This is a genomic window from Halosimplex carlsbadense 2-9-1, from assembly GCF_000337455.1.
Taxonomy (GTDB): Archaea; Halobacteriota; Halobacteria; order Halobacteriales; family Haloarculaceae; genus Halosimplex; species Halosimplex carlsbadense.
Genome location: NZ_AOIU01000006.1, coordinates 1 through 55,920 on the forward strand (window position 1 = coordinate 1; position 55,920 = coordinate 55,920).

The window sequence follows — 55,920 nt, forward strand, 5'->3', positions numbered from 1 at the left end:
TGACCAGGATTTTCGTTTCAAATCGGTCCACACGAACTCTCGGCCGTGCTTCCACCCGATCAGAACGCCGACCTACACAATTGCTCTGTAACGAGCATGGTCAGGTATCGGTGGTGGACTTGAGCCCCGATCATTTTGGGCGCCTCAAACCTCGGCCGGTAAGCTGTTACGCTTTTCTTGGAGGGTAGCTGCTTCTAAGCTCACCTCCCGGCTGTCTAGGGCTTGAGACCACCTTCGATCGCACTTAGTCCACACTTGGGGACCTTAACCCGACTCTGGGTTGTCTCCCTCACGGTACACAGGCTTACCCCGCGCACCGAACTCCCCGCGTCGCCAGCGTTCGTAGGTTCGGAGTTTGACAGAACGGCCGACCTCTCTCGAGGGCGGTCCGCTCAATCAGTCTCTCTACCCCACGAACTACCTCGGCAGGGGTAATGCTTCGACATTTGTCGGTCGGAACCAGCTGTTGCCGAACTCGATGGGCCTTTCACCCCTACACGTAGGTCACGTGAGGGTGTTGTAAAACACCAACACTAGCAGACCTCCACGTGCCTTTCGGCACGCTTCGTCTTGCCCACGCGTAGATCGTCCGGTTTCGGGTCGTGTCAGTTTGACTCCCCGCGCTTGAACACGGCGGCCCTGGTGCAAAGCACTGCGGCCATGTCGGTTTCCCTATGCCTTCCCGGATGAACCGGTTAGACTCGCCAAACAGACACACTCCCTGGTTCGTTTTTCAAAACGTACGACGGAACATCGGCTCCCGTTCGGTCCTACTGGAGGCTCGCGCCTCTGTCGTTTTCGAACGGGCCTTTCATGCCCCGTCGCTCCATCGCCACNGTCTCGAGGAGTATTTAGCCTTGGCAGTAGATGCCTGCCGTATTCACGAGGGATTTCCAACCCCCGCTACTCCGGAACCGGCTCACGTCATACTAGCTTCCGTTACGGGGCTTTCACCCTGTGTCGCGCTCCGTTCCAGGAGACTTCACAGAAGGGTTCCGACGATGAGTGCCGGCCCAATACACCACATTGGCCGTGAGGCCTTCAGTTTGGGCTGTATCGCGTTCACTCGCGGTTACTGACGATATCTCGTTTGATTNGCCGGCCCAATACACCACATTGGCCGTGAGGCCTTCAGTTTGGGCTGTATCGCGTTCACTCGCGGTTACTGACGATATCTCGTTTGATTTCTTTTCCGACCGGTACTAAGATGTTTCAATTCCCGGCGTTCCCCATTGCGCGAAGCAATTGCGGTGGGGATTCCCATTCGGACATCCTGTGTTCTTCGCTTCCATGCAGCTCCCACAGGCTTATCGCAGCTTGGCACGTCCTTCGTCGGCNCGGTGGGGATTCCCATTCGGACATCCTGTGTTCTTCGCTTCCATGCAGCTCCCACAGGCTTATCGCAGCTTGGCACGTCCTTCGTCGGCTCTCGAGCCGAGCTATTCACCAGGTGGCATAGCAGCCACGTTAGTGGAGAAGGTCCGGTGAGGGACCTTCAATGTGGAGGTCCGGTGAGGGACCTCCGAATGTGTGGAGATCCAGTGATGGATCTCCTACGTCGTTGGACTCGATGAACGAGTCCAGTGGACGCCTGGATCGCACGTACACACAGTCTCATTTGCACACCCACGGGTGAGGTGGCGCGTGCATCGACCCTTCCCATCCGCGTTCACACGGGATGGTGCACCGGTCTTCCGTACTACGATTCGAGTGGAGTGTCCCACTTAAGGGACACGGTTCGAATCGCCGTACGTGACATGGACCCACTGGGATTTGAACCCAGGGCCTCCGCCTTGCAAAGGCGGCGCTCTGCCGCTGAGCTATGGGCCCGTCGTTAGCCCTGGCAGTTCATAGGTGCCCGGTCTGTGGGCGGTCGCGGGATGCTAGGAGGTGGGCTGGGGCAACGCCCCAGTCCCGGTCAGTAGGAGGTGATCCAGCCGCAGATTCCCCTACGGCTACCTTGTTACGACTTAATCCCCCTTGCGGAGCCCAGATTCGACCATCGCATGATGGCCTCATCCGGACCCCACTCGGGTGATNTGATTTGACGGGCGGTGTGTGCAAGGAGCAGGGACGTATTCACCGCGCGCTTCTGACACGCGATTACTACCGAATCCAGCTTCATGAGGGCGAGTTTCAGCCCTCAATCCGAACTACGACCGGGTTTAGGGGATTAGCGTATCCTCTCGGATTAGCTTCCCACTGTCCCGGCCATTGTAGCCCGCGTGTTGCCCAGCACATTCGGGGCATGCTGACCTACCGTTGCCCGTTCCTTCCTCCACGTTAGCCGTGGCNGCTTCCCACTGTCCCGGCCATTGTAGCCCGCGTGTTGCCCAGCACATTCGGGGCATGCTGACCTACCGTTGCCCGTTCCTTCCTCCACGTTAGCCGTGGCGGTCTCCCTAATGTACCCAGCCATCACAAGGATGCTGCTGGCAATTAAGGATGCGGGTCTCGCTCGTTGCCTGACTTAACAGGATGCCTCACGGTACGAGCTGACGGCGGCCATGCACCTCCTCTCAACGGCGTCGGGTAANGCGGGTCTCGCTCGTTGCCTGACTTAACAGGATGCCTCACGGTACGAGCTGACGGCGGCCATGCACCTCCTCTCAACGGCGTCGGGTAAGGTCATCAACCTGACCATCATTACCGTTGTCGGTGCTGGTGAGATGTCCGGCGTTGAGTCCAATTAAACCGCAGGCTCCTCCGGTTGTAGTGCTCCCCCGCCAATTCCTTTAAGTTTCATCCTTGCNGGTGAGATGTCCGGCGTTGAGTCCAATTAAACCGCAGGCTCCTCCGGTTGTAGTGCTCCCCCGCCAATTCCTTTAAGTTTCATCCTTGCAGACGTACTTCCCAGGCGGCTCGCTTCTCGGCTTCCCTACGGCACAGCGCAGGCTCGTAGCCTGCGGCACACCTAGCGAGCATCGTTTACAGCTTGGACTACCCGGGTATCTAATCCGGTTCGAGACCCAAGCTTTCGTCCCTCACCGTCGGGTCCATCTTCTCGAGGCGCTTTCGCCACCGGTGGTCCGTCCAGGATTACGGGATTTCACTCCTACCCCGGACGTACCCCTCGAGTCCTCTGGCCCCAAGCCGAACAGTTTCCGCTGGACGCCCACGCGTTGAGCGCGTGGATTTCCCAACAGACTTGCTCGGCCGGCTACGGACGCTTTAGGCCCAATAAAATCGGCCATCACTCGTGCTGCCGGTATTACCGCGGCGGCTGGCACCGGTCTTGCCCAGCACTTGTTCCTGTACCACCTTACGGTGCAGAAAAGCGAGGACTGTATGCCCTCGCACTCGGAGTCCCCCTATCGCACTGTCGTGCAGTGTAAAGGTTTCGCGCCTGCTGCGCCCCGTAGGGCCCGGAATCTTGTCTCAGATTCCGTCTCCAGGCTCTTGCTCTCACAACCTGTACCGATTATCGGCACGGTGGGCCATTACCCCACCGTCTACCTAATCGGCCGCAGCCACATCCTATGGCGCCGGAACGTTTCCAGCTCGCTGCACTCCAGCGTGCGAGCTGTATCGGATATTAGCCTCAGTTTCCCGAGGTTATCTCCGTCCATAGGGTAGTTTGGCCACGTGTTACTGAGCTATCTGCCGCGGGTCTAAACCCGCGCGACTAGCATGGCTAAATCGGACTCCGATAGCAATGGCCTCCGGCAGGATCAACCGGAATGTCCCCTGCAAAGCAGGGGGGTTAGGCGGGAACACACTCGATATGAGTGTGATCTCGATCGCTATCGTCATCTAGCATCCGGCGACACGCAGTCACAGACCGAGTGTCACCGAACTACCAGGGCTAACATCAGATCCCATCTGTACGGCGGACCGCAGGGGTGGAATCCTCATCTCCTTCGGACCTAGGTGTAGGTCGAGCAGGGTACATAACCCCTTCGACATCACCGTGGTCCGGGCGGCCGGGTTTCGTCGGCCCCGACCGGGCCGCGCTTGCAATCCATCCGAGTGCCCTGTTACACTTAAGGGCGTCGGATCGATTTCCGTCGAAACCGCACGACGGGAACGGGATAGGTGTCCGACGACCGGCCGGGCGACCCGGCCGGCCGACGAGCGCATCCCGCGGCCCGGCGGGGGCGTGTGCCCCGCGCCGCTTCGTATCTATTCCGATGGGGGTGATTCACTTAAGGCCGTCGAATCGGTCCCCGCCACGTCATGCGATTTCATGGGAAGAGGCCACACGAGCGCGGGGCGGCAAACGGCCACACCCGGGCCGACCCACAGTGACGGGACGCGCGGCTGGTCGGTTCGGATGTCGCGTGGCAGGAGGGCGGCCAGTCATCCCGCGCGTCGCGCGCTCGGTGTGGCCGAGTGGGAGCCACGCGTCCGTGAGAGGGAGTGGCTCCCCTATGTAGTTCACGAACGCCGGGCGGCGACCCGCGGGTGGTGGTCCCGCGGCTTGGACGGGATCGGGCGTCGGGGGGTAGTCGGAGAGAACTGTTCGCGGCCGTTCAAATATCGTCGAGGTGCTCGACGCCCTGTTTCGACACGTTCGCCTTCGTGATCTCGTCGACCTCGTTCATCCACACGTCCGAAGGATCCTCGGCGTCCCACTCGTTCATGTCGACGTCCGGCGGCGACTCCTTCCAGGACCACCCCTCGTAGATGTGGACCTTGTGCGTGCCCTTCTCCCGCAGGCGGATCGACTCACGCTCGGCCGCGTCCTCGCTGCTCGCCGGGTCGAGCCGCCGGGCCGCCTTCAGTGCCGCCTGCCGGGGGGTGCTCCCCGAAAAGACGCTGTCTTCCTCGCCGTTCTCCGTCCTGAGCGCGAAGTTGCGCTTGTCGCTGTCGGGTGCCATGAATTCGACCGCTCCATGCCAACCCAGCACATGATTCATTATAAATATACCCCCGGATCGGGGCGCGTGCTGGCGATTCGTTTATAAGATCGGCCGTTCGGGCGTCCGAGGAGGGGCGATTTTCTCCAGATTTCTGGCGCTAGCAGGGGGAATAAAACTCACGCGCACGGTCGGGAGTGCCTTCGAGCGCGATCGCCGGTCGGCCACGCGAGCGCGCACGGTAGACTTAAGTGTATCCTGCGGCGAAGGGCCGATAGGATAGCGCGATGGTGCGAAAGAAGAAGCTCAGCCCGAGTGGCGCCAAAGACGAGGACGGCGAGTATCACAACGTCCACATCAACATCCACGAGGACGAGCTGGCCGTCGCCGGCATGGAGATCGGCGACGAGGTGTTCGTCCGGGTCCGCGACAACAAGATCATCATTCAGAAGGCCGACCCGGACGACGTGGAACACGAGTTCTAGCGCCCGGGTCGGTCCCGCCCCACACAGGGGGCGAACTCATCCTATGAACGCGTACGATATCGCCAAGCCACTGTTGTTCTCACTCCCCGCCGAGACCGCACACAGCCTCGGTCACGGCGTCGTCGGCCTCGCCGGCCGCGCGCCGATCGACCGCGCTCTCGGCCGGCACTACACCGTCGACGACCCGCGACTGCGCGTCGACGCGCTCGAACAGTCGTTCCCCAACCCCGTCGGGGTGGCTGCGGGCTTCGACAAGAACGCCGAGGCAGTCCGCGGGCTGGCCGCGCTGGGCTTCGGCTTCGTCGAGGTCGGCGGCGTCACCGCCGTCCCCCAGTCGGGCAACCAGCGCCCGCGCATGTTCCGCCTGCGGGCCGACGACGCGGTCATCAACCGCATGGGCCTCAACAACGACGGCGCCGAGACCGTCGGCGAGCGCCTCGCCGACCTCGACGCGCCCGTCCCGGTCGGCGTCAACATCGCCAAGTCCGAACACGTCGACACCGCGGGCGCGCCCGCGGACTACCTCGCCACCTACGAGGAGGTCGCGGCCGGTGGCGACTTCTTCGTCGTCAACGTCTCCTGTCCGAACTCCCAGGGGTTCGAGGAGCTGCAGAACCGCGAGGCGATGAGCGACATCCTCACCGAGCTGCAGGACGCCGGCGCCGCGCCGCTTCTCATCAAGCTCTCGCCGGATCTGCCCGAACCCGCGGCCGCGGACACGCTCGATCTCGTGAGGGAACTCGGGCTCGACGGCGTGGTCGCGACCAACACCTCGACGGAGCGGCCCGACACCCTCCAGAGCCCAAACCGCGTCGAGACCGGCGGGCTCTCGGGCGCGCCCATCGAGGCGCGCGCGACGGAGATGACCCGCTTCGTCGCAGAGCGCGTCGACGTACCGGTGATCGGCGTCGGCGGCGTCGCCACCGCCGAGGACGCCTACCGGAAGATCCGCGCCGGCGCCTCGCTCGTCCAGCTGTACACCGCCTTCCTCTACCGCGGCCCGGCCATCGCTCGCGAGATCAACCTCGGTCTGCTCGAGTTGCTGGAGCGGGACGGCTTCGACTCCGTCGAGGCGGCCGTCGGCGCCGACCTGGACTGACCGCCGGGCCCGACGGAGCGGACGATGGAGCCGCCCGGGTCACTCGACATCTTTCCGCCGGAATATCGCGACCGCGACGGCGACGAGCGCCAGCGTCGCGACGGCGAGGACCGCGGCGTCGCCGATGGCGTACTCGCTCTCCCGGAGGACGGCGTTGGGGTCGAGATACCGCGTGGGAGAGACGACGCCCACCGCCTCGAAGTCGGTGTCGGTGACGAGCGACTCGGCGAAAAAGAGGCCGACGAGGACGCCCGCGGCGACCCGCTGGGCGATCCCCGCGCGGTCGAAGACGACGGAGGTGACGAGCCCGATCCCGGCACAGGCGGTGAGATACGGCACCGAGAGGAGGTGGATCGCGGCCACGTCGACGGCGGGGACGGGGTAGCCCACGATTTCGGTGGCGACGACCACGACGACGGGGACGACCGTCGAGAGCGCGACCAGCGGGACGGCCAACGAGGCGAACGCTTCGAGGACGACGCGCGCGCGCGAGACCGGCAGCGAGAGGAGCATGTCCATGCGCTCGCGCTCCACGTCGGCGGCGATCAGCGACGCGCCGGCGTAGGCGAAGTAGATGCCGACGATCAGCAGCCAGCCGAAGGTGTACAGCTCCGAGGCGAGATACCCCTCCATGCTCGCCAGTGACTGGACGCCGAAGGCCTTCGAGAGCGCCTCGGGGTAGGCTTCGAGCAACTGGTCGATGTCGGCGCCGAGGCTCTCGGCGAACGTGGGGTAGACGAAGATGTAGAGGAGGGCGAACCCGCCGAGCGCGGCGGTCGCGGCGGCGGCGCCGCGGACCCGGTGGCGCCCCTCGTAGCGCGCGAGTTCAAGCATCGCTCCCCCCATAGAACCGCATGAACACCTCTTCGAGCGGCGCCTCTTCCACGTCGAGGTCGAGGAGTCGCCGCTCGCCCAGCGCCGCGATCAGCTCGTTGACGTCGCCGGTGAAGGTGAACGTGCACTCGGTGACCGGGCCGTCGCTCGGGGTGCCCTCGGTCCCGTCGAGCGCGTCGACGTCGACGGATTCACCGGCGTCCGGGCCGGTCTCCGCTGGGTCGTCGGTTCGGCCGCCGTCGGTGGTGCTACAGGACACGTCGTGGACGCCGTCGAGGTCGAACGCGCGCGTACCCACGTCGCCCGCGACGCGCACGCGAACGAACTTGCCGGTGCGGTGGAGCAGGTCCTCGATCCGCTCGGTCGTGACGAGCCGGCCCTCGCGGATGATGCCCACGCGGTCGCAGACCCGGCGGACCTCGCTGAGGACGTGCGAGGAGAGGAAGACGGTCAACCCTCGTTCCTTTTCGGCCTCGACGAAGTCGTTGAACGCCCGCTGCATGAGCGGGTCGAGCCCGGAGGTGGGCTCGTCCATCACGACCAGGTCGGGGTCGTGCATGAACGCCTGGACGAGCCCGAGCTTCTGGACGTTGCCCGTCGAGTAGTCCCGCACCGTCCGGTCGACCGGCGGGTCGAACGTCTCCAGCAACTCCGCGCGGCGCTCGTCGCCCTTGATCGACGCGTGCAGGTCGAGGATCTCCCGGCCGGTCACCCCCTCGTCGAAGGCCGGGTTGGCGGGGAGGTAGCCGATCCGTCGCTTGGCAGCGATCAGGTCGGCCTCGTCGGTCACGTCGTGGCCGAGAACGGTCCCGCCGCCGCTGGTGGGCGCCTGGAAGCCCATCAGCGTCCGGATGGTCGTCGTCTTCCCGGCCCCGTTGGGCCCGAGGTAGCCGAACACCTCACCCTCCCCGACGGCGAACGTCACGTCGTCGTTGGCGAGGACCTCGCCGTAGTTCTTGGTGAGTCCCCGGACTTCGAGAGCGGACATAGCCCGAACTGCGACGGGAGCGCACAAATAATCTCGCCGACGGTCCCGGCCGCGGGTTTATCCTTTCGCGAGTCCTACAGGAACCCATGAGCGAGTCCGCCGAGATTGAGGAACCGAGCGCTCCGCGGAAAGTGCTCCGGACGGTCACGCCGGGCTCGAAGACCCGACCGGACATGGAGATGGACTCTATCGGCTGGGCCCTCTTCCTCGGACTGGTGGTCCTGCTGGTCCCGTTGCTCCCGTTCATCGCGATCGTCTGGGGCCTCTCGAAGGCGCTGGACTTTCTCGCGCGCCAGCGCGGGGAGTGACCGTGCGAGCGCGCGGCCGAGAACGAGCTACTCTCGGGCGTCGCGGACCGCCGACCGGACGCGTTCCCCGGTGAGCGGCATGTCGACGTGGTCGATCCCGAGGGGCGCGAGCGCGTCGCAGACGGCGTTGACGACGGCGGGCGGCGCGGCGATCGTTCCCGCTTCGCCGATGCCCTTGACCCCGAGGTCGTTCGTGGGGCTGGGCGTGACGGTCGCCTCGGTCTCGATGTCGGGGACGTGGAAGGATCGCGGGACGGCGTAGTCGAGCATCGAGTCGGTCTCCAGGGAGCCGTCGTCGGCGTAGACGGCCGCTTCGTAGCGGGCCTGGCCGATGCCCTGGGCGACGCCGCCCTCGATTTGCCCCTCGACGATAGTCGGGTTGACCCGCTCGCCGCAGTCGTCGAGGGCGACGTAGCGCTCGATGTCGACCGCGCCGGTCTCCGGGTCGACCGCGACGGAGACGACGTGCGTGCCGAAGGTGTAGGCGGTCTCGTCCTGCTCGAAGAACGTCGTCGCTTCCAGGCCCGGGTCCATCCCCTCGGGGACGCCCCAGCCGTAGGCCGCCTCGGCCACGTCGGCGAAGGCGCGGGTCTCGGCGGTGTGGTCGGGCGCCGAGAAGGTGCCGTCGCGGTACTCGACGGCCGACTCGGGGGCGTCGAGCAGGTTCGCGGCCAGTTCGCGAGCGGTCTCGCGGACGGCGCGGGCGCTCTCGGCGACGGCGTTGCCGCCGGTGATGGTCGAGCGGCTGCCGAAGGTGCCGGTTCCCTGGGGGATGGCGTCGGAATCGCCCTCCCGCACGTCGATGGCGTCGTAGTCGACCCCCAACTCGTCGGCGACGATCTGGGCGTATGTGGTGGCGTGGCCCTGGCCGTGAGAGTGGGTGCCCGCCGACACCGTGACCGTGCCGTCGGGGTGAGCGCGGACGACGCCGCTCTCCATGCCCCCGCCCGTCGATTCGACGTAACAGGCGAGGCCGACCCCGAGGTAGCGGCCGTCGTCGTCGCGGTCGGGCCGGTCGCGCAGGTCCGCCCAGCCGGCGGCGTCGAGCGCCTCGTCGAGCCCGCGTCCGTAGTCGCCGCTGTCGTAGGTGGCCCCGACGGCGGTCTCGTGGGGGAACTCGGCGATCTGGTTGCGCCGCCGGAGTTCGGCGGGGTCGACGCCGAGTTCGCGCGCGGCGGCGTCGACGAGGCGCTCGGCGACGTAGTTGGCCTCGGGCCGGCCGGCGCCGCGGTAGGAGTGGATCGGCGCCGTGTTCGTGAAGACGGCGCGGGTCTCGCAGTGGATGGCGGGGATCGCGTACTGACTGGACAGCAGCGACCCGTACCAGCCGGGCATCCCGAGGCTGCCGCCGAGACCGTAGGCGCCGACGTTGGCGTCGGTCTCGACGGCCAGTCCCCGGATGGTCCCGTCGTCGTCGACCCCCAGCTCTGCGGTCGTGCGGTGGTCGCGGCCGTGGGCGCCCGCGAGGTAGTTCTCGCCCCGCGTCGCGGTCCACTTGACGGGGACGGCGAGGTCCATCGCGGCGAAGGCGGCGGCGGCCTCGCCGGGGTGATGGTGGCCCTTGTGGCCGAAACCGCCGCCGACGGAGGGCGCGACCACTCTGATGGCGCTCTCGGGTAGACCGAGCGTGGTCGAGAGCTTGCCGCGGTGGCCGTGGGGCGACTGGCTCGTCAGTTCGACGGTCAGGCGCTCGTCGCCGGCGTCCCAGCGGGCGACCGCGGCTCGCGGTTCGAGGGCCGTCGGAATCAGCCGGTTGTTCGTCAGGTCGCGTTCGACGGTGTGGTCGGCGTCGGCGAGCGCGTCGTCGGTCGCCTCGCGGTCGCCGAGTTCCGAGGTGGCGGCGACGTTGTCCGGGGCGTCCTCGTAGAGCGTCGGTGCGGCCTCGGCCCGGGCCTCGCGCTGGTCGACGACCGCGGGGCGCGAGTCGGCGGTGACTTCGACCGCGTCGGCCGCGTCGCGTGCGCGGTAGCGGTCGTCGGCGACGACCGCGGCGATCGGCTGGCCCTGATAGCGGACGCGGTCGCGAGCGAGCACCGGGTGGCCCGGCGGGTCGCAGTCCAGTCCGTGCGTCGAGATGGGGAGCACGCCCGGCACGTCGGAGGCGGCGATATCGTCCCATGTGTACACCGCGAGCACGCCCTCCGTCGACTCGGCCGCGGCCGTGTCGACGGCCTCGATGTCGGCGTGGGCGGCCTCGCTCCGCGCGAAGGTGAGATACGCGAGGTCGGGGTGGTCGATGTCGTCGGTGAACGTCGCGTCGCCGGTCAGCAGCGCGGCGTCCTCCCGGCGGTCGACGCCCTCGCCGACCAGGGTGTCCGGGCCGTCGGCCGTCCCGGCGTCGCCCGCGTCCGCTGTCGGGTCCGCCTGCGCGTCGTCGGTCATGGAGAGAACGTGCGGCGACAGCGGCTAAACTGTTGTCCCGTGGTTCAGGCCGAGCGCGGTCGCGCTGCCGGGACCCGCCGGGTCGGCGGTTCAGCCCAGCGAGACGGAACTGACCGACTGCGAGCGCTCGGCGTCCCAGAACTGCAGGCGCTCGACGGTCCAGTCGACGGGGTCGAAGGGGGTGTCCCGGAGACCGGCCGCGCGTTCGACGGAGCCGCCGCGGGCGACGGTGACGTGGGGGGTGTAGTCGTCGCCTTCCACGTCGTCGACGGGATCGAAGCGGTCGCACAGGCGCTCGTGGAGCGCTTCGAGCCCGGGACTGTCGACGGCGAGGTAGACGACCGGTCCCTCGCCGCGGGGCACGTCCGTGAACACGTCGACGCCGGTGACCCGCACCTCGAAGGGGGGCTGGCCGCGGAGCGCCTCGCGAGCGCGGGCTTCGATCTCGTGGTAGACGGCGGCGTCGCCGCGGCCGAGGCGCTTGGCGACGAGAGTGTGCTCGCCGCGCTGGCGGAGTTCGGCGGTGCCGAGACGGGTGCCCAGGTCGCGGGCGAGCGCGGCGACCGTCCCGGGGACGGGAACGTTCAGACTGTACACGCTCCTCGGGAGGTGCCAGCGGCCGAAAAGACCGTCGTTCGCGGCGCTCGCAGCGCGGGTCGCGAGCCGCGGTCGCCCGCGGAGCCCGGCCTGGGTCAGATCCGGTCGAGCAGCCAGAGGACGATGAGGACGACGATCACCAGACCGAACAGCGACCGGAAGGGACCGAGCACGATATCGATGACGAGGTCGAGCACTTCCAGCGCGAGCCAGACGACGGCCAGCGCGAGCACGACCTTCAGCAGTGTCTCGACCTCGATATCAGCCCGTGTGTCCATGGCCGCCACGTGGGGAGCACCCGGCAAATGCCTTGGGCCACCTGTCACTCGAAGCGAGCGCGCACGCGACCACGAAAGACTTTCCGCCGTTCGCACCGACGCGATTGACGATGCAAGACGTGTCGCGGGGGGTCGCCGTGTCGGTCCTCGTCGTACTGTGCTGTCTGTCGGCAGTCGGGCCGGCGGTCGGTGCCGTCGGCGAGCGTGGATCTCCGGCGTTGGCCGGTCAGGGGGTCGCGGCGGGGACGCAGGCGCCGCCGGCGTTCCAGTCGGCCGTCGATCCCGACGTGGTCGTGTTGCGCGCGGCGGTCGAGGAGGACGGCACCGCCGCGTGGACCGCCGAGTTCCGCGTCCGCCTCGACGACGAGAACACGACCGCCGCCTTCGAGTCGGTACAGGCCGACGTGCGCGAGAACGCGTCGTCGTTCACGAGCCAGTTCGCCACGGGGATGAGCCGAACGGTCGCGAGCGCCGAGAACAGCACCGGTCGGGAGATGGCGCTTTCGAACGTCACCGTCACCGCGACCCGGGAGCGACTGCCCCAGGAGTACGGCGTGCTCACCTACCGGTTCAGGTGGGCGAACTTCGCGGCGACCGACGGCGACCGCCTGCGGGTCGGTGACTCGCTGTCGGGCCTGTTCCTCGACCGGGAGTCCTCGCTCGTGCTGTCGTGGCCCGTGGGCTACGAACGGCAGTCCGCCACGCCCGAGCCCGACGCGACGGGCAACGGGTCGGTCACCTGGCGCGGCCCCGTCGACTTCGGGCCGAACGAGCCGCGCGCGGTCGCCGCGCCCGCGGGCGGCGGCCTGCCGACGACCGCGCTGGCCGGCCTGCTCGTCGTGCTCGTCGCCGCGGTCGCCGGCGGCGGGTTGCTCTACCGCTCCCGGTCGAGCGACGATGGCGCGGCCGCGGGCGGCGCCGCGGCGACCGCCGACTCCGACCGGGGGGCGAGCGACACCGAGACAGCGGACGAAAGCACCGAGGGAGACCGCGAGACGCGCGAGCAACCCCCGGCGGAACTGCTCAGCAACGAGGAGAAGGTGGTCCGCCTGCTGGAGGACAACGGCGGCCGAGTCAAACAGCAGCAGATCGCCGGGGAGTTCGACTGGACGGACGCCAAGACCAGCCAGGTGGTCGGGAACCTCCGCGACGAGGACGCCATCGAGACGTTCCGCATCGGCCGCGAGAACGTCGTCGCGCTGCCCGAAGAGAGCGACTTATGACTTTCGACCCTTCAATCGGGCTCGGTCGGTCGTTCGGACGGAAACCGGGCGACCGAGCGGGCGACGGCCCGGGTCGAAATTCGGGTTGATCGGGATTGATCCGGGTTGGCGATTAGGGGTTTATATATTCGAACGGGAACAACGGAGGAGTGAGATGGCCGAAACGTCACCCGTGGTCGCGGCGCTGCTCGTGGCGGTCGCGGCGGTCGGCGCGGTGCCGGTGGCCGCGCTGACCGGCGGGGTCCCGGCACAGCAGCCCGCGACGAACGACAGCGCAGCGAACGAGTCGCTGGCGCCCGGCGAGCGCTTCGCCGGCGTCGTCGGCGTCCAGCAGGCGGAGGTAGCGGGCGAGATCGAGGCGCGAGCGTTCGGCCAGCGCGTGGCGGCCGCCGCCTCGAACCGCTCGGCCGCCGGCGTCGTCGCCGGCGAGGTCGAGAACCAGGAGCGGCGTCTCTCGGAGCTGGACGCCGAGATCGCGGCGCTGGAGCGGGCCCACGAGAACGGGACGGTGAGCGAGGGACAGTACCGCGCCCGCCTCGCGAAGCTCCACGCCCACGAGCGAGCGATCGAGCGGCAACTCAACCGGACGGCGTCCGTCGCCGACCGGCTCCCCGCGGCGGCGCTGGAGGCCAGGGGCGTCAACGTGACCGCGATCCGGACGCTCCGCTCGCAGGCGAGCCAGCTGACCGGCCCGGAGGTCGCCGCGATCGCCCGGACCATCACCGGCGAGGGCGCGGGCAAGGGGATAGGCGGACCGCCGGCCGACGCCGGCCCGCCCGCGTTCGTCGAAAACCGGACCCGCGGCCCCGGTGGGACGGAGCGAGACCGGGGAAACGGGAACGGACCACCTGAGGACGCTGGCCCCGGCAACGAGACGGCGGCATCCGGAACCCAGGGAAACGGGAACGGGCCGCCCGAGGGCGCCGGTAGCAACGAGACGGGGCCGCCCAAGAATGCCGGTACCGGCGACGGGACCGGACCGTCCGAAGCGAGTGGCCCCGGCAACGAGACGGGGCCGCCCGACAACGCCGGCGACGGGGCCGGAAACGGTGGTGCCGGCGCTGCCGACGGCGACGGCGGTGACGGCGACAGCGGTGGCGCGGACGGGGGCCGGGACCGTTCGCTCTCGGCGGCGCTCCGGCGGTAGTCCGGCGGCGCTGGCGGCGGTATCGCTCCGGTTTCCGCGTGGCGTGTGACTCGCTAACAGAGCGTAGCGGGCCGCTCGGCACCGGTTCGGAAGCTTTTAGTAGCGAGTTGTCGGTAGTAGCAGGTACATGGCTCCGACCCGCGCTCACGGCACGCAGGCCGCGGCGAGTCGCGGGTCCGCCGGCCGACTTTTCGCGCGTCGGACGGCGGCGCCGGCAGGCGTCGACGCCCGACGACCGCGGCGACGACGACCGGGCCGTTAGGCCCGCAACTACTCCTCCCCACGTCGCCACGTCTCGTTTCCAACTCCCGCCACCGTCGGGTTCCGGGCGGACATCTCACCCGACAGTCACCACACAACACATGACATCCGACCCATCCGGCACCGTCGCGCTCGCCTTCTCCGGCGGGCTCGACACGACAGTCTGCGTCCCGCTCATCAAGGAAGAGTACGGCTACGACGACGTCATCGGCGTCACCGTCGACGTCGGCCAGCCCGAAAAAGAGTTCGACGAGGCCGAGGAGACCGCAGAGGAGCTCGGCCTCGACCACTACGTCGTCGACGCCAAACAGGAGTTCGCCGAGCTGTGTCTCCAGTCCGTCAAGGCCAACGGCACCTACCAGGGCTACCCGCTCGGAACGGCGCTCGCGCGCCCGGTCATCGCCAACGCCATCCTCGAAGTCGCCGAGGAGCAGGGCTGTAGCGCCCTCGCGCACGGCTGTACGGGCAAGGGCAACGACCAGTTGCGCTTCGAGGCCGTCTGGCGCGCCTCCGACTTAGACGTACTCGCGCCCGTGCGCGAACTGGGCCTCACCCGCGAGTGGGAGAGCGAGTACGCCGCCGAGAAGGGGCTGCCCGTCGAGGGCGGCGACGGCGGCCGCTGGAGCATCGACACGAACCTCTGGAGCCGCTCGGTCGAGGGCTCCGAACTCGAAGACCCCGCCCACGTCCCCGGCGAGGAAATCTACGACTGGACGCAGGCGCCGGGTTCGGCGGACCCGGAGACCGTCGAGATCGAGTTCGAGCAGGGCGAGGTCGTCGCCGTCGACGGCGACGACCAGGACGCCGTCTCGCTCATCGAGGACCTCAACGAGCGCGCCGGGAAACACGGCGTCGGTCGCACCGACACGATGGAGGACCGCATGCTCGGGCTCAAAGTCAGGGAGAACTACGAGCACCCCGCCGCGACGGTGCTGCTGACGGCCCACGAGGCGCTCGAATCGCTCGTCCTCACCCAGGAGGAGCGTTCGTTCAAGACGCAGATAGACCAGCGCTGGGCCGAGAAGGGCTACGAGGGCCTGATCGACGCGCCGCTGACGAAGGCGCTCGAAGGCTTCATCGAGCAGACCCAGACGAAGGTCACCGGCACCGTGACGGTCAAGCTCGACGGCGGGCAGGCCCGCGCGGTCGGCCGCGACAGCGAGTACGCCGTCTACAGCGAGTCCGCCGCCTCGTTCAACGAGGAGGCGGTGACCGACGACATCACCCAGGACGACGCGACCGGCGTCGCGAAGTATCACGGCTTCCAGTCGCGCCTGGCCAACCGCGTCGCACAGAACGTCGCGGCGAAACAGGCCGAGGCCGCCACCGACGGCGGTACTGACGACGGCGAAAACTGACCATGACCGACGGCGAGGACACCCCCGACGCGGACAAGGGCGACGCCGCTACCGGCGGGACCGCGATCCGCCGGGACCGCTTTTCGGGCGGTCCCGCACGCGGGTTCATGTCCTCGCTGGCCGCCGACGAGCGCATCTTCGCGGCGGACCTGCAGGTCGACCGCGCCCACACGGTGATGCTCGCGGAGCAGGGGATCGTCGACGACGAGGACGCCGCGATGATCCTGTCGGCCCTGGACGACGTGGAGGCGGCGGGCCACGGCGAGTTGCCCGACGCCGAGGACGTCCACGAGGCCATCGAGACCGCCGTGATCCAGCGCGTCGGTCCCGAGGGCGGGCGCATGCACACCGCCCGCTCGCGCAACGACGAGGTGGCGACCTGTATCCGCTACCGCCTCCGTGCGGATCTGTTCGAGGCGCTGGAGGCGGTCGTGGGCGCGCGCGAGCAGTTGCTCGACGCCGCCGAATCACACACCGAGACGGTGATGCCGGGATTCACACACCTGCAGTACGCCCAGCCGGTGACCGTCGCGCACTGGGTCCTGTCCTACGAGGGCCCACTGGCCCGCGACACGGAACGGCTGCTCGCGGCATTCGACACGACGAACCGGTCGCCGCTGGGTGCGGCGGCCTTCGCCGGCACTCCCTTCGACGTGGATCGGGACCGCACCGCCGCGTTGCTCGGCTTCGACGGGACGGTCGCGAACTCGATGGACGCCACGTCCTCCCGGGATTTCCTCGTCGAGACGACGGGCGCCTTGACGACGCTGGCGACGACGCTTTCGGGGCTGGCGGAGGATCTGGTCGTCTACAGCGGCCGGGACTACCTGGAGATCAGCGACGACTACGCGTCGACCTCGTCGATCATGCCCCAGAAGAAAAATCCGGACACACTGGAGATCGTCCGCGCGACCGCTGGGAAAGCGCAGGGCGCGCTCCAGCAACTGTTGACCACGCTGAAGGGGCTGCCCCGGTCGTACAACATCGACCTGCAGGAGGCGACGCCGCCGGCGTGGACCGCGGTGGATTCGGTGCCGCCTGCGCTGGAGGTGGCGACGGGGGCGCTGACGACCGCCGAGTGGCACGAGGACGTGCTCGAAGCGGAGGCCGCCGCCGGGTTCTCGACGGCGACGGGCGTGGCCGACCGCCTGGCGATGGCGGGCGTGCCCTTCCGGACGGCTCACGAGGTCGTGGCGGCGGTGGCCGAGGATCTGGATCCCGGCCAGGACGCCCCCGAGATCGCGGCGCTGGAGGCGGCCGCCGAGGAGGTACTGGGCGAACCGCTGACCGCCTACGTCGACCGGGAGACGCTGGAAGCGACGCTGGACCCCGTCGAGAGCGTGGCGATGCGCGACTCGGCCGGCGGGCCGGCGCCCGAAGCGGTCGCGGCCCAGATCGACGAGGCCCGCGAGCGCCTCGCGACCGACGAGGACGCGGTCGCCGAGCGCAGCGACGCGGTCGCGACGGCGCTGGACGACCTGGAATCGGAGGTGGCCGACTATGTCTGAGCGGCGAGACGCGGGTGACCACCTTCAGACCGACCCACACCACCGACCGCAGCCGCTCCCACGACCCCGCGAGGGGAACTAACATAAAACTGATACAGTGAACGGACTGTCCACGAAATCGGGCCCGCGACGCGCTTAGCGTCGAGTCCGCGTAACTATTTTTGTCTGATAGGTTCGAAGCGTTTAAGTAGATAGCAGGGTGAGTAGGGACTACGATGGCAGAATGCGTCGAGTGCGGGGCGGAAGTAACCCTGCACGACGGCATCGAGATAGGAGAGATCGTCGACTGTGGCACCTGCGGTGCGGAGCTCGAAGTCGTCGACACCGAACCTCCAGTCCTCGAGACGGCACCCGAGCTCGAAGAGGACTGGGGTGAGTGAGAGTGAAGGTCGGCATCCTCTACTCCCGGATCCGCCGGGACGAGAAGCTCCTGCTGAACGAGCTGCGTGAGCGCGACCACGAGGTCGTCAAGGTCGACGTACGCAAGCAGCGCTTCGGGCTCTCGGAGCCCCCGGAGGACATGCAGAACGTCGACGTGCTCGTCGACCGCTGTCTGGCGACGAGCCGCTCGCTGTACGCCACGGAGTTCGCCGACGCCTACGGCATCCCGGTGGTCAACAGCGCAGAGACCGCCGAGGTCTGTGCGAACAAGGTGAAAAACAGCCTCGCGCTGGAGAAGGCCGGCGTCCCGACGCCCGCGACGGACGTGGCGTTCACGAAGGACGCCGCCCTCGAGAGCATCGAGGCGTTCGGCTATCCGTGCGTCCTCAAGCCCGTGGTCGGGTCGTGGGGACGGCTGATGGCGAAGATCGACTCCCGGTCGGCCGCGGAGGCGATCCTCGAACACAAGGAGACCCTGGGCCACTACGAGCACAAGGTCTTCTACATCCAGGAGTTCGTCGACAAGCCGGGCCGGGACATCCGTATCGTCGCGGTCGACGGCGAGCCGGTCGCCGGGATGGTCCGCTCGTCGGACCACTGGCTGACCAACGCCGCCAAGGGTGCCGAGACGTCGGAGATCGAGATCACGCCGGAGATGGAGGAACTGGTGACCAAGGCCAGCGACGCGGTCGGCGGCGGTCTCCTGGGGATCGACCTCATGGAGACCGGCGTCGGCGAGGACGGCGAGCCTTCGGGCTACACCGTCCACGAGGTCAACCACACCGTCGAGTTCAAGGCGCTCGACGAGGTCACCGAGGTCGACGTGCCGGCGACGGTCGTCGACTGGCTGGAGACCACCGCCGAGGCCGGCGAGAGCGAGACCGCAGAGGCGGCGACATGACGGGGGAGGCGAACGCATGAGCGACGACGCGGCCTACACCGCATCCGTCGTCGGCGGCACGGGCTTCACGGGCGGCGAACTCCTTCGCCTGCTCGCGGGCCACCCCGAGTTCGAGGTCGTCCAGGCCACGAGCCGCTCGAAAGAGAACAAGACGGTGGGCCACGCCCACCCGAACCTCCGCGATCTGGACCTGCGCTTTTCCTCGCCGGAGGACCTCGAAAGCGTCGACGCGCTGTTCGCGGCGACGCCCCACGGCGTCTCGATGGAGCAGATCGACGAGTTCCGGGACGCCGCGGAGACGGTCGTCGACCTCTCGGCGGACTTTCGCCTCGACACGGAGGACCAGTACGACGAGTGGTACGACGGGCACTCCCGGCCGGAACTGCTCGACGAGTCGGTCTACGCGCTGCCCGAACTCACACGGGACGAACTCCCGGGCGCGGACCTCATCGCGTCGGGTGGCTGCAACGCCACGGCGACGATTCTGGGACTCAAGCCGCTGGTCGAGGAGGGCATCCTCACCGGCGACGAGCAGATAGTGGTGGACGTGAAAGTCGGCTCCTCGGAGGGCGGGGCAGGGGGCGGCGAGGCCTCCAGCCATCCCGAGCGCTCGGGCGTCGTCCGCCCGTACGCGCCGACGGGTCACCGCCACGAGGCCGAGATCGAGCAGTTCCTCGGCCTGGACGTGTCCTTCACCGTCCACGCGGTGGACATGATCCGCGGTGCGAGCGCGACCTGTCACGTCTTCCCGGGCGAGCCCGTTTCGAAGGGAGACCTCTGGGGAGCCTACCGCGGCGAGTACGGCGAGGAGCCGTTCGTCGAGCTCGTCGCGGGCGGCGGCGGGGTGTATCGCTACCCCGAGCCCAAGGCGGTCGCGGGGACGAATCGCGCGGAGGTCGGGTTCGAACTCGACCCCGGAAACAGGCGCCTCGTCGTCTTCTCGGCGATCGACAACATGATGAAAGGTTCGGCGGGGCAGGCGGTCCACGCCGCCAACGTCGCGCTGGGCATCGAGGAGACGGCGGGGCTGGAGTTCGGGGGCCTCCACCCGGTCGGCGCCCCCTGAGCAGGTGATTTTTCGTGACTACAGTCGTCAAGATCGGCGGCGCCCGCGCGGTCGACCCCGCGGGCGCTCTGGCGGACGTTGCAACGCTTACCGAGGAGAGAGACGAGTCGGTCGCCGTGGTTCACGGCGGCTCGACGGCCGTCGACGAGACGCTCGAACGGCTCGGCATCGAACCGGAGTACGTCGAGACGCCGTCGGGCGTCGTCGGCCGGTTCACCGACGCCGAGACCATGGAAGTGTTCGAGATGGTGTTCGGCCATCTCAACACGCAACTGGTCGCGGGCCTCCAGAGCCAGGGCGTCGACGCCGTCGGGCTGAACGGGGTGGACGGCAAGCTCCTGTACGGCCCGCGCAAGTCCGCCGTTCGCGTGCTGGAGGATGGCACGCGCAAGATCAGGCGCGGTGACCACTCGGGGACGATCAAGCAGGTGAACGCGGACCTGCTGGAGACGCTGTTCGCGGACGGCTACACGCCGGTAGCGTCGCCGCCGATGGCCGGCATGGACGACGACGAAGTGGTGCCAGTCAACACGGACGCCGACCGCTCGGCCGCCCACATCGCCGGTGCGGTCGAGGCGACGCTCGTGCTGCTGACGGACGTGGAAGGCATCTACGCGGACCCCGACGACCCCGAGACCCTCATCGAGTCGGTCGAGACGGGCGAGGAGTGGGCGGCCCTCGAAGACGCCGCCGAGGGGTTCATGGAGCGCAAGGTGATGGCGATCGAGGAGGCCATCGAGGGCGGTGCCGAGGAAGTGGTGGTGGCGGACGCCAACGCCGACGACCCCATCCTGTCGGCGCTCGACGGCGGCGGCACGCACGTCCACGCATCGGCGCTTTCGGAGGCTGCGAGCGGTCACGCGGATACCACGGAGGATTCACAATGAGCGGATTCGTCTTTTCGGAGAAACCGATCCAGATCGAGGCGGGCGACGGCACAGTACTGTACGACGACGGCGGCACGGAGTACCTCGACTTCGGCGCGAGCTACGCCTGCGTCCCGCTGGGCCACGGCCACGAGGCGGTCCACGACGCCGTGACCGAACAGTTCGAGAAGCTGACCTACGTGCAGGCCTCGTACCCGAACGCCTCGCGGACGGCGCTGTACGACCTGCTGGCCGACACCGCGCCGGACCCCATCGACTACACGTGGCTCTGTAACTCGGGGACCGAGGCCAACGAAGCGGCGCTGAAGTTCGCTCGCTCGGCCACCGGGAACTCGAAGATCGTCGCGACGATGCAGGGCTTCCACGGCCGGACGATGGGCGCGCTGGCGACGACCTGGAAGAGCAAGTACAAGAAGCCCTACGAGCCGCTGATGGGCGACGTGGAGTTCGTCCCCTACGACGACGGCGACGCGCTCGCCGAGGCGGTCGACGACGAGACCGCGGCCGTGCTCGTCGAGCCGGTCCAGGGCGAAGGCGGCATCAACCCCGCCTCCGCCGAGTTCCTCCAGCGCGCACGCGAGGAAACCGAGGACGCCGGCGCGGCGCTCATCTTCGACGAGGTCCAGACCGGGATGGGGCGGACGGGTTCGCTGTGGGCGGCCGAGCAGTCCGGCGTCGTTCCGGACATGATCACCGCGGCGAAGGGCCTCGGGAACGGCTTCCCGGTCGGCGCGACGCTGTGTCGGGAGTGGATCGCCGACAACTACGGCAGCCACGCCTCGACGTTCTCCGGCGGCCCCGTCATCTCGGCGGCGGCGGGCGCGACCGTCTCGACCATCGTCGACGAGGACGTTCCCACGCACGCCGGCGACGTGGGCGCGTACATGCAGGAAGAACTGGAAGCGGCGATCGGCGACGATGTGCGCGAGGTGCGCGGCGAGGGGCTGATGGTCGGCGTCGAGGTCGGCCGCGGCGCCAACCGCGCGCTGAAGCAACTCGCGATGAACCACCAGATCCTCGCGCTGCCGGCGGGGCGGACGGTCGTGCGGTTCCTCCCGCCGCTGACGGTCACCGAGAACGAGGTCGACCAGGTGGTCGACGCCATGGCGGAGGTCGTCGGGGATGAGTGAGAGCGCCGGCGAGCGGGGCGGCGGCGACGGCGAGGAGCCGACGCCCGACCTGCCCGTCGACGAGCAAGCGCGCGAACTCCTGATCGATGTCGTCGACACGCCGTCGGTGACCGGCGAGGAGGAAGAAGCCGCACAGGTACTTGTCGACTTCTTCGAGGCACACGACCGCGAGGTGTGGGTCGACGACGTGGGCAACGTCCGCGCGCCGGCCGACGACAGCGTCCTCCTGACCTCCCACATCGACACCGTTCCGGGCGACATCCCGGTGCGCGTCGAGGAGGGTGAGGAGGGCGAGGAACAGCTGTGGGGCCGTGGGAGCGTCGACGCGAAGGGGCCGCTGTGTTCGATGGCCGTCGCGGCCGTCCGCACGGGCGCCTCGTTCGTCGGCGTCGTCGGCGAGGAGGTCGACTCACGCGGCGCCCGCCACCTCGTGGCGGACCGCGACGCCGAGCCCGGCGCCGTGATCAACGGCGAGCCCTCGGGCTGGGACGGTATCACGCTCGGGTACAGGGGCCTGCTCGGCGGGACGTACGTCGCGACGTCGGAGTCCGGGCACTCCTCGCGGCCGGAGAACAACGCGATCCAGGACGCCATCGGCTGGTGGTCCGCGGTCGAGGAGGAGTTCGACCACGACGACTGGGTCCCGGTCTTCGAGCGCGTCACGGCCAAGCCCATCAGCTTCGAGGGCGGGATCAGCGACGACGGGCTCTCGGTCGAGGCGACGGCCGACGTGCAACTGCGCGTCCCGCCCGAGTACACGACCGAGGAGATCCGCGAAATCGCGGACGGTCACCTCACCAACGGGACGGTCCACTGGCACGACGCGGTCGAGCCGGTGATGATGAACCCGCGGACTGCGGCGGCGCGGGCCTTCCGCGCGGCGGTCCGACAGGTCGGCGGCGACCCCCGCCTGTTGCGCAAGACCGGCACAAGTGATATGAACGTGTACGCACAGGAGTGGGACTGTCCGATGGTGACCTACGGGCCCGGCGATTCCGACCTGGACCACGCGCCCGACGAGCACGTCTCGCTCGCCGAGTACGACCGCGCCGTGGCCGTCCTGGAGACCGCGACGGAGCAACTCCAATCATGAACTTCCTCGACGTCGACGACCTCACGACCGGCGAACTGGCGGCCGTCCTCGACCGCGCGGCGGCGATCAAGGCCGACTACCGCGAGGACGGCGCGAGCGACCTGCTGGGCGGCCAGACGCTCGGGATGATCTTCGAGAAGCCCTCGACGCGGACCCGGGTCTCCTTCGAGACCGGCATGACCCAGCTGGGCGGCCACGCCGTCTTCCTGGGCCCCGACGACATCGGCCTGCACGGCCGCGAGCCCGTGAAGGACATCGCGCGGGCGCTCGGTCGCTACGTCGACTTCGTGATGGCGCGCGTCTACGACCACGCCGACGTGGTCGAACTCGGCGAGTACGCGGAGGTACCGGTCATCAACGCGCTGACCGACGACGCCCATCCCTGCCAGACGCTCGCCGACCTGCTGACGATCCGCGAGCACTTCGACGACCCGACGGTGGCCTGGGTCGGCGACGGCAACAACGTCTGCCAGTCGTTCGTCCTCGGCGCGGCGATGTCCGGGCTCGACTTGGCCGTCGCGACCCCCGAAGGATACGGCGTCGACGACGGCGTGCTCGAGCGCGCCGAGGGGCTCGGGACCGCGCCGGCGACGACGACCGACCCCGAGGTGGCCATCGCCGACGCGGACGTGGTGTACACGGACGTGTGGGTCAGCATGGGCCAAGAGGACGAGCGCGCGGAGAAACTGGACGCCTTCGAGGGGTTCCAGATCACGCCCGAGCTGCTGGGCGACCGCGCGCTGATGCACTGTCTGCCCGCCCACCGCGGCGAGGAGGTCACCGACGCCGTCGTCGAGAGCGACAACGCCATCGTCTGGGACCAGGCCGAGAACCGCCTGCACGCCCAGAAAGGGCTGCTCGCGTGGCTTGCCGAGCAGGAGTAACGTCCGTGCGAGCGGAGCGAGTGCGGTTCTCCGGACGCGACTAACGGGAGCGTCCGGCTTTTTCACCCACGTTTTTGCTGGCGGGGTTCCCGCAGCGAGCGCAGTGAGCGAGGAAACCCCGCCAGCAAAAAGGTGGCTGCCGGACCAGGCCGAGAACCGCCTGCACGCCCAGAAAGGGCTGCTCGCGTGGCTTGCCGAGCAGGACTGAGTACCGCGAGCGACCGGCGGGAGCGAGCGGCGTTTTCGCCCACGTTTTTCGACGAGTGGTGCCCGCAGCGAGCGGAGCGCTACCGATACGTTTCGAGCGTGACACCGGGGATGTTCCCGAAGTGGCTGTCCCCGGCGAGGACGGGTTCGTCGCGTTCGAGTGCGGTGGCGGCGATCGTCGCGTCCCCTTTGCCGATTCCGGGTCCCTCCCCGTGGTCGGCGTCGGCCAGGCGTTCACCGAGCAGTCGCCCGGCTCGGCGAGCGATACTCGGCGTCGTATCCACGACCGGATACGAGTCGAGGACCGCTTCCACTCGCTGGCGCTCTTCCCGGGTGCTCGCGACTTTGCCGACGCCGATGTAGAGTTCGAGCACCGTCGTCACCGGGATCACGAGCGGGACACCCTCGGCTTCGAGTTCCCGCTCTTTCCGGACGGCCGCGTCGACATCGTCGATGACGTCGAGGACGAAACTCGTATCGACTATCATTCGAATCGGTCGGCGACCGACCGAACCTCGTCACGGTCGGCCCGGTCGGCTGCCTCGATGGCCTCGCGCATCTCGTCGACCTGATCCTCGTCGAAGACATCGCGGAGATCGCGCAGCGATCGACCACCGATGAGCCGTTCGACGGCGTCGCTGAACGACTCGTCGTCACGCTTGGTGGCCTTGATTCGTTCGTACACGTGGTCTTCGAGTCGGACCTGATGTGACATCCTCGTTGACAGCGTTGACGCTCGACGCGAATCAAGGTTGGGGCGCCAGAGCGGCGAGCAGGACCGGCGCGGCGTGGGCGGCCTCGTGGAGGAAGAGCGCGGTGACCGACCCGGCGATGGCGGCCGGGACGACCAGCGCATACAGTAGCACGTCGATCATGCAGATGACGTTCATCTCACAGGTGTGTGAAGCTGTTCCTCATGTGAACGGAAGCCGCCGTGTCCACGAACTCGCGTCGCCATAGGCTCGGATTATCACTGGTAAGGCGTCTCGACCGCCGAGAACGATCGTCGGTGGTCAAGCTGTCCCACGACCAAGATATCGTATGGCCTCGATGGAATCGACCGTGACAGAGCACGGATCGGCGAGCGGGAGCACAGAGCGACGGGCACGGCGAGTCGTGGACTGGGCGGTGCCGATACTGCTGGGGCTGTACGGGCTGGCGGTCGGCTTCGGCGGGGCGGCGCTGGCGGTGGCGGCCGACCGGGCGGTTATCGCCGAGCTGGTCGCCGAGGGGATGATCGTGTCTGACGTGTTCACGGACGCGGCGCTGGTGGACGTGAGCTTCGCGACGGCGCGCTGGAGCGGGATCGGACTCGTGGTGACGGGGCTGTTGTCGTGGGCGGGGGCGGCGGCGTTCGTCGCGCATCGGCGGCGCGAGCGCGCCCGGGCGTCCGGGGCGGGAGCCGATCCGACGTACACCTGGACCGACGCGGCCGCGGGCGGCGTGGTGACGGCCGTCACCTCGTTCCTGTTGCCGTTCGCGCCGATGCTCGGCGGGTTCGCGGGCGGATACCTCCACCGCAACGAGCGGACGAGCGCGACGCGGGTGGGAGCGCTGTCGGGACTGCTGTCGGTCCTGCCGCTGGCGGTGGCGCTTTTGTTCGTGGCCGCGGGCGTCGCAGTCGGGACCCTGCGGGCCGACGCGGTCGGCGTCGCGCTGCTGGTCGTGGGCGTCGTCCTCGTGTCGCTGCTGTTCACGGCGCTGTTCTCGGGTGGATTCGGCGCGCTGGGCGGGTACCTCGGGGGCCAACTCCGCGACCGCGACGCCGACAAACCCGACGAGTTCGGCGGCGAACGCGAGGAGGGGCGACTGGGCGACGACAGACCCGAGCGCGACGAGTCGACCGCCGACTGAGCGTTCCCCCCACGGGCACACCGACCGGCTCGCGCCACCGCACTCTTCAGTTCTCTCTGGCCGCCGTCCACGTTCGTCCAGAACGACACCCCGATACCGTGTAAGAGATTGACACTCACTTACCCTAATGATTTATAATGCAGTAGAATAATCGTGACGTACAGATGCGGATCACAGAGACCCAACAGTTGTTCACGGAATCGTGCGAGTACCCGACGGACGCGGCGACGGTCGCCGACCGGGTCGGCGACGTGGAGATCGAGGCGCCGACGGGCGACACGACGACGGTCGGGACGGTCCTCGCCCGGTCGAACGTCGGGACCTACGAGTCGGCCGACGACGTGTACACGGCGCTGATGGGCAACCTCGACGACTCCTTTATCGGACTGAAATACTACGACGACCGCGGCGACAACCAGCCCCACCCCCACCGCAACTGGCACTGAGCCGAGCGGACCCGGCGGCGGGATAGCCGGCCGGCAGTGAGACGGGTGGGGCCGCGGTGGGCATCCGCGGAGGGTCGGACGGGTGGTTCGGTCCGCGGTGGATACGGACACCGGGACGGGGTAGACGCGACGCGCCGGCGAGTGTGTGACCGCCGCGCGACCGCAGCGAACACTAATTGTCGCGACGGTCGTAGCGGGTGACGATGGCCGACCCGCCCGTCGTCGACGCCGGGACGCTGGACGCCGACGAACTACTCGACCGGATCAAGTCGGCGGGGCACGTCCGCCTGCGCACGGAGTTTCTCGACTCGGTCCACGAGGTGACGCTCCGCTGGGACGGCGAGACGTTCTACTGCGACACGCCGACGCGCCTGCACAAACACGACACCGAGTCGGCGATGCGAACCTGTCTCGTCGAGCAGGGCTACAGTCGGTGACCGGCCCGCGGGCGGGGGTGGACCGCCCCCGGCCACCGCCTCCGTTTAAGCGGTGGGGGTGCCTAGGGACCGACACCATGGTCGAGGCGGACCCTTCGCCCCAGCGGTTTCGCGAGTTGATGCTCGACGAGCAGCCGGGCTTCGCGGACGTGCTCGCCTGCGTCTTCAACGTCCAGGAGCACGAAGTCCGGACGTTCCTCACGCTGCAGGACCACCCCGGAAGCACCGTCGCCGAACTGGCCGACCAGCTCGAACGCGACCGCAGCAACGTCAACCGCTCGCTGTCGACGCTCCGCGACAAGGGGCTGGCCGAGCGCGAGCGACGGCTGCTCGACGGCGGCGGCCACGTCTACCAGTACTCGGCGACGCCCATGCCCGAAGCCCGCGAGTTGATGCACGACACGCTCGACGAGTGGACCGCCTACGTCCACGACCGCATCGACGAGTTCGGCGAGGAAGACATCTGATCGGTCGGATAGTCCGGTGTGGCGCTCGTCCCAGCGCGCGCGACTGCCGACGCGTCTCGACCCGCTCGGACGACTACTTCTCCGAGCGGAGTTTCCGGTAGAGATACGCGACGCCCAGACCGCCGAGGATCAGCGGGAGCAGCGGTGAGCTGGTTGCCTTCGACGCCTGTCGCCAGACCGTCTCGCCGACCGACGACCCGTCGTCGATGTGGTCCAGAACGGCTTCGGTGTCGTTGGGGACGGGCTCGGGGTCGCCGCCGGCCTCGTAGGCGGCGTCGGGGTCTTTGAGCAGGTGGCCGGTCGTGAGACAGACCACGTCCTCGTCGGCGTCGACCTCGCCGGAGTCGCGGAGCTTGCGGAGGCCGGCCAGCGAGGCGGCGGAGGCGGGCTCGACGCCGACGCCTTCCTCGGCCAAATCGCGCTGGGCCTCGGTGATCGCCTCGTCGGAGACGGCGACGGCGGTGCCGCCCGTTTCGCGGATGCCCGGCAGGGCCTTCGGGGCGTTGACGGGGTTGCCGATGCGGATGGCGGTCGCGCGCGTCTCGACCTCGTCCCACCGGCGGACCTCGTCGTTGCCCTCCTCGACGGCCTCGACCATCGGCGCCGCGCCTTCGGCCTGGACGCCGGTGAGTTTGGGCACGTCGGACTCGTCGATGGCGCCGGCCTCCCGGAGTTCGCGGAAGCACTTGTACAGCGCGGCCGTGTTGCCGGCGTTGCCGACGGGCAGGACGATCCGGTCGGGGTAGGTCCCCTCGTCGGCGTGGAACCGCTCCATAATTTCGAGGCCGATCGTCTTCTGGCCCTCCAAGCGGAAGGGGTTCAGCGAGTTGAGCAGGTACGCCTCGCCGCGGGCGGCCAGGTCCTGTACGATGTCGAGACAGGAGTCGAAGTTGCCGTCGACCTCGAGGATGCGGGCGCCGTGGAGGCTCGCCTGGGCGACCTTCCCGGCGGCGACCTTGCCGGCGGGCAGGAGCACGAGCGTCTCCATCCCGCCGCGGGCGCCGTAGGCCGCCAGCGCCGCGGAGGTGTTCCCGGTGGAGGCGCAGGCCAGGCGGTCGACGCCGACCTCCTTGGCCACGCGGACGCCGACAGTCATCCCGCGGTCCTTGAAGCTCCCGGTGGGGTTCATCCCCTCGTGTTTGATCCGGAGGTTGTTCACGCCGACTTCCTCCTCGATGCTGGGGACGTAGTGGAGCGGCGTGCCGCCCTCGGGCAGGGAGACGCCCTCCTCGAAGGGCAACCCCGCCGAGTAGCGCCAGACGCCGTAGGGGCCGCTCTCGGGCGAGCCGCCGGCGCCGAAGTCGTCCCACGTCGGGAGGTCGGCGTAGCGGACTTCCAGCAGGCCGTCGCAGTCGTCGCAGGTGTAGCGGACGTCGTCGAAGGGGGCGAACGTCTCGCCGCACTCGATGCAGGTGAGCCAGACGCCGTCGTCGGCGACGGCGGGCTCGGACTCGTCGAGGGCCAGGTGTGCGCTCATTGAAGGGGTCTGGTCGCCCGGCGACCAAAAGAGGGCCGATTGTCGTGTCGCCTCAGCGACCGCGCCCGCGTCGGAACCCGGGCCGCTTTTTACGCGCGCACGTCCAATCCGACACACGGGGCGCGTAGCTCAGTCCGGATAGAGCGTCGGACTTCTAATCCGACGGTCGTGGGTTCGAATCCCACCGCGCCCGCTTCTGCGAGGAGCGGACGCGACGAGCGAAGCGGCCACGGATTCGAACCCTGGAAGTCGCAGCGCCCGAGCGGGGCGAGGGCGAGTGTAACGAGGCCTCGTGGCGAACGGGGAACGAAGTGACCCGTGAGCATAGCGAGGGCGACCGTCTTCCTCCGGTTCGAATCCCACCGCGCCCGTGGCAGTACTGAGACGTGGAAATTCGGCTATAGAGTGCTTCTAAACCTGAATTGAGAATATAAGAACGGTGAACCAGATCCCACATCGTCAGACAAGATCTCTCGACTTCGAGGAGGTAACGAACGCGACCGCTCACTCATTCAGTCGAACCCGTAGCGCTTGTGTGCCTCGTCGATATCCACGATCTCGATCACGCGGACTTCCCCGTCTGCTTCGAGGACGTCGTAGAACGCGGTGTGGGTTCGCCCGATGTGTAGTCGATATAACTCCTCGCCCTCGATGACCAGCTTCTCTTTGTCACCGGACCCCGAATCAGGTCTCGGATACGGGCCGTCCGCCAATTTTCGGAGATTATCTTTTACGATGCGTGTGCTCTTCTCGTCTAACGTGGCGACGTACTCGCGGGCCTCCTCCGCGAGGAGGACCTCATAGCTCATCGAGCGATGTCAGTTCTTCATTATCCGCTTCGCGGACCTCCTTCGCTCGTTCGGCGAGCTGTCGCCGCTGGTGTTCCTGGATCAACTCCCCGAGCAGGTCGTCGTACGTCTCGCCCGCCCCCTTCAGTTCGTTTAATTCCTTCCACCGCTCTTCCGTGACCGGAATTCGTTTGCTGGCGTTAGACATGCGTATCGTCCTGTGTATGCAATCCTTACAACGCTTACAATCAAAAGGTTTCGGTGGGCGGACCACATTCGTTGCTATCGGGGTCGCGTGTCGCCGGAGAACCGGAACCCACCGCGCCCGCTCCAACGAGGCGGAGTTATTCGGGGCGAAGGGACAACGGGAAGACACTTATCCGTCCATCGAGTCGTGAGGCCCGATGCAGCGACGGGAACTGCTCTCCGCGGTGGCCGTATCGCTCGGCGGCTGTGCGGCTGCACCGGGTGCGGAACGGACGAGCCAGCGGGAGTATACGGTCGACGTTACGACCGGAGGGGGATCGGAGGGGTACTCGATAGCCTTCGATGTCGAGTATCCGAACGCCGAAGACGTGATCGCCGACCTCCACCTGACTATCGAGAACACGGGGGACGAATCGGTTGGGGTCACGGCGGGACCGCCGGCACCGTTCGGGATTCTCGTCGCGGAGGCAGTCGACACGGCGAACAGTATCACGCTCTGGAACGAGGCGTACGAGCGGTCGGACGGCGTCGAGACGGAGGGTTACACCATCGGCCTGGTGAATAGGGTCGGTTTCACGACCGGACTACGGCCGGGAGAATCGGTCGAATCGACCTACTCCCTCCGCCAGGACGCGACTACCGGAGACGGGATCGGTGAACTCGCGACCGGAACGTACGACCTCACCGGACACGACGGCGAGCCGTTCCGGGTGAACGGCGACCCGGTGGATGCGCAGTTGCGGGTCCGCTCGGCGGACTCGCTCTGACCCCCAAAGACACTTGCCGCCCACCCCGAACGTACGGGCGTGGAAGACCTGCCGACGGACGTGCGGACGGTGCTCTCGCAGCTGTTCGCCGAGGGCCAGCGCGCGCTCGCCGACGACGACCGCGACACCGCGCGGGAGAGCGTGACGAGCGCCGCCTCGGTCGTCCGTAACAAGCTCCCCGACGGCGAGTTCAAGCGGGAACTCCGCCACGGCTGCGAGCGAGTGGTCGACCTGCTCGACACCGGCGACGAGCCCGCCGACGCCGAGGCCGCGGCGGAGTACCTGGCGGCGATGGAGCGCCGGCTGGACGCCGTCGAGTAGCCGGACGAGGAGCCGAACCGACCGCTCAGAAGCCCTGGTTCGGCTCGGCGGCCATCGGGTCGTAGCCGGCGATGCGGTACTCGCGGGAGTCGGTGCAGTCGTCGTTTTCCGACGCGAGGTCGCCGACGGCGTAGTCGAACCGGTGTTCGAAGTCGCCGGTGTGGCTCTCGACGCGGTCGAGCACGTCCTCGGCGGTCAGATCCTCGTCGAAGTCGGCGCGGAACGCCGCGGCGTTTTCCGCGGCCGTCGCGGCGGCCGCTCCGTCGGCGTCGAACTCGTCTTCGAACGCGTCGGCCAGTTCAGTTTCGAAGTCGTCGTCGCTCATGTGTGGGCGATCGGAATCGTCCCAGCTGTCTCTTGCGACTTAGACGTGGTCGCGGGGCATCAGGTCCTCGAACGGCTGGTCGTCGAGCCACTCGGCGAGTTTCACCAGCTGGTCGCTGGCGGCCTCGAACAGCTGTTCGCCCTTCTCGCGGGTCGCGTCGGTCTGGTCGCCCAGCACGCCGCTCTCGGTGTTGTCGATGGCGTCGTAGAAGGTGCGGGCGCCGTGCTTCCGGAGCCCCTCGAAGTTCGCCACGTCGCGGATGCCCTCGTCGCGGGCGCGCTCGAACTGGTCCTCGCGGACCAGCTGGTCGTCGATGTGGAGCATCATCGCGGTCTCCTTGGGGCCGCCGTGGGGGCCGTTGTACTCGAACAGGTCGTCGACGAGATCGGGGATGGACTCGTCCCACATCCACTCGACGGCGTAGGCGACCTCGTCGTCGCGGACCCGGCGACCCACCTCGCGGAGATGCTGGACGTTGCCGCCGTGGGCGTTGACGAAGACCACGCGGTCGATCCCGTGGTAGGTGAGATTCCGGGTGAGCGACTCGACGTAGTCGCGGAAGACAGGCGCGTCGACCCACATCGTGCCGTTGAACTGGCGATGGTGGGGGCTGACGCCGACGTTGATCGTCGGGGTGCAGAGATAGCCCGTCCGGTCGGCGGCCTCGCGGGCGAGCGCCTCGGCGATGCGGTGGTCGGTCGATTCGGGGAGGTGCGGGCCGTGCTGTTCGGTCGAGCCGAGGGGCACGAGCGCCAGCGACTCTTCGGCGAAGTACTCGCCCAGTTCCGGCCAGGTCCGGTCTCCGAGGTACATGTCTCACCCCGAGGACCGCCCCGCCCTTACTGTTTCCCTCGCGGCGGTATCGCCCGCGTCGACTCGTATGCTATCGGCTGCCACACCACCCCTGTCACTGATTTTCCGGGGAATCGATCGGCCCGTATGAACGACAGCGAGACGGGCGAGGCACCGACGCCGGAGACCGGTGACGCACTCGGTGCGATGCTCCGGAACTACCAGGAGACCGGCGAAGCCGCCGAGTTGATCGAACGCGACGACGGCTGGGTCGGGGTCAGCGCCGGCGGCGAGTTCTACTTCGCCGACTACGACGAGTGGCCCGAGCCCGACCGACGCGCGATCGACCGCGTCGAGGGTCGCGTCCTCGACGTGGGCTGTGGCGCGGGTCGAGCCGCGCTGGCCCTGCAAGAGCGGGGCCACGACGTGACTGCGATCGACGTGTCCGAAGGGGCCGTCGAGGTGGCCCGCGAGCGCGGCGTCGAGGACGCCCGCGTGGTCGACGTGGCGGACGTGGCCGAGGCGTTCGACCCCGGCACGTTCGACACGGTGCTGATGCTTGGCAACAACTTCGGGCTCGTCGGGACCGCCGAGACGGCGCCCGAGCGCCTCCGGGGACTGGCGGCGGTAGCCGCCGACGACGCGACGCTCGTCGCCCAGAGCCGCGACCCGGTCGCGACCGACGACGAGGCCCACCTGACCTACCACGAGAAGAATCGCGAGCGCGGTCGCCTCCCAGGTGCGCTCCGGATGCGCGTCCGCCACGAGCGCCTCGCGACGCCGTGGTTCGACTACCTGATGGCCGCGCCCGACACGATGGCCGAGCTGGCGAGCGACACGCCGTGGGCCCTCGTCGATACGATCGAACCGGAGGAGGGGCTCGACCCGGCGGGCGGCGACTACGTCGGGATCCTGGAGACGGGGGAGTGAGCGCCGTCCGGCGTCGCCGCCCCGTTTTCGGGACCAACACTTTACTCGCTCGCCGCCGTTGTCGGGACAAGCGATCACCCTCTCATGTCGACACACGACATCTCTCTGACGGTAGACGGAACGACCGAGGCGTTGACGGTCGAGTCGCGGACGCTGCTGGTCCACGCCTTGCGGGACGAACTGGGCTACACGGCGCCGAACGTCGGCTGCGAGAGCGGCAAATGTGGCGCCTGCACGGTCGAGCTGGACGGCGACGCGGTCAAGTCCTGTACGGTGCTGGCGGTCCAGGCAGACGGGAGCGAGGTGACGACCGCCGCCGGCTACGCCGACGACGGGCTCGACCCCGTCCAGCGGGCGTTCCACGACGAACACGGCCTGCAGTGCGGGTACTGCACGCCCGGCATGCTCGCGACGACACACCAGTTGCTCGACGAGAACCCCGACCCCTCGCGGGCGGAGATCCGCAGGGCCCTGAAAGGCAACGTCTGTCGCTGTACCGGCTACGGGAGCATCGTCGACGCGGTCGAGACGGCGGCCGAGCGGCTCGCCGACGAGCGGGGCGAGTCGAACGAACCCGACGATCGAACCGGCGCGCCGCGGCCGGAGGCCGAGGACTGAGATGTTCCCGGCCGCATTCGACTACGAGCGGGCCGAATCGGTGGGCGAAGCGCTGGACCTGCTAGAGGAACACGGCGACGCGGACGTGGAGATCCTGGCCGGCGGTCACAGCCTCGTCCCGGCGATGAAGACCGAGGGGCGCGAACCGGACGTGGTCGTCGACCTCGACGTGCCCGCGCTGGACGCGGTCAACGCGCTGGACGACCGGACCGTTGTCGGCGCGCTGACGACCTACGCGACGCTCGTCGACGCCGGGGCGGTCCGCTCGACGGTCCCGCTGGTGGCCGAGACAGCGAGCGAAGTGGGCGACACCCAGATCCGAAACCGCGGGACGATCGGCGGGAACCTGGCGGCGGCCCACCCCGGCGCGGACCTGCCGGCGGCCGCGCTGGCGAGCGACGCGGTCGTCCTCTTGCGGGACCGCGACGGCAAGCGGGAGGTCCCGGTCACCGACTTCTTCCGCGGCGACGGCGAGACCGCCGTCGAGCGGGGCGAACTCCTCACGGGCGTCCGAATCCCGCACACCGACGAGGCGGGCTTCGCGTACGCGAAGAAGACCCACCCGGCGACGGGCTACGCGATGGTCGGCGTCGCCGCCGTCGTCGAGACGGACGGCCCGGGCGGCCAGGGGAGCGTTTCGAGGGCGCGCGTCGCCGCGACCGGCGCGGTCGACCGGGCGGTTCGCCTGCCCGCCGTCGAGGAGTCGCTCGTCGACGGACCGCTCGACTCGGCGGCCATCGACGCCGCGGCGAGCGAGGCGCGTGTCGATATCGACCCCGGGCGACTGCGCTCGGACGCCTACGCCTCCGGCGAATTCCGCGGGGAGCTACTGGAGACGTACGTCGCTCGCGCGCTGGAGACGGCCGCCGAGCGGGTCGACGACGACGCCCTGACGGCATGAGCGGCGGGCGTGTTCGCGGGCAGTCGAAACGGTCGTCCTACCGGTTGTCGAGCCGCCAGTCGGGGATGGGGACCTGGCCGCCGTCGACGCGGAGTTCGTGGCCGTTGACGTAGTCGGCGGCGGGCGAGGCGAGGAAGGTGGCGCCGTTGGCGATGTCCTCGGGCTGAGCGAAGTACCCGAGGGGGTTCAGATCCTCGATCTGTTCGGTGACGGCCTCGGAGAACCCCTCGGTCATGCGGGTGTCGACCCAGCCGGGGGCGACGGCGTTGACGCGGATGCCCTCGTGGCCGAGTTCCAGCGCGAGGCTCTTGGTGAGCCCGAGCAGGCTGTACTTGCCCACGTCGTACTGGGGTGACTGGCCGACGCCGTTTTTCGTGTGAATCGAGGTGATGTTGATTATCTTGCCGTAGCCGTCCTCGATCATGCCGTCGACGACGGCGCGGGTGCAGTTGATCGACCCGAAGAGGTGGACCTCGATGTTGAGCCGGAAGTCGTCGTCGTGGCCTTCGTCGAGGAACGGGCCGGCGTTGCCCACGCCGGCGTTGTTGACGAGGATGTCGACGCTCCCCAGTTCCTCGACGCCGTGTTCGACCATCGCCTCGACTTCCGCCTCGTCGGTCACGTCGGCGGCGACGCCGACGGCGTCGCTGTCGTCGTCGCGGTCGCGGATGGTCGCCGCGGTGTCGTTCGCCACGTCCTCGTCGAGGTCGTTGACGATCACGTCGGCACCGTGTTCGGCGAGTTCGAGGGCGATCGCGCGGCCGTTGCCGCGGCCGCCGCCGGTCACCAGCGCCGTCTTCCCTGACAGGTCGAGGTCCATGGCGCCTGGTTCGAATCCCGCCGTCTTCAAGCCCGGCGGTGGGGGAACGGCTCGCCGCCGCTCGGGTCGGGCCGACGCCGCCGGACCCGTGCCGACCGAAGTCACGCCGACCGGGGACGCCGACTCGCGGCGCCGCTCGGAACGTTTTTTGTGGCGGCCGTCCCTCGTAGACGTATGGATTATCTGGAAGTCGAAGGCGCCCGCGAGTTCGTCGCCCGCCTGGAACACGGGGGCGACTGGCGGGCCCAGATCGAGGCCTTCGCCGCCGACGAGGGCGTCGACGCCGCGTTCTTCTTCGGCCTCGGGGCCGTCCAAGACGCCGAGATCCTCTACTACGACCAGGACGACGAGGAGTACTACCCCGAGCGCTTCGACGAGCCGCTGGAGATGGCCGCCTGCGTCGGCAACGTCTCCCACCTCGACGGCGAGCCGTTCGCCCACACCCACGCCGTCCTCTCGCGCGAGGACGGCACGACGCTGGCCGGACACCTCGACAGCGCGACCGTCTTCGCCGGGGAGCTGTACGTCCGCGAGTTCGACGCGGCGCTCGAACGGGAGTACGACGAGGAGACCGCGCTGGACCTGTGGCCCCTGTGAGCGGAGCGACACATGAACGAGGCACGATGACCCTGGAGGTGCGAGGATGAAACCCGAGGACGAACGCTACTTCGAACGGCTCGAATCCGGGCTCGACGAGGCCTTCGACGTGGCCGAGGCGGCCCGCGAGCGCGGCGACGACCCCACCGATAGCGTCGAGATCCCGGTCGCTCGCGACATGGCCGACCGCGTCGAGAACATCCTCGGCATCGACGGCGTCGCCGAGCGCGTCCGCGAATTGGAGGGCGAGATGAGCCGCGAAGAGGCGGCGCTCGAACTGGTCTCCGACTTCGTCGACGGCGACGTGGGAGACTACGACTCCCGGGCGGGCAAGGTCGAGGGCGCCGTCCGCACCGCGGTCGCGCTGCTCACCGAAGGCGTGGTCGCCGCGCCCATCGAGGGGATCGACCGCGTCGAGATTCTCGAAAACGACGACGGCACGGAGTTCGTCAACGTCTACTACGCCGGCCCGATCCGCTCGGCCGGGGGGACCGCGCAGGCGCTCTCCGTCCTCGTCGCCGACTACGCCCGCGCGATGCTCGGCATCGACCAGTACAAGGCCCGCGACGACGAGATCGGCCGCTACGCCGAGGAGATCGACCTCTACGACAAGGAGACCGGACTGCAGTACACCCCGAAAGAGAAGGAGAGCAAGTTCATCGCCGAGCACATGCCGATCATGCTCGACGGGGAGGCCACCGGCGACGAGGAGGTCTCGGGCTATCGGGATCTGGAGCGGATCGACTCCAACTCCACCCGCGGCGGGATGTGTCTCGTCATGGCCGAGGGGATCGCGCTGAAAGCGCCGAAGATCCAGCGCTACACCCGAAATCTCGACGAGGTCGACTGGCCGTGGCTGCAGGACCTCATCGACGGCACGATAGGGAAAGACGACGGCGATGACGAGGCCGACGACGGAGAGGACGGCGAAGCGACGGACGACGGCGACGACCCCGGGGAGGGCGAGGGAGACGGCGACGAACCCGCGGGACCGCCCCGGCTGGACCCCTCGAAGAAGTTCCTGCGGGACCTCATCGCCGGTCGGCCGGTGTTCTCACACCCGAGCGAGGCCGGGGGCTTTCGCCTGCGCTACGGCCGAGCGCGCAACCACGGGAACGCGACCGCCGGCGTCCACCCGGCGACGATGCACCTCGTCGACGACTTCCTCGCGACGGGCACCCAGATCAAGACCGAGCGCCCCGGGAAGGCCGCCGGCGTCGTTCCCGTCGACACCATCGAGGGCCCGACGGTCCGCCTGGCTAACGGCGAAGTCCGCCGCATCGACGACCCGGAGGAGGCGCTGGCGGTCCGCAACGGCGTCGAGAAGGTGATCGACCTGGGCGAGTACCTCGTCAACTACGGCGAGTTCGTCGAGAACAACCACCCGCTCGCGCCCGCCTCCTACACGGTCGAGTGGTGGGCCCAGGAGTTCGACGACGCCGGCGCGGACGTGCAGGCGATGCGCGACTCCCTGGACGTTGATCTCTCCGACCCGAGCGCCGAGGAGGCGCTGGAGTGGGTCGAGGCGTACGACGCGCCGCTGCACCCGAAATACACCTACTGCTGGCACGACCTGTCGGTCGAGGAGGTGTGCGCGCTGGCCGACGCCGTCGACGAGGGGAGAATCGCGCAGACCGATGGTGCGGTCGTGCGGGACCCGGACGACCGCGACGACGACGGCGCGAGCGAGGCCCAGCACGACGCCGCGACCGACGGCCACGACCGCGACGCCGGCGCCGCGGCCGCCGGCGACCTCGTGATCCCGCGCTCACCCGAGGTATGCGACGCCGTCGAGCACCTCCTCGTCGAACACACCCAGACCGAGGACACGCTCGTGATCCCGGACTGGCGACCGCTCGTCCGGACGCTCGGCTTCGACGACTCGCTGGAACGGTCGTGGACCCCTGACGACCTCTCGGAACGCGCGCGAGCGTACGGCGGCGGCGAGGCCAGCGACGCGCAACTCGAATCGTCGGCCGCCTCCACGGAGGACGGCGCCAACGCTATCCTCGCCGTCAACGAGATCGCGCCCTTCGAAGTCCGCGAACGGGCGCCCACTCGCATCGGCAACCGGATGGGCCGCCCGGAAAAATCCGAGAAGCGCGACCTCTCGCCGGCGGTCCACACGCTGTTCCCCATCGGCGAGGCCGGCGGCTCCCAGCGGAAGGTCGGCGACGCCGCCGTCGCCGGCGACAGCTACGACGACAGCCAGGGGAAGATCGAACTCGAAGTCGGCCGCCAGGAGTGTACCGACTGCGGCGAACGGACGTACAAGCCCCGCTGTCCCGACTGCGGCGGCGTCTGCGAGGCCGTCTACGTCTGCCCGGACTGCGACCACGAGGTCGAACCCGACGAGTCCGGCCGCGCCGAATGTTCGCGCTGCGAGACTCTTGCCCGCCCCACCCAGACGACCGTCGTCGACGTGAACGCGGAGTTCAAGTCCGCGCTCGCGAACCTCAACGAGCGCCCCACCGCCTACGACGCGCTCAAAGCGGTGAAGGGGCTCTCCTCGGAGCAGAAGACGCCCGAACCCATGGAGAAGGGCATCCTCCGGGCGAAACACGGCGTCTCGGCGTTCAAGGACGGCACCGTCCGCTACGACATGACCGACCTGCCCGTCACGGCGGTCCGCCCCTCCGAGTTGGACGTGACCGCCGACGCCTTCCGGGCGCTGGGCTACGAGGCGGACATCCACGGCCAGCCGCTCCAGCACGACGACCAGCTCGTCGAGCTGAACGTCCAGGACGTCGTCCTCTCGGAGGGCGCCGCCGAGCACATGCTCAAGACCGCCGACTTCGTCGACGACCTGCTCGAATCCTACTACGGTTTAGAGCCCTTCTACAACCTGGAGGAGCGCGACGACCTGGTGGGCGAACTCGTCTTCGGGATGGCGCCCCACACCAGCGCCGCGACAGTCGGGCGTGTTGTCGGATTTACGACAGCAGCAGTTGGGTACGCACATCCGTACTTCCACGCCGCGAAGCGCCGGAATTGCTTCCACCCGGAGACGAAGGTATGGTACGAGGACGAGGCAGGCGAGTGGCGTCACGAACCCATCGCACGCTTGGTCGAGGAGCGACTCGACGACCCAGAGACGGACGACTTCGGCGCGCTCGTCGAGGAGATGGACGGGGAGATCAGTGTCCCGTCACTCACGGCCGACGGTCGGGAAGTGGTGAAGTCGGTCGAGGCAGTCTCGAAGCATCCATCGCCGGATCATCTCGTCCGTGTCGTCACCGAGAGCGGTCAGTCCGTGACGGTGACGCCCGATCACACGATGATCCGCTGGGAGGGGCGAAAAACGGAATGCGAGGCTCACGAACTGTCAGCTGGCGATGAGGTACCACGGTTCGACGGATCGCCCGACGGACTCGGTGTTGACACAGAACCCAGCGCGACAGCCGTCGACGGCGGATCGCCGAACGTTGAAGTAGTGGAACGAGTCGAGTACGTCCCAGCCGATGTCGACCACACTTACTGCCTCACAGTTGCAGACACGCACAGTCTCGTCGCGAACGGGCTTCATGCCGCGCAATGCGACGGAGACGAGGACTGCGTGATGCTCCTGATGGACGGTCTATTGAACTTCAGCAGACAGTACCTCCCCGACCAGCGCGGCGGGAGCGTCGCCGAGGATTCCCAACTCGTCGCCGTCGACCCCGACGGCGATGTTCAGTTCATGACGTTCGACGAGTTCTGGGACGAACTCGAATCACCGATCGAGGCCGATGGGAAATTCCGCAAACGGACTTGCTACGCCGAGGGCTGGCAGACCTACGCGTTCGACGACGAGCACGAGGCGTCCCTGAAACCCATCGAGAAGGCGATTCGGTATCGGGCGGACGACGACGAACAACTCCTCCGGATCGAGACACAGTTCGGCCGGTCGCTCGATATCACCGAACACCACAGCCTCTTCCGGTACGACGACGGGATCGAAGAGGTAGCCGGCGCGGAGCTCGAAGCCGGTGACCTCGTCGTCGCGCCGCGCGAACTGGGCATCGAACCGACCGAGACGACGATCGATGTGGCCGAGTGCGTCGACGAGCCCTACGTCGTCATCGACGACCACGTCGAGGACCTGCTACGGACCGTGTGGGAATCGACCGAACACGGGAGTGACACCCACGCAGCGTTCAACTCCGGGCTATCATATCGGCTCTCGAAGACCAAGATATCGCTCGACCGCCTGGAGACGATCCTCGAGACGACCGATTTCGAAGTTCCGGACGATGTGAGTGTGGGTCTCACTGGCTCGGAGACGGGTATCACTCGAACGATTGAGGTCGACGAGGACCTCGCGTGGTTCCTCGGACTGTTCGTTGCCGAGGGGTCGACGTCGAGCTTCAACCCGTGTATCCACAACGCCGACGAGGAACTGATCGACCGCGCTTCAGAAATCGCGACCCAGAAGTTCGGTATCGAACCGGGCCGTCGGTGGTCGAATCGCTCCTACGAACTTCGCTTCCCCGCCGTGTTCCGCGAAGTACTCTACGCTCTGGGCTTCGAGGACGCGGATTCGTACGATTCGAGCGAGAAAGTCGTTCCCGAGTGCATCCTGCGCGCCCCGCGTGCGGTGGCTATCGAGTTCCTCCGCGGGTTCATCGCCGGTGACGGGAGCGACAAGACCGACGACAACGTCACCACGGTCGCGTTCCACACGACCAGCGACGACGTGAAAGACGGGGTCGTCTTCCTGCTCCACCGGCTCGGGCTCGTCGCAAACGTCTCCGAACGGACTGATCGCGAGGGGAACAGACAGGACATCTATACGGTGACGGTATCCGGCGGCGCCGAAGACAACCCGCTCCACAGGATTCTAAACGGCGAGGAGACCTACCAGCCCAAGAGCCTCGTTGTCTCGATCCCGGACGCGCTGATGGATCTCCGTGAGATGGACATCGAGGGCGTGAAGCAAACGATTCCGAAGTACCTCCTCCGGCGCGACAACGTCTCGCTGGAGAAACTCGGGGAGATGGTCGACGCACTCGAAACGCGTGATCTCCCGCCGGAAGCCGAGGCGAAACTCGACGAGATCCGACCGATCGTCGATGGCGACCTCTCGTACCTCCGAGTCACCGACATCGAGCGCGTCGACTACGACGGGTATCTCTACGACCTGCAGGTCGGCGGCGATCCGGTGTTCACCGCGAATTGGCTGTACGCCCACAACTCGATGGACGCACCCCTGGTCATGTCCTCGCGGATCGACCCCGCCGAGATCGACGACGAGGCGCACAACGTCGACATCATGCGGGAGTACCCGAAGGAGTTCTACGAGGCGACCCGGGAACTCGCCGACCCAGAAGACGTAGAGGACGTGATGACCATCGCCGAGGAGACGCTGGGCACCGACGAGGAGTACACGGGCTTCGACCACACCCACGACACCACCAACATCGCCGCCGGGCCGGATCTGTCGGCGTACAAGACGCTCGGGTCGATGGAGGACAAGATGGACGCCCAATTGAACCTCTCGCGGAAGATTCGCGCCGTCGACGAGACGGACGTGGCCGAGCGCATCATCGAGTACCACTTCCTGCCCGACCTCATCGGGAACCTCCGGGCGTTTTCGCGACAGGACGTGCGCTGTCTGGACTGCGGGGAGAAGTACCGCCGGATGCCGCTGTCGGGCGACTGCCGGGAGTGTGGCGGCCGCGTCAACCTCACCGTCCACGAGGGGTCGGTCAACAAGTACATCGAGACGGCGACGCGGGTCGCCGAGGAGTTCGGCTGTCGCACTTACACGAAACAGCGGCTGGAAGTCCTCGAACGGTCGATCAACCGCGTCTTCGAGGACGACACGAACAAGCAGTCCGGCATCGCCGACTTCATGTAGCGACCATCGTTCCCGGCGAGGGCTGTTTTCGTGTGCCAGCGGCGGGGGATGCTCGGTGCAGGCGATAGACGTAGCAATCAACCGCGGCGCGTGCTGAGGCGCGCGTTCATGCGCGCCGGTAGTCGCGCGAGGGATACCTGAGCGAGCATAGCGAGCGAAGGAATCGGCTGGAGAGGCATGTGGCTGTTTGCGGTGCTGTGCGGGGCGGTTGCGGCTCCTGGTGTCCGCGCGACAGCGTTCGCGCGGGCTCGGGAGAGCGTGCTCTCCCGGTGGACTGAACGGACGAGGCGCGCGTGGCGGCGCAGCCGCCACGGCTTGCGGCGGTCGGCGGAGCCGACCGCCCTGCTCGCGTTTACGTGGTCGCCTGAGCGACCCCTATCCGCGCGGGTGGTGCCGAGAGCGCGGATATGTCACTCAGGTGACCGCGAGCGGGCCGAGGGCTTTCATCGCGTGCTGTCACCGGTAAGTGCGGTCGCTGTCGTTCGACTTCATTCCGCGACACGTCCAACAGAATCCACAACTCAACTCACAGGCCGTACCGACCGCTATCGCTCTCGCGACCGAAGCTATATCGGGCCGCGTCGCCCGAACGGACGTATGACCGACGACGCGTCCGCTCCCGCAGTGGCTCCCCTCTCGGCCGACCACTACGACGACTTTCGCCGGATCGTCGACTACGCGTTTCACCCCGAAGAAGGGCCCCGAACCTACGACGACGAGCCCGAGCGGATCGCCGACCGCTACGGGGCGTTCGTCGGCGACAACCTCGTGAGCATCTGCGGCCACTACGATTTCCGAGCGAACCTCCGCGGCGAGTGGGTGCCGCTGGCGGGGCTGGCCGCCGTCGCGACGCCTCCGGAACACCGCCGGGAGGGGCACGTGGCCGCTCTCGTCGAGGACGCCCTGGATCGGTGGCGCGGCGAGTACCCGCTGGCGGCGCTGTGGCCGTTCTCGCGGTCGTACTACGAACAGTTCGGCTGGGCGACCGCCAACACCGCCACCACCTACACCTGCCCGCCCGAGCAACTGGCGTTCGCCCGCGGGGCGGCCCAGGGGCGCGCTCGGCCGGTCGAACCCGACGAGTGGCGCGCCCTGCAGTCGGTCCACGAGACGGCCGCCGAGGCGACGACGCTCGCGCTCAAGCGGCGTTCGGAGACGTGGTGGCGCGAGCGGGTCCTGAGCGAGGGCGGCGACGACCGCCCGTGGGCGTACGTCTGGGAGCGTGACGGCCAGCCGCGGGGGTATCTCGTATACACGTTCGAGGACGACGGCGAGGGGTTCGGCGAACGACGGCTGGCGGTCGACGACATGGCCGCCGTCGACCACGAGGCGCGGCTCGGCCTCCTCGGCTTCCTCGCCGACCACGACTCCCAGACCACGGATATCCGCTTCGAGAGCGACGATCGGACGGATCTCCTCGACCTCGTCGACGACCCCGACGCGGTCGGCTGCGAGGTGGAGACGGGGCCGATGGTCCGCGTCGTCGACGTCGTCGACGCGCTCGAAGCCTGCCCCTATCCCGAGACCGCGAGCGCCGACCTCACCGTCCGCGTCACCGACGAGCGGGCCGAGTGGAACGACGGTCGCTTTCGGCTCACCGTCGAGGAGGGGACGGGCGAGTGCGAGCGGGTCGCGGTCGCCGACGGCGATTCGACGAGCGCCGACGCGACCCTCGACGCGGGGACGCTCTCGCAACTCGTCGTCGGGTATCACGACGCGGCGGCCGCGCGCCGCGTCGGCGACCTCTCGGTGGTCGAGGAGTCGGTCGCCGAAACCCTGACGGCGCTGTTCCCGCCCGAGCGGGTGTACCTGCGGACGTTCTTCTGACGGGCCCGCCGGTGGAAGCAGGACGAGCCCCAGCCCCGAACAAGCCACTTCGGTGTTCGGGCCCAACCGTTCACATGTCCAGACCGGACGTGAACGACATCGCGCAGGTCGCGGCCGAGGAGAGCAAGGAGGTGCGCCGGGACCTCAGACAGACGCTCCTGTCGGGGCTGGCGCTGACGGTTCCGTTCCTGATCACCGTGCTCGTGCTGATCTGGGCGCTGGGGTTCGTCGCCGGACTGCTGGCGCCGCTGGCCGACGCGCTCACCGCGGTGGGTCCCGGCCGGGAGATGAGCGACTGGGTCGTGCAGCTGCTGGCCGGGGCCGTCGTGTTCGGGCTCGTCCTCGCCGTCGGCTTCGCCGCCCAGCACGGCCCGGACACGCAGATCGCCCGCCGGTTCGACGTACTCATGGAGGACCTGCCGGGGATCGGCTCCATCTACACCAGCGTCGAGCGGATGAGCGACGTGATGGTCGAGGGCGACACCGAGAGCTTCCGCGAGGTGAAAATCGTCGAGTTCCCCCGCGAGGACTGCTTCGCGCTGGCCTTCCTCACTGCCAGCACGCCGCCGGTCCTCGAAGACGCCGCCGACCACGGCGAGATGCAGACCGTCTTCGTCCCGATGGCGCCCAATCCGGTGATGGGCGGCCACCTCGTCAACCTCCCCGACGACCGCGTCTTCGACGTGGACCTCTCCGTCGAGGAAGGGATGCAGGCGATCATGACCACCGGTATGGCCATCGACGAGGGCGCGCGGACCGACGACGGCTGAGCGGCCGCCCGCCGCCGCATCACTTCCGACCGGCGAAGGGCCGGCGCCCGCGACCCGCACACTGCCGGCCGCCGACTTACCCCGCTCGCGGCCCTCGCTCCGATATGAGTCTCGACGGCGAATCCGCACCCGAGTTCGAACTGCCGAGTACCGCCGGCGACACCGTCGCCCTCGCCGACGAACTGGCGTCGGGGCCGGCGGTCGTCCTGATCAACCGCGGCGTCTGGTGTTCCTTTTGCGCCGAGCAGCTCCAGACGTTCAGCGAGGTGTCCTACGACATGTGGTTCCACGACGACGTGAGCGTCGTCCCGGTCGTCCCCGACCCGCTCCCCGAGGTCACGGAGATGCGCGACCGCTACGACCTGTCGATCCAGTTGCTGGCCGACCCCGACGGCGAAGTCTGCGAGCGCTACAGCGGCACGGAGGAGACGAGTCACGGCCTGACCGGCAAGGCCGCCACCTACGTGATCGACGAGTCGGGGACCGTCAGGTACGAGGACCGCTCGGACACCCCCGCCGACCGCACCTACGGTAACTGGGTGCGCTACTTCGTCCGGAACGGTTACGAACCGCCGTTCGAAGGATGAGCCGCGGCGGGCGTCCGCGACGGCCCGCGTCCGAGCCACTCGACGACCGGGCGCCGCTCCACCCGAAACGGTGGCCTTTTGCTCGCGCTCCGCGGGGGTTTCCACATGACCGACGGGGACGCCGCGGACGACACGGAGGAGGCGGACAGCGAGGGACTGACCTACGCCGAGGCGGGCGTCGACATCGCCGGACAGGAGGCCGCGACGGCGGCGCTGGTAGGTGCGACCGGCGACTTCGAGGGCGACTTCGCCGGCCTGCTCGACATCGGCGACCGCTACCTCGCGCTGGCGGCCGACGGCGTCGGAACCAAACTCCTGGTCGCCGAGGCGCTCGACGACTACTCGACCATCGGCATCGACTGCATCGCGATGAACGCCAACGATCTGGTCGCGGCGGGCGTCGACCCCGTCGCCTTCGTCGACTACCTCGCCGTCGAGGAGCCCGACGACGCCACCGCCGAGGCCATCGGCAAGGGGCTGGACGAAGGCGCCGAGCGCGCCGGCGTCGCGCTCGTCGGCGGCGAAACCGCCGTCATGCCCGACGTGATCAAGGGGCTCGACATCGCCGGCACCTGCGCCGGACTCGCCCCCAAAGACGCCATCTTCCCCGGCGAGGCCCAAGCGGGCGATGTAGTGGTGGGCTGGCCCTCCTCCGGCATCCACTCCAACGGCCTCACCCTCGCCCGCGAGGCCGTGACTCGGGACCACGAGTACACCGACCCGTTCCCGCCGAATCCCGACAGATCGATCGGCGAGGAACTACTGGAGCCGACGCGTATCTACAGCGACCTCTTGGGAGCGCTCCGCGAGGTCGACACCCACGCCGCCGCCCACGTCACCGGCGGCGGGTGGACGAACCTCACCCGGATGGGCGACTTTCGCTACGAGGTCGACGACCCCTTCGACGCCCAGCCCGTGTTCAAGTTCGTTCAGGGGGAGGGCGACGTGACCGACGAAGAGATGCACCGCACGTTCAACATGGGCACCGGCTTCGTCGCCGCGATGTCCGAGGCCGACGCCGAGGCAGTCGTCGAGGCGACCGAGGACGGGCGAATCGTCGGTCGCGTCGAGGAGGGCGAGGGTAGCGTTGCGATTCGCGGGCTGGAGCTGTAACGGGTCGAAACTCTTCGATTTTCCGCCGTGGCGCGCGCTGTCGTCTCGGAATCGTGATCGACTCCGACGGACCATGGGAAGAGAGGTCTGCTGCTGGCGCGCTCGCGAGCAGGTGAGAGCCACGGGCGGTGGCTCCGACCGGTTCCCGCGCCGTCTCAGGACGCCCGGGTGGGCGGGCCGAGACCGAGCAACAGGAGCCACGTCACCGTCGCGCTGGCGAACACGACCGCGACGCCGAACAGGAGCTGTCGTCCGGGAACGTAGCGGACAGCGACGACTGATAACACGGACATCACGACGGCGGTTACCGCGTCACCCCGGCGAGATCCGGACGTGGCGAAGTCGCGCCAGCCGACGTAGGCGAGTACGACACCGACGAGCGCGCCGACCGCTATCGCCGGCGGCCCGGCTGGCTCCCCCGCGACTGTGAGGACGCCTTCCCGATACGCCAGCCCGAACGTGGCGACCGTCGCAACGAGGAACATCGCGGTGTATCTGTTGGTGATCCGCGAGAGCTGCTCGACGGACCCGGAGTCAGCTTCGCTCATCTGGGGGTGTGGCCCGTTGGGAACGACACTTCCGGCCCAGCGGACCGTCCCCGTGACTGTCCGTGACCGCCACAGCATCCGGAGTTACCGCTGTCTCCCACCGGAACGCCGTTGTCGTTCGAAGCACCCTGTCCGTCGCCGCCCCCACTGCCGTCATCCAGACACCACATTTCGTTACTCTACAGAGACAAATACTGACATGAGCGTATAAATTTAATTTAAATATTTGTTAGATGTGCGATAGAACTGTCGGGTTAGTATCCGGGATCGCCTCACCGTGAGGCAAGCACCCCTCGGTACCGAAGCTGACGCACGCGCCACTGGTGAACGACGACGCCGAAGCGGTCGGCGAGGCCACCGAGGATGGGCGGATCGTCGGTCGCGTCGAGGAAGGCGAGGAGTCCATCGCGATTCGCGGACTGGAGCTGTAGAAGCGCGGAACGGTTGGATCGTCGACCGCGATCCCCGGGAAAGTATATCACGACACCAGTCGATCCGTCGACACGATGGGGGCCGAGGACCCACCGACCGAACGCACACAGTCGACCGACGACCCGCCGGCGCGGGAGACGTACGACGACCTCGCCGACGGGTACGGGGACATCACTGGCGCGGCGATCCGCGAACACTACGAGTGGCCCGCGGTCCGGGACCTGCTCCCGGATCTGGACGGGCGGCGAGTCCTCGACGCCGCGTGCGGGGACGGGTTCTACACGGCGCGGCTGGTCGATTCGGGCGCCGACGCCGTCGGCGTCGACGCCAGCACCGAGATGGTCTCGCGGGCGCGCGAACGGTTCGACGGGGACGAGGGAGGGGGCGCCGACGACGACGGGAGTACCGAGGTGCCGATCCACGAGGCGGACCTCACCGGTGGCCTCCCCCGTTTCGACGACGGGGCGTTCGATCTGGTCCTGTGTCAGCTCGCGCTGGAGCACGTCGAGGACTGGCCGGCCGTCTTCGAGACCTTCGCACGCGTCCTCCGCCCGGGCGGTCGCGCCGTCGTCTCGACGAGCCATCCCGTCCGCGACTACGTCGACGCCGAGTACGGCGCGCGCGAGCACGTCCTCGCCGACGGAGCCACCTACGGCGCGGTCGAGCGCGCCGACCGCGACTGGGGCGACGAGGCGGAGGCGTTCGTCGTTCCGTTCTACCGCCGGCCGCTACAGGCGGTCTTCGAACCCGCGACCGACGCCGGCCTGCTCGTCGAGCGGGTCGTCGAACCGGGCGTCACCGACGCTTTCGCCGAGCGCGAGCCCGACCGTATCGACCCGTTCGTCGACGGCCCGCCGAACTTCCTCTGCCTGCGGTTCCTGAAGCCCGCCGACTCCGGGTGAGGAGCTACGCCTCCGGTGCCGGTTCGCCGCCGGCGCCGACGACCTCGCCCTCGTCCAGTCCCAGCCACTCGACGCTCGCCCGCCACAGTTCGCGCTGGGCGTCGCGGTCGGCGGCGGCCGCCGCGGGGCTGACGGCCTCGCAGTCGTCGAAGTACTCGCCGGTGACGGTCGCTACCTCGGGCGAACTCGCCAGGAAGGTCTGTGTCTCGGCGGACTCGGCGGCGGTGTCGACCGTGCCGGTCAGCCGCCCGACCGCACCGAACAGTTTCCAGCCGAGGCCGGCCACAAGCGAGCCGTTGCGCGAGAGCCCGGTCGACGGCGACACGCCCGGGTGACAGCAGTTCGCCGTCACCGACTCGGGCAGTCGCCGCGCGAGTTCGAAGGTGAACAGGACGTTCGCGAGCTTCGAGAGGCCGTACGCTCCGACGCCGCTCATCCGCCCCGGGCCGCGGACGGCGTCGAGGTCCAGCTCCGCCCGCCGGTGTAAGTCCGAGGACACCGTCACGACGCGCGCGGGGTCGACTCCGGCGTCGGTGCCGCGCTCCCGTTCACCCGCTTCCTCGGCGCGACGCTCGCCCGTCGCGGCGAGGCGGTCGGCGAGCCGGTTCGTCAGGCGGAACGTCGCGAGGTGATTGATCGCGAAGGTCAGCTCGACGCCATCGTCGATTCCCGGCACGGCGACCAGTTCCCGGTCGCCCTGCCAGGTCCCGGCGTTGTTCACCAGGCAGTCCAGCCGGTCGAAGTCGGCGAGTACGGCGTCCGCGAGTCCGCGAACCTCGTCGAAGTCGGTGTAGTCGGCGGCGTAGAAGGCGTGGCCGTCGCCGGGCAACTCGGCGACCAGCCGCTCGCCCGCCGTCCGGTCGCGGCCGTGGACGACGACCGTCGCTCCCGTCGCGGCGAGGTTGCGCGCCGTCTCCGCGCCGATGCCGCTCGTCGACCCCGTCACGAGCGCGACGTGCCCCTCACCGAGTACCGAGTCGCCGGGTACGTCCGTCATAGCTCACTGTTCGGCCCGAACCGAGTTAACGCCGCCGCCGGCCGACAGCGGTCGCCTCCGGGTCGGTGTGGCTCTCGACCCGTTCAGCAGCGGTCCCCGTCGTCTGGCGACCACGCGCACGCGTCGCCCGTCGTGAGGTCGCCGTCGTCGATATGCGCCGAGAGACAGGCGTAGTTGCAGAAGTACGCCGGCGACCCGCAGTCGTCGTCACAGTCGCGGACGCAGATCGGGTCGTGGTCGAAGATCCGCGACCCGCAGTAGACGCACGCTTCGCCCGGATCGGGAGTCGCGACGGTCGTGGACACGTCCCCTGATAGGGGCGCGACCACCGAAATCGTTTCGTGGGGGTCGCTGACCGAGTCGCCCCGACCGTTACCCAAACCAGCGACCGACGGTGGCCGTCGCCCGCTCGTAGCCGGCCTGGATCGCGTCGATCACGGGCGCGGGGAGCCAGTTCGCCCAGCGGACGAAGCGGGCGAACCGCCCCACGGGGTAGCGCGCCCGCGGGTCGTCGGCCTCGGCGGCCCGCACCACCGCGGCGGCGACGCGCTCGGGCCCGACCGCCAGCGGGTTGCCGTCGAGGATCCAGCCGTCGTCGATGGCCCCGTAGGTCCGCGCGTAGGCGGGCGTCCGCTCGCGGCCGGCCATCCGGGCGCGTGCGGCGGCGGCGAAGTCGGTCTCGACCCACGCCGGCTCGACCAGGCACACGTCGACGCCGGTCCCGCGCAGCTCGACCCGCAGCGCGTCGTGGAGCGACTCGACGGCGGCCTTCCCGGCGGCGTAGGCCCCCAGCCCCGGCGAGGCGACCAGACCCATGACGCTGGAGACGGTGACGATCCGCCCTCGACCGCGCTCGCGCATGTGCGGGAGAGCGGCACGGGCGAGTCGGTGGGGCCCGTGGACGAGTACGTCGAACTCCTCGCGGGCGGCGTCGACGGGCACGTCTTCGACGGGACCGGCCTCGGCGTAGCCGGCGTTGTTCACCAGACAGTCCAATCGCCCGGCCTCGGCGACCACCTCGTCGACGACGGCCTCGCACTGCTCGTCGTCGGTCACGTCCAGCGCGCGCGTCTCGCAGCGGGCGCGGACGGCCTCGGGGAGCGGCGTCGCTACGTCGGTCGCGTACACGCGCCAGCCCCGCTCGGCGAACGCCAGCGCGATGGCCGACCCGATCCCCCCGCCAGCGCCCGTCACGAGGACGACTGGACGACCCGCTCGGCGCTCGACACGCGTCGGCTCGTCGTTCCGTGCCACGGCGAACCCGGCGCGTGCCGGCGGAAAAAGCGTTCCGGGCCAGGTGCGAGCGGGTAGGATATAGCTACGTCACGAATGAGGGGAAGTACCTTTCACGGTCGCGCTCGCAGCCGATCCTGTGAGATCGCTGTCCTCTTATCGGGTGACGAACCGCGTGTCCGGTCGCGAACCGACCGTCGAGGTGACGGGGGTGGGTTCGCGGTGACGCTCGCGGCCGTCGACCGCTACGACGCCGGTCGCGTCGGCGACGTGGGCGGTCGCGCGGTCGTCCTCGGCGGGAGCGTCGCGGGGCTGTGCGCGGCGCGGGCGCTCGCCGACGGCTTCGACGAGGTGGTCGTCGTCGAGCGCGACCCGCTGCCCGACGCGCCGACCGCCCGCGACGGCGCCCCGCAGACGAGCCACCCCCACGCGCTACTCACGGCCGGCCAGGCGGTCCTGGAGGACTTCTTCGTCGGCTTCGGCGAGGATCTGGTCCGGGCCGGCGGGCTCGTCGTCGACACCACGCGCAACTTCCTCGAGTACCAGCGCGGCGGGTTCGTCGCTCCCGCGACCGAGCGGACGCCGACCTACTGCGCCACCCGGCCGCTGTTCGAGCACGTCGTCCGCCGCCACCTCCGCGAGCGCGAGGCCGTCCGGCTGCTGAGCCCCTGCCGGTTCGTCGACTACCGGACCGACGACGCCGGCCGCGCCGTGACCGGCGTCACCGTTCGCGACGGCGACGGGCCGACGGAGTCGCTCGCCGCCGACCTCGTCGTCGACGCTACCGGCCGGGCCAGTCGGACGCCGGAGTGGCTCGACGACGCCGGCTACGACGCCCCGCCGACCGACCGGGTCGAGATCGACCTCCAGTACAGCTCCGTCCGGATCGACCGCCCGCCGGGCGACAGACGGGTGGTCAGCGTCCCGCCGGACCCGCCGCGGACCCGCGGCGCCGCGCTCATCCCCGTCGAGGACGACCGGTGGGAGGTGATCCTCGCCGAGATGGGCGCCGACGGCGGCCCGACCGACCGCGCCGGCGTGATCGCGTTCGCAGAGGACCTGCCGGTCGACCTGGTCGGAGACCTCCTGAGCACCCGCCCCTGGGTCGGCGACGGCGTCGCCCGCTACCCCTTCCCGGCGAGCGTGCGCCGGCGCTACGAACGGCTCGACCGGTTCCCCGAGGGACTGGTCGTCACCGGCGACGCGATGGCGAGTTTCAACCCCGTCTACGGCCAGGGGATGTCCGTCGCCGCTCTCGACGCGCTAGTGCTCCACCACGCGCTGGCCGACGACGGCCTCGACCGCCTCGGTCCCCGCTTTTTCGACCGGGTCGCACCGGTGCTGGACACCCCCTGGCAACTGGCGGTCGGCGCCGACCGCGGTTTCGCGGCGACTGACGCCGCGGCCTCGCCCGCCGAACGGCTGTTCGAGCGCTACTTCGACCGCCTGCTCCGACGAGCCCACGAGGACAGCGTCGTCGCCGCGGCCTACGAGGAAGTCGTCGGACTGGAGCAGCCGCCGACCGCCCTGCTCCGCCCGGGCGTCCTCGCTCGGGTCCTGCTCCCCGTCGGCGGGGACGCCGAGCGGACGGGGCCGCCGCGGACCGCCTCGCTCGCCTCAGACCGGGGGCCGCCCCTCGCCGATGACGACGGTGCCGTCGAACGCGACCGCCCCGAGCGGCCGACCTAACCCGAGGCCGCGCAGGCGCTCGGCCAGCGGGTGGCCCCCCAGGGCGTACGACCCCGCCAGGGGGCGGGCGCCGAACGCCCCCGACAGTTCGATGGGCTGGCGTTCGAGCCCCGCCCCGTCCGTGTAACTCGCCGTCTCGACGGGCGTCCGAAACCGCGGGTTCCAGGGCGCGTCGAGCGTGACGACGTGCCCCCGTTCGTCCCCGACGGCCGTCCGCCGGCGGTCACCCCGGTCGGTGACCGCGATGTCTGCGACCGACTTCGGGTACCCCCAGATCTCGACGCCGAGCGCGCGGGCCGGTTCGGTGGTGACCGGCAGCGCCGCGACGTAGCCCCCGAGCGCGCTCCCCGGCCCCGCGACTCCGCGACGGAGGGCGCCGAGTTCCGGGACGGGCCCGTCGGCGGGCGTCGCCGCGAAGAGGACGCCGAACTCCTCGTAGGGCGCCATCGCGTCGTCGCCGATCCGCCGGTAGTCGACCGAGAGGAAGGTGACCGCGGTTCGTCCCGGAGCGAGGCGGAGCGGTGCGAGCCCCTCGGGGAGCCACCCGGCGACCGCCCCCGCGTCGGCCGTGACGACGACTGCCGTCGCTTCGGCCTCGGTCTCCAGCGGCACGACGACCTCGTGGCCCGTCGAGAGAGTCCGCGTGTTCGGCGACTGGTCGGACACACCCGCCGATCCGGGCGAGACCGCCGAAAGGATGGCGGTGGCGCTGTGGTCGGTGATCGAGTCGAGGGGGAGAGACACCGCTCGCCCGGGCTGACTACTCGTGACCGTATACGGGAACCGGGTGGTACGGCTCTTCGAGGTACTCCACGTCGGAATCCGACAGCGACACGTCCAGGGCTTCGACGGCCGCTTCGAGGTGCTCGATGCTCGACGTGCCGACGATGGGGGCGTCGACGTTGTCGTTCTGGAACTGCCAGGCCAGAGCGATCTGGGCCATCGTGACGCCCTTGTCGTCGGCGAGTTCCTCGACCCGTCCGTTGATCTCCTCGCTGCCGGGACCCTCGTGATAGGGCGTCCCGTAGTCGATCTCGTGTTCGCCGCGGTCGGTCGACGTGAACTCCTCGTGGGGACGGGTCAGATAGCCCGCCGCCAGCGGCGACCACGGGAGGACGCCGACGTTCTCTCGCTCGCAGACGGGGTACATCTCGCGTTCCTCCTCGCGGTAGGTCAGGTGATAGAGGTCCTGCATCGTCTCGAAGCGAGCGAGTCCTTCCTCGTCGCTGACCTGGAGGGCTCGCTGAAACTGGTGGGCCCACATCGAGGAGGCGCCGATGTGGCGGACCTTCCCGCGGCGGACCGCGTCGTCGAGCGCGCGCAGCGTCGTCTCGATAGGCGTGTCGTAGTCCCAGCGGTGGATCTGGTAGAGGTCGACGGTGTCCATTCCGAGCCGGTCCAGCGAGTGGTCGAGTTCCTGCTCGATGGTCTTGCGGGAGAGCCCCTCGGCGTTGCGGTGGTCGCTGGCGCCCGAGAAGCGGACCTTGGTGGCGACGACCTGCTCGTCGCGGTCGTAGTGAGCGAGCACGTCGCCGAGAATCTCCTCCGATTCGCCCGCGGAGTAGGTGTTGGCGGTGTCGAAGAAGTTGACGCCCAGGTCGATGGCCCGCTCGACGAGTTCGCGGCCCTCCTCCTCGTCGAGCATCCAACTGTCCTGGCTCCCGAAGCTCATACAGCCGAGACAGACCTTCGAGACTTCCATGCCCGTGGAACCGAGCGTGGTGTACTCCATACCGGATCGAGCGCGCGAGCGGACGTAAAACGACCGCTCGCGGACGGCCGGTGGCACCCCGCGGCGCTCCCCGGACCGCCCGCACGGCCGCTACTTTGACAATGCGAGACTCGAAAAGGCGTGGCGTATGGTAATCGATGACGAGGATGCGCTGATCGAGTCCCTCCGGGAACTGGTCGGAGGGGGCTCCGCGTGGTCGCCACGTACGACCGGGACGGCTACGACCCCGTCTACGTCGCCCCGGGCGCAGAGGACCGGGTCCGCTCGCAGGCCGAGCGGGTCCACGAGGAACTCGTCCTGCAGGGACTCGGCCGGGGTCACCTCGAAGACCTGTTCGCCGCCGGCGACCTGCAGTGTTCGATCCACCGCTTCGACGACCTGACGGCCTTCCACTTCGCTGCCGGGGAGTTCTCGGGGCTGTTCGTCAGCGTCGACTCCGCGGCCGACCTGCCCCTGGCGACGTTCGCCGAGACGTGCAAGGACCACCTCTGACCGCTCGCCGGTGACTCCACCCGCCCCGGGCGCCCCCTCGCCCGCGAGCGGTGCGGCGCGGTCGGTCGGTTCCGGCCCCGTCGACCCCCGTCCCCGCGCCGGGTTTATATTCGTATGCTGCATACGCGTGCGTGTGAGCACCCGTACGAGTGCGCTGGACACCGTCGTCTTCGGGGTGGACGTCCAGAGCGGCGACGTGCGCGGGGACGTGTCCTACGCGCTGGTGGCGTTCGACGGCGAGCACGTGGATCGGGACGTGGTCTCCCGGCGGAAGCTCCGCCGGCTGATCCGCGACGAACGGCCCGCCATCCTCGCCACCGACAACATGTACGAACTCGCGGAGAACAAGGACGCCCTCGTCCACTTCCTCGGCGAACTTCCGGACGAGACGACGCTCGTGCAGGTCACCGGCGCCGAGCGGCCGGAGCCGCTCTCACGCGTCGCCAACCGTCACGACGTGCCCTACGGCAAAGATCCCATGAAGGAAGCGGAGGCCGCCGCCCGACTGGCCGCCAACAACGTTGGGCAGGTCGTCTCCGCGTTCACCGACGAGACCGAGATCAAAGTCTCCCGTGGCCGCTCGACTGGCGGTGGCGGCGGCTGGTCCGAGGACCGCTACACCCGCCGGATCCACGGTTCGGTCAAGCGACGCACCCGCGAGGTCGAGTCCGACCTGCAGGACGCCGGGCTGGACTTCGAACGCGAGGAGACCGAGAAGTACGGCGGCTTCTCCAACGCCGTTTTCACCGTCGAGGGCCGGCCCCGCGACATCCCCGTCTCGAACGAGCGAGCCGGTGACGTGCGCGTCGAGGTCGAGCGCGTCCGCCGGGACGGTATCGAGTTCCGCCCGCTCGCCAAGCGGCGGGACCACGTCGTCGTCGGCGTCGACCCCGGGACGACCACGGCGGTCGCTATCGTCGGCCTCGACGGCGAGGTGCTGGACGTGCTGAGCACGCGGACGGCCGACAGCGCCGAGGTCACCGAGTGGATCGTCGAACGGGGTCGGCCCGTCATCGTCGCCGCCGACGTGACGCCGATGCCGAACACGGTCGAGAAGCTGCGCCGGTCGTTCGACGCCGCCGGCTGGACGCCCGACCGGGACCTCCCGGTCGACGTGAAACAGCACCGCACCCGCGAGGAAGGCTACGACAACGACCACGAACGGGACGCCATGGCCGCCGCCTTCGGCGCCTTCGACGCCCGCAAAGACCAGTTCGAGCGCATCGCCGCCAAGGTCCCGCCCGGCCAGGAGGTCGGCCCCGTCGTCGCCCGCGTCGTCGCCGGCGAGGAGAGCGTCGAGACCGTCCTCGAGGACCTGCGCGACGACGGCGGCGAGGAGAGCGAGGAGGCCGACCAGCCCGACAACGAGCAATCGCCCGAACAGAAGCGGATCTCACAGCTCGAATCACAGGTCGCCCAGCTGCAGTCGCACGTCGAGAGCCTCGAAGCCACGGTCGACGAGAAGGACGCCGCGATCGACGACCTGGAGGGGAAGCTCGACGAGGCGCGCAGCGAGACCCGTATCGAGGCCCGAAAGGACCGGGAGGTCACCCGGCTGGAGCGCGAGAACCGACGTCTGAAGGGCGAGGTCGACGAGCGCGAGGAGCGCGTCGACGAACTGGAGGGGAAACTCGAACGGCTGAAGGCGCTGTGGAAGCTCGACCACTCGAACTTCGCGGACATCTCCGAGAAGAAGGAAGGGCTGACGCCGGTGAAGGTCGTCGAGCAGTTCACCAGCGACGCCATCGACGACGCCGACGAGCGGTTCGGGCTCGCCGAGGACGACGTGATCCTGTTCCGCGACGCTTCCGGGGCGGGGGCCTCCACTGCAGACAAGATCGTCGACATCGATCCGCAGATCGTCCTCCGCGACGGCGGCCTCTCGGACGTCGCCGACGAGATCCTCTTCAAACACGACGTCCCGGTCGCCCCCGCCGAGATGGTGACCGTCCAGGAGGTCGACGAGCTGGCCGTCGCCCGCGAGCGCGAAGTCGAGGCCGCGATCGACGACTGGGAGGACCGGGCCGAGGAGCGCGAACGCGAGCAGAACGCCCAGATGGTCGACCGGCTCATCAGCGAACACCGCGCCGGCGACCGCGGCGAGAGTGACTGACCGGGTCGATCTCCGCCCGTTTTCAGACCATGCCGCCCATGCCGAACGAGGCGAGGACGTTCGTGACGACGCCGTAGAGTATG

The 55,920-nt window shown here is 68.8% G+C and carries 55 protein-coding genes, 2 tRNA genes and 2 rRNA genes (1 of these 59 only partly in view); 34 read left to right on the forward strand and 25 right to left on the reverse strand.

Annotation, left to right across the window (positions count from 1 at the left end):
* The 4 genes from C475_RS24190 to C475_RS02370 form a co-directional block, all read right to left on the reverse strand.
* Positions 1-1,471 (reverse strand): 23S ribosomal RNA (locus tag C475_RS24190); the annotation flags it as partial.
* A gap of 287 nt (positions 1,472-1,758) precedes the next feature.
* A tRNA-Ala gene (locus tag C475_RS02365) sits at positions 1,759-1,830 on the reverse strand.
* Between the two features lie 93 nt (positions 1,831-1,923).
* Positions 1,924-3,682, reverse strand: a 16S ribosomal RNA gene (locus tag C475_RS22145).
* A 790-nt stretch (positions 3,683-4,472) separates the two neighbouring features.
* A complete protein-coding gene (locus tag C475_RS02370) occupies positions 4,473-4,820 on the reverse strand; it encodes a non-histone chromosomal MC1 family protein (RefSeq protein WP_006882157.1) in 348 nt (115 codons plus the stop codon).
* 266 nt (positions 4,821-5,086) lie between these two features.
* On the opposite strand from C475_RS02370, the gene C475_RS02375 reads away from it, so the two are divergent.
* Together C475_RS02375 and C475_RS02380 are read left to right on the forward strand one after the other, a co-directional pair.
* Complete coding sequence (locus C475_RS02375) at positions 5,087-5,284, forward strand: hypothetical protein (protein ID WP_006882158.1); 198 nt, start codon at positions 5,087-5,089, stop codon at positions 5,282-5,284.
* Positions 5,285-5,327: 43 nt separating this feature from the next.
* Positions 5,328-6,383: a quinone-dependent dihydroorotate dehydrogenase gene (locus C475_RS02380; RefSeq protein WP_006882159.1), complete on the forward strand. Its 1,056-nt coding sequence runs from the start codon at positions 5,328-5,330 to the stop codon at positions 6,381-6,383.
* A 39-nt stretch (positions 6,384-6,422) separates the two neighbouring features.
* Here C475_RS02380 and C475_RS02385 read toward each other — a convergent pair whose 3' ends face one another.
* Both C475_RS02385 and C475_RS02390 read right to left on the reverse strand, forming a co-directional pair.
* Entirely contained in the window at positions 6,423-7,217 is a 795-nt protein-coding gene (locus tag C475_RS02385) for an ABC transporter permease subunit (RefSeq protein ID WP_049929932.1), read from the reverse strand.
* The gene (locus C475_RS02390; protein ID WP_006882161.1) at positions 7,210-8,205 is read right to left on the reverse strand and encodes an ABC transporter ATP-binding protein; all 996 of its coding nucleotides are present in this window, start codon (positions 8,203-8,205) and stop codon (positions 7,210-7,212) included. Before C475_RS02390 ends, C475_RS02385 begins: the two co-directional genes overlap by 8 nt.
* An 86-nt stretch (positions 8,206-8,291) precedes the next feature.
* Between C475_RS02390 and C475_RS02395 the strand changes: the two genes are divergently transcribed.
* Complete coding sequence (locus tag C475_RS02395) at positions 8,292-8,513, forward strand: DUF7535 family protein (RefSeq protein ID WP_006882162.1); 222 nt, start codon at positions 8,292-8,294, stop codon at positions 8,511-8,513.
* Between the two features lie 27 nt (positions 8,514-8,540).
* Here the strand turns inward: C475_RS02395 and C475_RS02400 are convergent, their stop codons facing one another.
* The 3 genes from C475_RS02400 to C475_RS02410 form a co-directional block, all read right to left on the reverse strand.
* The gene (locus C475_RS02400) at positions 8,541-10,895 is read right to left on the reverse strand and encodes a xanthine dehydrogenase family protein molybdopterin-binding subunit (protein ID WP_006882163.1); all 2,355 of its coding nucleotides are present in this window, start codon (positions 10,893-10,895) and stop codon (positions 8,541-8,543) included.
* 90 nt (positions 10,896-10,985) lie between these two features.
* A complete protein-coding gene (locus C475_RS02405) occupies positions 10,986-11,492 on the reverse strand; it encodes a 2'-5' RNA ligase family protein (RefSeq protein ID WP_006882164.1) in 507 nt (168 codons plus the stop codon).
* 95 nt (positions 11,493-11,587) lie between these two features.
* On the reverse strand, positions 11,588-11,770 hold the full coding sequence (locus C475_RS02410) for a DUF7554 family protein (protein ID WP_006882165.1): 183 nt from the start codon (positions 11,768-11,770) through the stop codon (positions 11,588-11,590).
* A gap of 110 nt (positions 11,771-11,880) precedes the next feature.
* Here C475_RS02410 and C475_RS02415 point away from each other — a divergent pair, with 110 nt between their 5' ends.
* The 11 genes from C475_RS02415 to argF all read left to right on the forward strand — a co-directional run bounded on the left by C475_RS02415 (position 11,881) and on the right by argF (position 23,609).
* Positions 11,881-12,993, forward strand: a complete 1,113-nt coding sequence (locus tag C475_RS02415) for a helix-turn-helix transcriptional regulator (RefSeq protein WP_006882166.1) — start codon at positions 11,881-11,883, stop codon at positions 12,991-12,993.
* Positions 12,994-13,147: 154 nt separating this feature from the next.
* Positions 13,148-14,140: a hypothetical protein gene (locus tag C475_RS02420; protein WP_006882167.1), complete on the forward strand. Its 993-nt coding sequence runs from the start codon at positions 13,148-13,150 to the stop codon at positions 14,138-14,140.
* Between the two features lie 362 nt (positions 14,141-14,502).
* Positions 14,503-15,759 (forward strand): argininosuccinate synthase, encoded by a 1,257-nt coding sequence (locus tag C475_RS02425; RefSeq protein WP_006882168.1) that lies wholly within the window; start codon positions 14,503-14,505, stop codon positions 15,757-15,759.
* 2 nt (positions 15,760-15,761) lie between these two features.
* A complete protein-coding gene (argH, locus tag C475_RS02430; protein ID WP_006882169.1) occupies positions 15,762-17,267 on the forward strand; it encodes an argininosuccinate lyase in 1,506 nt (501 codons plus the stop codon).
* 215 nt (positions 17,268-17,482) lie between these two features.
* A complete protein-coding gene (lysW, locus tag C475_RS02435) occupies positions 17,483-17,647 on the forward strand; it encodes a lysine biosynthesis protein LysW (RefSeq protein ID WP_006882170.1) in 165 nt (54 codons plus the stop codon).
* 2 nt (positions 17,648-17,649) lie between these two features.
* Positions 17,650-18,549 (forward strand): lysine biosynthesis protein LysX, encoded by a 900-nt coding sequence (lysX, locus tag C475_RS02440; protein ID WP_006882171.1) that lies wholly within the window; start codon positions 17,650-17,652, stop codon positions 18,547-18,549.
* A 16-nt stretch (positions 18,550-18,565) separates the two neighbouring features.
* The gene (gene argC / locus C475_RS02445) at positions 18,566-19,615 is read left to right on the forward strand and encodes an N-acetyl-gamma-glutamyl-phosphate reductase (RefSeq protein ID WP_006882172.1); all 1,050 of its coding nucleotides are present in this window, start codon (positions 18,566-18,568) and stop codon (positions 19,613-19,615) included.
* Positions 19,616-19,629: 14 nt separating this feature from the next.
* Positions 19,630-20,502: an acetylglutamate/acetylaminoadipate kinase gene (locus tag C475_RS02450; RefSeq protein ID WP_006882173.1), complete on the forward strand. Its 873-nt coding sequence runs from the start codon at positions 19,630-19,632 to the stop codon at positions 20,500-20,502.
* The gene (locus tag C475_RS02455) at positions 20,499-21,632 is read left to right on the forward strand and encodes an aspartate aminotransferase family protein (RefSeq protein ID WP_006882174.1); all 1,134 of its coding nucleotides are present in this window, start codon (positions 20,499-20,501) and stop codon (positions 21,630-21,632) included. The genes C475_RS02450 and C475_RS02455 overlap by 4 nt, the downstream gene beginning before the upstream one ends.
* Positions 21,625-22,725 carry a [LysW]-lysine hydrolase gene (locus C475_RS02460; protein WP_006882175.1) on the forward strand — a complete coding sequence of 367 codons (1,101 nt, stop codon included), beginning with the start codon at positions 21,625-21,627 and terminating at the stop codon, positions 22,723-22,725. Before C475_RS02455 ends, C475_RS02460 begins: the two co-directional genes overlap by 8 nt.
* Complete coding sequence (gene argF / locus C475_RS02465) at positions 22,722-23,609, forward strand: ornithine carbamoyltransferase (protein WP_006882176.1); 888 nt, start codon at positions 22,722-22,724, stop codon at positions 23,607-23,609. The genes C475_RS02460 and argF overlap by 4 nt, the downstream gene beginning before the upstream one ends.
* A gap of 287 nt (positions 23,610-23,896) precedes the next feature.
* On the opposite strand, the gene C475_RS02470 is transcribed toward argF, so the two are convergent.
* Genes C475_RS02470 through C475_RS23715 form a run of 3 tightly spaced genes read right to left on the reverse strand, consistent with a single transcriptional unit; the run spans position 23,897 to position 24,706 of the window.
* A complete protein-coding gene (locus C475_RS02470) occupies positions 23,897-24,304 on the reverse strand; it encodes a PIN domain-containing protein (protein ID WP_006882177.1) in 408 nt (135 codons plus the stop codon).
* Positions 24,301-24,531, reverse strand: coding sequence for an antitoxin VapB family protein (locus C475_RS02475; protein ID WP_006882178.1), 231 nt, complete (start codon positions 24,529-24,531; stop codon positions 24,301-24,303). Before C475_RS02475 ends, C475_RS02470 begins: the two co-directional genes overlap by 4 nt.
* A 31-nt stretch (positions 24,532-24,562) precedes the next feature.
* Positions 24,563-24,706: a hypothetical protein gene (locus C475_RS23715; RefSeq protein WP_161625158.1), complete on the reverse strand. Its 144-nt coding sequence runs from the start codon at positions 24,704-24,706 to the stop codon at positions 24,563-24,565.
* 172 nt (positions 24,707-24,878) lie between these two features.
* Here C475_RS23715 and C475_RS02480 point away from each other — a divergent pair, with 172 nt between their 5' ends.
* From C475_RS02480 to C475_RS02495, 4 genes are all read left to right on the forward strand, one after another.
* Positions 24,879-25,670: a DUF5518 domain-containing protein gene (locus tag C475_RS02480; protein WP_152436310.1), complete on the forward strand. Its 792-nt coding sequence runs from the start codon at positions 24,879-24,881 to the stop codon at positions 25,668-25,670.
* Between the two features lie 164 nt (positions 25,671-25,834).
* A complete protein-coding gene (locus C475_RS02485; protein WP_006882180.1) occupies positions 25,835-26,116 on the forward strand; it encodes a DUF5789 family protein in 282 nt (93 codons plus the stop codon).
* A 203-nt stretch (positions 26,117-26,319) separates the two neighbouring features.
* A complete protein-coding gene (locus C475_RS02490) occupies positions 26,320-26,553 on the forward strand; it encodes a hypothetical protein (protein ID WP_006882181.1) in 234 nt (77 codons plus the stop codon).
* A 77-nt stretch (positions 26,554-26,630) separates the two neighbouring features.
* Positions 26,631-27,020 carry a helix-turn-helix domain-containing protein gene (locus C475_RS02495; protein ID WP_006882182.1) on the forward strand — a complete coding sequence of 130 codons (390 nt, stop codon included), beginning with the start codon at positions 26,631-26,633 and terminating at the stop codon, positions 27,018-27,020.
* 73 nt (positions 27,021-27,093) lie between these two features.
* Here C475_RS02495 and thrC read toward each other — a convergent pair whose 3' ends face one another.
* A complete protein-coding gene (gene thrC, locus C475_RS02500) occupies positions 27,094-28,497 on the reverse strand; it encodes a threonine synthase (RefSeq protein ID WP_006882183.1) in 1,404 nt (467 codons plus the stop codon).
* A gap of 118 nt (positions 28,498-28,615) precedes the next feature.
* Here thrC and C475_RS02505 point away from each other — a divergent pair.
* Positions 28,616-28,690: transfer RNA gene (locus tag C475_RS02505), tRNA-Arg, on the forward strand.
* Positions 28,691-29,009: 319 nt separating this feature from the next.
* On the opposite strand, the gene C475_RS02510 is transcribed toward C475_RS02505, so the two are convergent.
* Positions 29,010-29,306, reverse strand: a complete 297-nt coding sequence (locus tag C475_RS02510) for a type II toxin-antitoxin system RelE family toxin (RefSeq protein WP_006882184.1) — start codon at positions 29,304-29,306, stop codon at positions 29,010-29,012.
* Complete coding sequence (locus C475_RS02515; protein WP_006882185.1) at positions 29,296-29,493, reverse strand: hypothetical protein; 198 nt, start codon at positions 29,491-29,493, stop codon at positions 29,296-29,298. Before C475_RS02515 ends, C475_RS02510 begins: the two co-directional genes overlap by 11 nt.
* Positions 29,494-29,689: 196 nt before the next feature.
* On the opposite strand from C475_RS02515, the gene C475_RS02520 reads away from it, so the two are divergent.
* Both C475_RS02520 and C475_RS02525 read left to right on the forward strand, forming a co-directional pair.
* Positions 29,690-30,259 (forward strand): hypothetical protein, encoded by a 570-nt coding sequence (locus C475_RS02520; protein WP_006882186.1) that lies wholly within the window; start codon positions 29,690-29,692, stop codon positions 30,257-30,259.
* A gap of 39 nt (positions 30,260-30,298) precedes the next feature.
* Entirely contained in the window at positions 30,299-30,580 is a 282-nt protein-coding gene (locus tag C475_RS02525; protein WP_006882187.1) for a hypothetical protein, read from the forward strand.
* 25 nt (positions 30,581-30,605) lie between these two features.
* Here C475_RS02525 and C475_RS02530 read toward each other — a convergent pair whose 3' ends face one another.
* On the reverse strand, positions 30,606-30,905 hold the full coding sequence (locus C475_RS02530; RefSeq protein WP_006882188.1) for a hypothetical protein: 300 nt from the start codon (positions 30,903-30,905) through the stop codon (positions 30,606-30,608).
* Positions 30,906-30,944: 39 nt separating this feature from the next.
* A complete protein-coding gene (locus tag C475_RS02535; RefSeq protein ID WP_006882189.1) occupies positions 30,945-31,718 on the reverse strand; it encodes a creatininase family protein in 774 nt (257 codons plus the stop codon).
* Positions 31,719-31,844: 126 nt separating this feature from the next.
* Between C475_RS02535 and C475_RS02540 the strand changes: the two genes are divergently transcribed.
* The 3 genes from C475_RS02540 (at position 31,845) to C475_RS02550 (ending at position 34,146) form a co-directional block, all read left to right on the forward strand.
* The gene (locus tag C475_RS02540) at positions 31,845-32,627 is read left to right on the forward strand and encodes a class I SAM-dependent methyltransferase (protein WP_006882190.1); all 783 of its coding nucleotides are present in this window, start codon (positions 31,845-31,847) and stop codon (positions 32,625-32,627) included.
* 84 nt (positions 32,628-32,711) lie between these two features.
* Positions 32,712-33,245, forward strand: coding sequence for a (2Fe-2S)-binding protein (locus C475_RS02545; RefSeq protein WP_006882191.1), 534 nt, complete (start codon positions 32,712-32,714; stop codon positions 33,243-33,245).
* 1 nt (position 33,246) lies between these two features.
* Positions 33,247-34,146: an FAD binding domain-containing protein gene (locus C475_RS02550; protein ID WP_006882192.1), complete on the forward strand. Its 900-nt coding sequence runs from the start codon at positions 33,247-33,249 to the stop codon at positions 34,144-34,146.
* A 37-nt stretch (positions 34,147-34,183) separates the two neighbouring features.
* On the opposite strand, the gene C475_RS02555 is transcribed toward C475_RS02550, so the two are convergent.
* Complete coding sequence (locus tag C475_RS02555) at positions 34,184-34,966, reverse strand: SDR family NAD(P)-dependent oxidoreductase (protein ID WP_006882193.1); 783 nt, start codon at positions 34,964-34,966, stop codon at positions 34,184-34,186.
* 174 nt (positions 34,967-35,140) lie between these two features.
* Between C475_RS02555 and C475_RS02560 the strand changes: the two genes are divergently transcribed.
* The 6 genes from C475_RS02560 (at position 35,141) to purM (ending at position 45,699) form a co-directional block, all read left to right on the forward strand.
* Positions 35,141-35,563, forward strand: coding sequence for a PPC domain-containing DNA-binding protein (locus tag C475_RS02560; RefSeq protein ID WP_006882194.1), 423 nt, complete (start codon positions 35,141-35,143; stop codon positions 35,561-35,563).
* A 46-nt stretch (positions 35,564-35,609) separates the two neighbouring features.
* On the forward strand, positions 35,610-41,402 hold the full coding sequence (locus C475_RS24820) for an LAGLIDADG family homing endonuclease (protein ID WP_006882195.1): 5,793 nt from the start codon (positions 35,610-35,612) through the stop codon (positions 41,400-41,402).
* Positions 41,403-41,999: 597 nt separating this feature from the next.
* Positions 42,000-43,229 (forward strand): GNAT family N-acetyltransferase, encoded by a 1,230-nt coding sequence (locus tag C475_RS02570; protein WP_006882196.1) that lies wholly within the window; start codon positions 42,000-42,002, stop codon positions 43,227-43,229.
* A 74-nt stretch (positions 43,230-43,303) separates the two neighbouring features.
* Positions 43,304-43,999 (forward strand): DUF502 domain-containing protein, encoded by a 696-nt coding sequence (locus C475_RS02575; RefSeq protein ID WP_006882197.1) that lies wholly within the window; start codon positions 43,304-43,306, stop codon positions 43,997-43,999.
* A 104-nt stretch (positions 44,000-44,103) separates the two neighbouring features.
* Entirely contained in the window at positions 44,104-44,586 is a 483-nt protein-coding gene (locus C475_RS02580) for a peroxiredoxin family protein (RefSeq protein WP_006882198.1), read from the forward strand.
* A gap of 105 nt (positions 44,587-44,691) precedes the next feature.
* Positions 44,692-45,699: a phosphoribosylformylglycinamidine cyclo-ligase gene (gene purM / locus C475_RS02585; RefSeq protein ID WP_006882199.1), complete on the forward strand. Its 1,008-nt coding sequence runs from the start codon at positions 44,692-44,694 to the stop codon at positions 45,697-45,699.
* Between the two features lie 155 nt (positions 45,700-45,854).
* On the opposite strand, the gene C475_RS02590 is transcribed toward purM, so the two are convergent.
* Positions 45,855-46,247: a hypothetical protein gene (locus C475_RS02590; protein WP_006882200.1), complete on the reverse strand. Its 393-nt coding sequence runs from the start codon at positions 46,245-46,247 to the stop codon at positions 45,855-45,857.
* Between the two features lie 506 nt (positions 46,248-46,753).
* Between C475_RS02590 and C475_RS02595 the strand changes: the two genes are divergently transcribed.
* Positions 46,754-47,581 carry a class I SAM-dependent methyltransferase gene (locus C475_RS02595; protein ID WP_006882201.1) on the forward strand — a complete coding sequence of 276 codons (828 nt, stop codon included), beginning with the start codon at positions 46,754-46,756 and terminating at the stop codon, positions 47,579-47,581.
* A 4-nt stretch (positions 47,582-47,585) separates the two neighbouring features.
* Here the strand turns inward: C475_RS02595 and C475_RS02600 are convergent, their stop codons facing one another.
* The 3 genes from C475_RS02600 to C475_RS02610 all read right to left on the reverse strand — a co-directional run bounded on the left by C475_RS02600 (position 47,586) and on the right by C475_RS02610 (position 49,832).
* Positions 47,586-48,578 (reverse strand): SDR family NAD(P)-dependent oxidoreductase, encoded by a 993-nt coding sequence (locus C475_RS02600; RefSeq protein ID WP_006882202.1) that lies wholly within the window; start codon positions 48,576-48,578, stop codon positions 47,586-47,588.
* Between the two features lie 83 nt (positions 48,579-48,661).
* The gene (locus C475_RS02605; RefSeq protein ID WP_006882203.1) at positions 48,662-48,883 is read right to left on the reverse strand and encodes a hypothetical protein; all 222 of its coding nucleotides are present in this window, start codon (positions 48,881-48,883) and stop codon (positions 48,662-48,664) included.
* 67 nt (positions 48,884-48,950) lie between these two features.
* Positions 48,951-49,832, reverse strand: coding sequence for an SDR family NAD(P)-dependent oxidoreductase (locus C475_RS02610; RefSeq protein ID WP_006882204.1), 882 nt, complete (start codon positions 49,830-49,832; stop codon positions 48,951-48,953).
* 201 nt (positions 49,833-50,033) lie between these two features.
* Here C475_RS02610 and C475_RS02615 point away from each other — a divergent pair, with 201 nt between their 5' ends.
* Positions 50,034-51,500 carry an FAD-dependent oxidoreductase gene (locus C475_RS02615; protein WP_006882205.1) on the forward strand — a complete coding sequence of 489 codons (1,467 nt, stop codon included), beginning with the start codon at positions 50,034-50,036 and terminating at the stop codon, positions 51,498-51,500.
* Here the strand turns inward: C475_RS02615 and C475_RS02620 are convergent.
* Both C475_RS02620 and C475_RS02625 read right to left on the reverse strand, forming a co-directional pair.
* A complete protein-coding gene (locus C475_RS02620) occupies positions 51,429-52,166 on the reverse strand; it encodes an acetoacetate decarboxylase family protein (protein WP_082223231.1) in 738 nt (245 codons plus the stop codon). The two genes, C475_RS02615 and C475_RS02620, sit on opposite strands and share 72 nt — an antisense overlap.
* Positions 52,167-52,260: 94 nt before the next feature.
* The gene (locus C475_RS02625) at positions 52,261-53,232 is read right to left on the reverse strand and encodes an aldo/keto reductase (protein ID WP_006882207.1); all 972 of its coding nucleotides are present in this window, start codon (positions 53,230-53,232) and stop codon (positions 52,261-52,263) included.
* 192 nt (positions 53,233-53,424) lie between these two features.
* Between C475_RS02625 and C475_RS02630 the strand changes: the two genes are divergently transcribed.
* Together C475_RS02630 and C475_RS02635 are read left to right on the forward strand one after the other, a co-directional pair.
* Entirely contained in the window at positions 53,425-53,724 is a 300-nt protein-coding gene (locus tag C475_RS02630) for a hypothetical protein (protein ID WP_006882208.1), read from the forward strand.
* A 133-nt stretch (positions 53,725-53,857) separates the two neighbouring features.
* Positions 53,858-55,837, forward strand: coding sequence for a DUF460 domain-containing protein (locus tag C475_RS02635; RefSeq protein ID WP_006882209.1), 1,980 nt, complete (start codon positions 53,858-53,860; stop codon positions 55,835-55,837).
* A 22-nt stretch (positions 55,838-55,859) separates the two neighbouring features.
* Here C475_RS02635 and C475_RS02640 read toward each other — a convergent pair whose 3' ends face one another.
* On the reverse strand, positions 55,860-55,920 hold the end of the coding sequence (locus C475_RS02640; protein ID WP_006882210.1) for a DUF7470 family protein. It continues 128 nt past the right edge of the window; the window shows 61 of its 189 coding nt (coding positions 129-189); its start codon lies off the right edge, out of view; its stop codon occupies positions 55,860-55,862.

What these genes read in the sequence shown, in the direction of transcription:
- C475_RS02370 (WP_006882157.1), bottom strand. Translation starts at nt 4,820, where the DNA reads ATGGCACCCGACAGCGACAAGCGCAACTTCGCGCTCAGGACGGAGAAC.
- C475_RS02375 (WP_006882158.1), top strand. Translation starts at nt 5,087, where the DNA reads ATGGTGCGAAAGAAGAAGCTCAGCCCGAGTGGCGCCAAAGACGAGGAC.
- C475_RS02380 (WP_006882159.1), top strand. Translation starts at nt 5,328, where the DNA reads ATGAACGCGTACGATATCGCCAAGCCACTGTTGTTCTCACTCCCCGCC.
- C475_RS02385 (WP_049929932.1), bottom strand. Translation starts at nt 7,217, where the DNA reads ATGCTTGAACTCGCGCGCTACGAGGGGCGCCACCGGGTCCGCGGCGCC.
- C475_RS02390 (WP_006882161.1), bottom strand. Translation starts at nt 8,205, where the DNA reads ATGTCCGCTCTCGAAGTCCGGGGACTCACCAAGAACTACGGCGAGGTC.
- C475_RS02395 (WP_006882162.1), top strand. Translation starts at nt 8,292, where the DNA reads ATGAGCGAGTCCGCCGAGATTGAGGAACCGAGCGCTCCGCGGAAAGTG.
- C475_RS02400 (WP_006882163.1), bottom strand. Translation starts at nt 10,895, where the DNA reads ATGACCGACGACGCGCAGGCGGACCCGACAGCGGACGCGGGCGACGCC.
- C475_RS02410 (WP_006882165.1), bottom strand. Translation starts at nt 11,770, where the DNA reads ATGGACACACGGGCTGATATCGAGGTCGAGACACTGCTGAAGGTCGTG.
- C475_RS02415 (WP_006882166.1), top strand. Translation starts at nt 11,881, where the DNA reads ATGCAAGACGTGTCGCGGGGGGTCGCCGTGTCGGTCCTCGTCGTACTG.
- C475_RS02420 (WP_006882167.1), top strand. Translation starts at nt 13,148, where the DNA reads ATGGCCGAAACGTCACCCGTGGTCGCGGCGCTGCTCGTGGCGGTCGCG.
- C475_RS02425 (WP_006882168.1), top strand. Translation starts at nt 14,503, where the DNA reads ATGACATCCGACCCATCCGGCACCGTCGCGCTCGCCTTCTCCGGCGGG.
- argH (WP_006882169.1), top strand. Translation starts at nt 15,762, where the DNA reads ATGACCGACGGCGAGGACACCCCCGACGCGGACAAGGGCGACGCCGCT.
- lysW (WP_006882170.1), top strand. Translation starts at nt 17,483, where the DNA reads ATGGCAGAATGCGTCGAGTGCGGGGCGGAAGTAACCCTGCACGACGGC.
- argC (WP_006882172.1), top strand. Translation starts at nt 18,566, where the DNA reads ATGAGCGACGACGCGGCCTACACCGCATCCGTCGTCGGCGGCACGGGC.
- C475_RS02455 (WP_006882174.1), top strand. Translation starts at nt 20,499, where the DNA reads ATGAGCGGATTCGTCTTTTCGGAGAAACCGATCCAGATCGAGGCGGGC.
- C475_RS02460 (WP_006882175.1), top strand. Translation starts at nt 21,625, where the DNA reads ATGAGTGAGAGCGCCGGCGAGCGGGGCGGCGGCGACGGCGAGGAGCCG.
- argF (WP_006882176.1), top strand. Translation starts at nt 22,722, where the DNA reads ATGAACTTCCTCGACGTCGACGACCTCACGACCGGCGAACTGGCGGCC.
- C475_RS02470 (WP_006882177.1), bottom strand. Translation starts at nt 24,304, where the DNA reads ATGATAGTCGATACGAGTTTCGTCCTCGACGTCATCGACGATGTCGAC.
- C475_RS02475 (WP_006882178.1), bottom strand. Translation starts at nt 24,531, where the DNA reads ATGTCACATCAGGTCCGACTCGAAGACCACGTGTACGAACGAATCAAG.
- C475_RS23715 (WP_161625158.1), bottom strand. Translation starts at nt 24,706, where the DNA reads ATGAACGTCATCTGCATGATCGACGTGCTACTGTATGCGCTGGTCGTC.
- C475_RS02485 (WP_006882180.1), top strand. Translation starts at nt 25,835, where the DNA reads ATGCGGATCACAGAGACCCAACAGTTGTTCACGGAATCGTGCGAGTAC.
- C475_RS02490 (WP_006882181.1), top strand. Translation starts at nt 26,320, where the DNA reads ATGGCCGACCCGCCCGTCGTCGACGCCGGGACGCTGGACGCCGACGAA.
- C475_RS02495 (WP_006882182.1), top strand. Translation starts at nt 26,631, where the DNA reads ATGGTCGAGGCGGACCCTTCGCCCCAGCGGTTTCGCGAGTTGATGCTC.
- thrC (WP_006882183.1), bottom strand. Translation starts at nt 28,497, where the DNA reads ATGAGCGCACACCTGGCCCTCGACGAGTCCGAGCCCGCCGTCGCCGAC.
- C475_RS02510 (WP_006882184.1), bottom strand. Translation starts at nt 29,306, where the DNA reads ATGAGCTATGAGGTCCTCCTCGCGGAGGAGGCCCGCGAGTACGTCGCC.
- C475_RS02515 (WP_006882185.1), bottom strand. Translation starts at nt 29,493, where the DNA reads ATGTCTAACGCCAGCAAACGAATTCCGGTCACGGAAGAGCGGTGGAAG.
- C475_RS02520 (WP_006882186.1), top strand. Translation starts at nt 29,690, where the DNA reads ATGCAGCGACGGGAACTGCTCTCCGCGGTGGCCGTATCGCTCGGCGGC.
- C475_RS02530 (WP_006882188.1), bottom strand. Translation starts at nt 30,905, where the DNA reads ATGAGCGACGACGACTTCGAAACTGAACTGGCCGACGCGTTCGAAGAC.
- C475_RS02535 (WP_006882189.1), bottom strand. Translation starts at nt 31,718, where the DNA reads ATGTACCTCGGAGACCGGACCTGGCCGGAACTGGGCGAGTACTTCGCC.
- C475_RS02540 (WP_006882190.1), top strand. Translation starts at nt 31,845, where the DNA reads ATGAACGACAGCGAGACGGGCGAGGCACCGACGCCGGAGACCGGTGAC.
- C475_RS02545 (WP_006882191.1), top strand. Translation starts at nt 32,712, where the DNA reads ATGTCGACACACGACATCTCTCTGACGGTAGACGGAACGACCGAGGCG.
- C475_RS02550 (WP_006882192.1), top strand. Translation starts at nt 33,247, where the DNA reads ATGTTCCCGGCCGCATTCGACTACGAGCGGGCCGAATCGGTGGGCGAA.
- C475_RS02555 (WP_006882193.1), bottom strand. Translation starts at nt 34,966, where the DNA reads ATGGACCTCGACCTGTCAGGGAAGACGGCGCTGGTGACCGGCGGCGGC.
- C475_RS02560 (WP_006882194.1), top strand. Translation starts at nt 35,141, where the DNA reads ATGGATTATCTGGAAGTCGAAGGCGCCCGCGAGTTCGTCGCCCGCCTG.
- C475_RS24820 (WP_006882195.1), top strand. Translation starts at nt 35,610, where the DNA reads ATGAAACCCGAGGACGAACGCTACTTCGAACGGCTCGAATCCGGGCTC.
- C475_RS02570 (WP_006882196.1), top strand. Translation starts at nt 42,000, where the DNA reads ATGACCGACGACGCGTCCGCTCCCGCAGTGGCTCCCCTCTCGGCCGAC.
- C475_RS02575 (WP_006882197.1), top strand. Translation starts at nt 43,304, where the DNA reads ATGTCCAGACCGGACGTGAACGACATCGCGCAGGTCGCGGCCGAGGAG.
- C475_RS02580 (WP_006882198.1), top strand. Translation starts at nt 44,104, where the DNA reads ATGAGTCTCGACGGCGAATCCGCACCCGAGTTCGAACTGCCGAGTACC.
- purM (WP_006882199.1), top strand. Translation starts at nt 44,692, where the DNA reads ATGACCGACGGGGACGCCGCGGACGACACGGAGGAGGCGGACAGCGAG.
- C475_RS02590 (WP_006882200.1), bottom strand. Translation starts at nt 46,247, where the DNA reads ATGAGCGAAGCTGACTCCGGGTCCGTCGAGCAGCTCTCGCGGATCACC.
- C475_RS02595 (WP_006882201.1), top strand. Translation starts at nt 46,754, where the DNA reads ATGGGGGCCGAGGACCCACCGACCGAACGCACACAGTCGACCGACGAC.
- C475_RS02600 (WP_006882202.1), bottom strand. Translation starts at nt 48,578, where the DNA reads ATGACGGACGTACCCGGCGACTCGGTACTCGGTGAGGGGCACGTCGCG.
- C475_RS02625 (WP_006882207.1), bottom strand. Translation starts at nt 53,232, where the DNA reads ATGGAGTACACCACGCTCGGTTCCACGGGCATGGAAGTCTCGAAGGTC.